Here is a 57,671-nt window from a genome sequence, read left to right as displayed (position 1 = left end):
ACCATTTCGGGATTTACCGATGCCGGCGGGCCGGTGGACTGGCTGTTGATCGGCATCATCTGGGGGGTGGGGCTGGCCGGAACGACGATCGTGGCCTATGCGATCATGGGCCTTGTTGACATCATGCTGGGCCGCGTGCCCGGACGCCCGGCCCGCGCGGGCTGAGTCCCCAAGCGGGCGGCCGGTCGTCCCCGATCCCGTTCCGGAGAGGCATCCGATCCGTGCCCCCTGCTCAGAGCCTTGACCGCACCCGCTGGTCCGTCGTCCTGACGGTGTTGGTGGGGGGCATCATCGCCGCCCTGCATGTCGGCAAGGTGCCCCCGGCGCTGGACGTGCTGCGGATTGAGCTGGGGCTCGGCATGGTCGCGGCGAGTTTCATCGTCTCCACCTTCAACATCCTGGGCATGACCCTGGGCCTGTTGGCCGGCGTGCTGGCCGACCGCATCGGCCGGCGCCGGCTGGTCGGCCTGGGTCTGCTGTCGATGGCGCTGGGCGGTCTGCTGGGAACGCTGGGGGGAGGCTATGCCGGGCTGCTGGCCGGGCGGGTCTTCGAGGGCCTGGGCTTCGTCGCCGTCAGTGTTGCCAGTCCCGCTCTTCTGCTGGCGGCGACGGCGCCCAATGACCGTGCCCTGGCCCTGAGCATCTGGAGCGTGTTCATGCCAGCCGGCATGGCGCTGGCTCTGATCATCTCGCCCTGGGCGCTGGAGGCGGTGGGCTGGCGCGGCCTGTGGCTGGGGATCGCCGCCGTGGCCCTGGTGGGCGCGGTGGCCGTGCGTCGCGCCACCGCCGGCCTGAAGGTTCACGCGCCGCCTGTCGGGCCGTCGTGGCGGGTGCTGGGCGAGACCCTGACCCGCCCTGGCCTGCTGCTGCTGGGCGCGATCTTCGGGGCCTATGCCTTCCAGTGGGTGGCGGTGATGGTGTGGTTGCCTACCTTCCTGCCCGCCGCCCTTGGTGTTGCCTCGGACACGGCGGCGCGGCTGACGGCCCTGGTGGTCTCCATGAACGTGTCCGGCAACCTTCTCGGTGGCTGGCTGCTCAGGCGCGGGCTGCCGGCATCGGGCGTAATGATGACCGTGGCCGCCGTCATGGCCGCCTGCGCCTGGGGGCTGTTCTCGCCCATCCTGCCCGAATCGGCGCGGTTCGCCCTGGTGCTGGTGTTCTCCGGCGTCGGCGGCATCATTCCGGCGGCGCTGTTCGCCTCCATGCCGGCCCAGGCGCCGTCGCCGCGCCATCTGGGCGCCGCCAACGGCATGCTCATGCAGGGCTCGAACATCGGCCAGTTCCTGGGGCCGCCGCTGGTCGCCGCCGCCGTCACCGCCGCCGGAGGGGCCTGGTCAGGAGCACTCGGCCCCGTGCTGACGGCCGCCGTCCTCTGCATGATCGCCGCCGGCCTGTCCGGCCGTCGCGCGGGCCGCCCGGATCGGGTTTCTTGACATCCAAAGGGCACCGTCGCTTCCTGTGTCTGTCGTCCGGTTTCACGCGTCACAACCCTGGACCACAAGCGGACACGACGAGACGGTCCCCTGGAGCGAAACCCGGGCCGATCCGCGATCCGGGCGCGCAACCGGCAGGATGGGGACGGGACATCAAAGCAAATCAGGGGGGCAGTTTTATGTCCTGCGGAAGTCAAGAAGAACATTGGCGCACGTTCTACGAGAGCGCATGGCATGAACGCGCGCAATATATAAATGACTTGATTGAAGCGGGAGAGCACAGCATCGTGCGCTGCATTAACAAGCTCAGAGCAAAGGAAAGAAGGTTTGTTCTGATAGCTGAAGAAGATTGCAGCGCTTTGAGTTGGAGGCCGAAATTCAATGTAACGGCGACAGGTTATCTGCCGTCTGGCGTTCCGATAAATACATCGAGATCTCTTGAGGGGCAACCTGCCAGAATTCCCTTTTATACAAACCCTGCTCTAACTGAATTCATATTGGATTTTTATTTTGAAGCCGGACCATACGATGCTGTTATAGAATTAGGCAGCGGATTGGGTGCCAGCCTGTTCGAGACATATTATGCTGGACTGCCTGCTGATCTTCCTTTGTTTGGGGGAGAGCTGACAGAAAGCGGCGTCGCTTTGTCCAGGAGGCTGGCTGCTCTGGACGCCCATCTGAATGCCGTATTTTTTCACTTCGATCACCTCGCGGCCGATCTGTCGATCATTAAGGAACGAAAATTCGAGAAGGTGCTTGTCTACACTTCGCATTCGATTGAGCAGGTGGAGGCCGTTCCCTTGTCGTTTTTTCGGGAAATCGCGGCCTGCGCCCCATCCGTCACCGTTCTCCACTTGGAACCATTCGGGTTCCAGGTTCGAGCGACAACGCCCTCGCGAGTTGAACAACAGCAGCTATTTCGGCAGAATAGATGGAACAACAATCTAGTCTCCGCCTTAGACGAGGCGGTCCAGGAAGGTATCTGCCGAAAGGAATGGGTCAGCCTGGATACGTTCATTCCCGTCGACACGTGCAATTCAACTTCGCTCCTGGTTTGGACCAACATCCCATCAGAAACAGGAAGCGAAACGTGAACTTGCCCACGTCCCTGCGTTGATGTCGCAGTTCGCGGGTGTGTCTGCAACGACTGCACCGCCCGGACAACGGACCAAGTCCCTTGACATCCCAGGCCCAACGTCGCTTTCTGATCCCGTCGTTGGTTCCCGGACGCCAAGCGCCCGGGACAAAAGGGAACACGGTGCGGCGTACCCATCAGGGGCCAAATCCGTGGCTGCCCCCGCAACTGTGAGCGGCGAGCCGGCTTCGACAGGCCACTGAGGCGGACAGAGCCTCGGGAAGGCGAAGCGTCAGGCGACAACCCGCGAGCCAGGAGACCTGCCAGCGACCCGCGACGCCCCGACCACGGGCGGCGCGGAACCCACCGGACGCCGGGGTGCGCGTCTGGCGTTGGGACGCTGGCGGGCTGCCCCCTTTCCACAGGCGCTCCCGATCGGCCCTCCGAACGCCCTCACTCCCCCGACCGTCCTTTCACTGACCGCGCCGTCCGGGCTGGCCGCCCGCGTGGCCGCGCGCATTGGGAGCGACGAGACACCATGACCGTTAAAAAGACCGCCCTCGCGGCCCTGACCGCCGCCGCCCTGACCATCCCGGCGGCGGCCAACGCCCACTTCCAGCTCAGCTACACCCCAGAGGTGCAGATCGAGCGGCCGGGCGACGTGCCGGTCAAGCTGATCTTCTGGCATCCGTTCGAGAACGGCCACGTCATGGACATGGGCGAACCGCTGGAATTCTACATGATCCATCGGGGTGAGAAGACGGACCTGATGGACACCGTCGCGCCGATCACCTTCCAGGGCGCCGACAACAGCGCCGCCGCGTTCGAGGCCAGCGTGCCGGTCAAGCGCGCCGGCGACTACGTGCTGGTGACCGTCCCCGCCCCCTATTACGAGGAAAGCGAGGACATCTACATCCAGCAGATCACCAAGGCTTACCTGAACCGGGGCACCCTACCGACCGACTGGATGGAGGCGCAGGGTCTGCCGACCGAGATCGTGCCCCTGAACAAGCCGACCAACGTGATCGCCGGCTCCACCTTCTCCGGCGTGGTGCTGTCGAACGGCGAGCCGGTGCCCGGCGTCGAGATCGAGATCGAGTACATGGCCGCCGAACCCGACATGGACGCCAACAGCACCACCGAGCCCACCGTCTCCCCCATGCCGGGTGGTGCCGTGGTGGCCGTCACCGACGCCGACGGCGAATTCACCTTCGGCATCCCCAAGGCCGGCTTCTGGGGCTTCGCCGCCCTGGGTTCGGGTCCCGAGACCGAGCACGAGGGCAAGGAACTGAGCCAGGACGCCGTGATCTGGATCCGCGCCTACGATCTTCAGTAACGCCACCTGCAGTAACGCCACGCTCGACACACCCGAACGGAGGGGATCGCCTTGCACATTGTTGACGGAGCCCTGAGCGCCCCGGTGGTGATCGCCGGCAGCGCCGTCGCCGTCGGCGGCATCGCCCTGGGCCTGCGCTCGCTGAGCCTGGAAAAGATCCCCGCCGCCGGGGTTTTGAGCGCGACTTTCTTCGTCGCAGCGCTGGTGCATGTGCCCATCGGGCCGTCCAGCGTGCATCTGATCATGAACGGTCTGGCCGGGCTGGTGCTCGGCTGGGCCGCCTTTCCCGCGCTATTCGTCGGATTGTTGTTGCAGGCGGTGTTTTTCGGCTTCGGCGGGGTGACCGTGCTGGGGGTGAACACGGTCAACATCGCCCTGCCGGCGGTGCTGGTGGGGCTGCTGTTCCGGCGCGGCGCGGCCAGCGCCGACGGCCGCGTTGCGGCGCTGAGCGGCCTGCTGGCCGGGTCGCTGGCCATCGTCCTGACCGCGCTCACCGTGGCCCTGGTGCTGTGGCTGTCCGGTGACGAGTTCCTGGCCGCCGCCAAGCTGGTGGTGCTCGCGCACCTGCCGGTCGCGGTCATCGAGGGCCTGATCTGCGCCGCCGCCGTGACCCTGATCCACCGCGTCAAACCGGACCTGTTCGACGCCCTGACGCCGCCCCCATCCGCGTCCGCGCGCCCCGCTTGAGGAGGCTACGACCCATGAAACGCATCGTACCCTTCGCTGGCGCCGTCGTTATGCTGTTGGTCATAGGTGCCGGCCCGGCCCTCGCGCACAAGGTCTTGGCCGGGGCCTACCCGGCCGGAGACGTCATCGAAGGCGAAGTCGGGTTCTCCAACGGTGACATGGCCGCCGATACCCTGGTCGAGGTGTTCGACGAGGACGGCACCAAGATGGGAGAAGCCCGCACCGACGCCGACGGCTATTTCACCTATACGCCGACCCAGCAGGTTACCCACGTCTTCAAGGCGGACCTGGGTGCCGGCCATGTGGCCACGTTCACCCTGGACGCCAGCGATGTTCCGGCGGTCGCGGGTGCGGCCGCCCCGGACTCCGGGACGGGGCCCGAACCGGCCGCGTCCGCCGCCGCCGCAACGCCGGAAGCCGCCGCCCCGGCAGCGATGCCCGCCGACCTGACCGACCAAATCGCCGAGGCGGTGCGGAACGAGGTCCGCCCGTTGCGCCGCGAGATCGCCGCCTACAAGGAAAAGCACGACCTGCAGACCGTCCTGGGCGGCATCGGCTATATCATCGGCCTGTTCGGGCTGGCCTTTTTCCTGATGGCGCGGCGTCAGACCCGGGGTCAAGCAGCGGAATGACGCGGTCGGGGTTCGCCAGGATCCTGTTCGGTCGACGTGTCCGGACTCCTTCCCCCACCAGCGGGACGTTGGGAGGGGGGCGAGTTGGGTTTCGCGCCCGCGGTGCTTGCCGCGTCAACCCCACCCCAGCCCTCCCCTCTCCAGGGGAGGGAGTCCGGCCCTTGCCCTCCGATCCGGATCGAACATCCTGTCAGCGGATGCCAACGGTTCATCTGGTATCCGCATGAGCCACGCTCTTGGTCATGCGCAGTCGGTGGCCCCCACCACGCCCGGCCCGATCCAGGCCGTGGACCCGCGCGCGCGGATTCTGGCCGCCGTGGCCTTCGCGCTCGTCACCGTCTCGCTGAAGAGTCTTCTTGTCCTGCTGGCGCCGCTGGCGCTGGCGGGCGCTGCGCTGCTGGCGGCGCGGCTGCCCCCCGGCCCGACCCTGAAGCGCATGGCCCTGATGGACGGTTTCATCGTCTTCATCCTGGTGCTGCTGCCCTTCACCATGCCGGGCGACCCGGCGTTCACGCTGTTCGGCTGGCCAGCCTCCTGGGCCGGGCTGGAACGCGCCGCCGGCATCGCGCTGAAGGCCAACGCCATCGTGCTGATGTTGCTGTCGCTGGTGGGATCCATGGAACCCACCACGCTGGGCCACGCCCTGGCTCGCCTGCGCCTGCCGGAGAGCCTGGTGCATCTGCTGCTGTTCACGGTGCGCTACATCGCCGTCATGGACGACGAATACCGCCGCCTGCGCCGCGCCATGAAGGCGCGCGGCTTCCGCCCACGCACCAACGGTCATACCTTCCGCACATTTGGCTACCTCATCGGCATGCTGCTGGTTCGCGCGCTGGAACGGTCCGAGCGCATCCTCCAGGCCATGAAGTGCCGGGGCTTCACCGGGCGTCTGCCGCTGCTGGACGATCTGCGGTACGCTCGGCGGGACGCGCTGTTCGGCGTTGGGACCGCGACCGCGCTCACCCTTCTTCTGATCCTGGACGTCTGGCATGCCGGTTTTGTTTGAGGTCTCTGACCTGGTTTTCGCCTACCCTCGACGTCCCCCGGTTCTGAGCGGGGCGTCGATGACTCTTGCGGCCGGTGAGCGGCTGGCCATCACCGGCCCCAACGGCGCCGGCAAGAGCACGCTGATGCAGGTTCTGGTCGGGCTGCTGCGTCCCCAGGCGGGCCGGGTCGTGGCCTTCGGCGCCGAGCGGCGCGAGGAGGCGGACTTCCACGAGGTCCGGCGCCGCGCCGGCTATGTCTTCCAGGACCCGGACGACCAGTTGTTCTGCCCCACGGTGGCCGAGGACGTGGCCTTCGGGCCGCTGAACCTGGGCCGGAGCCGCGCCGAGGCCTTGGCCGTGGTGGATCGGGTGCTGGGCGACCTGGGTCTGTCGGACTTCCGCGACCGGGTGACGCACAAACTCTCCGGCGGTGAAAAGCGGCTGGTCTCGCTGGCCTGTGTTCTGGCCATGGACCCGGACGTGCTGCTGCTCGACGAGCCCAGCAACGCGCTGGACGAGGAAACCACCGCGCGCATGGTCGAGATCCTGTGCGGGCTTCCCCTGGCCATGGTGATCGTCTCGCACGACGCCCATTTCCGCCGCAAGATGGCCACGCGGAGCCTGCGCCTGGACAAGGGCGCGCTGGCCCCGTACGAGCCCGCGTGCCGGCATGCGGGGGCGGCGGACAGGGCATAGAAGAGCGGGCACGGCGACATGGAGACGGCCCCGGGGCCCTCTCCGCAGAGGGTCGGGTTGATCGTGCCCGAAGCGATGGTGAACCGAGTCGACGGGCGGAATGACGCAACGGCCCGCGTCTACCCATCCAGGGCGCGGATCGCGGCCTCGGCCTCCTCAAAGGCGGGTATGAGCTGATCCTGCAAGGTCTTCGGTGTTTCGGTGTCGCCGTGGAACAGAGCCTGTTCGATCTGCTTGCTCAGGGCGCCCAAGCGCAATGCCCCGGCTGAGCGGGAGGCGCCGGAGACCGTGTGCGCGGCCTTGCGGGCGGCGTCGTGGCGGCCCTCGTTCAGGGCGGCCAGGGTCTCGTCCAGGTCCACCTTCGTGCAGACGAGGAACTCCTCCAACAGGCCCTGGAGCATGGTCATGTCCCCCCCGACCAGGTCCAACATGTAGGAGGGATCGAGCACCGGCGCCTCCTCCGGCGCGATGGTGCCGGCGAGGGCGGCGGCGGCCTTGTCCTCGGCGGTTGGAGCAGTGGGAGCGTTGTCCTCGACGTTGGGGGGCGGCTGGGGCGACGGCGTCGCGTCCGCCTTGGTCTCACCACGTGGCGGCGACAAGGCGTCGGGCGTCAGCAGTCCCACCGGCGTGGCGCGACGGATCTCCAGGGCCCGCGGCAGCCACCGGCGGATGACCGCCTCCAGGTCGGCGACCACCACCGGCTTGGTCAGGTAGTCGTCCATGCCCCGGTCCAGGCAGTCCTGGGCCGTGCCCGCGATGGCGTCGGCGGTCAGGGCGATGATGGGAGTGCGTGGCCTGTCCTCGCCTTCGGTTTCGAGTTGACGGATGTGTCCAGTCAGTTCGTAGCCGTCCATTTCCGGCATGTGGCAGTCGGTGATCACCAGTCCGTAGCAGCGAGTTTCGAACAGGGCGAGGGCTTCAAGGCCGTTTTCCGTCAGATCGCAGACCACGCCAATACGGTCCAGCAACATGCGAATGACGGTGCGGTTGGTCGGATTGTCCTCGGCCACCAGAACGACGCATTCCTCGACCTCGGCCAGCGGGCGTTCCGGGGCAATGTACCGTCCTGTTCCGCCGCCGACGGGACGGTCGGCATGGCGGCGCCGGTGGGGGCTGAGGGACTCTGCCGACAGCCGCCCCAGGGCAATGGCCAGGGTGTGCGCGATATCGTATCCGTGCAGCGGCCACCCGAGCACGGCGGATACGCCATCGCGCTGCGCCAGACGACTGGTCTCGCTGCTGCCCCTGGGAACGACGACCAGAACGCGGGGCGGCGACGGCGCGCCGATCCGCAGGATATCATCAAGCAGGCGGGTGCCGGGTTCGCCCTCGACGCGGCGGTCGAGAATGATGGCATGCACCGGTCGTTCCCGCACCAGCGCGAACATCAGGGCGGACTTGACGGCGTCGGAATCCGGGGCCGAGATGGCCTCGGCCCCGGCCCATTCCAGAATGCCGGTGACATGCTCGCGTACGGACGGGCTGTCGCTGGCAATGATGATCCGGGCGCCGTCGATGGGCGGCGGGCTCAACTCGCGCCGTTCGGCGAGGGGGCGTAGCGGAACCTCGAACCAGAAGGTCGAGCCCTTGCCCGCAACACTCTCCACGCCGATCCGGCCGTCCATCAACTCGACCAGGGTGCGGCAAATCGACAGGCCCAGACCGGTGCCGCCGAACCGCCGTTGGGTGGAGTTGTCGGCCTGCGAGAACGGCTGGAACAGCCCGGACATTTGGTCTTCGGTCATGCCGATGCCGGTGTCGGATACCTCGAACCGGATCAAATGCGGCGCCTCGAGGTCCGCCGGGTGCTGGGCGTCACCGTCGGCGAGCGTCACCGTGATGCTGACATGGCCGCGTTCGGTGAACTTGATGGCATTCCCCGCGAGATTGACCAGGATCTGGCGCAGCCGATGGGGATCGCCGGAGTAATGGTCGTGCATGTCCATGGAGGCGCGGCAGATCAGATCCAGCCCCTTGGAGGCCGCCTTGGGGGCAACCAGATCGGCCACCCGCTCCGTGACCTGCGTCAGAGAGACGCTGACGGCCTCCAGGGTAATGTGTCCGGCTTCGATCTTCGAAAAGTCCAGGATCTCGTCGATGATGTTCAGAAGCGCGTTGGCGCTTTCGGTGACCACCTCCAGCATGTGACGTTGATCGGGGTCCATACGGGTCTGCGCCAGCATTTCGGCCATGGTCAGCACACCATTCATCGGTGTGCGGATTTCGTGGCTCATGGTGGCGAGGAACGTGGACTTGGCGCGGGCGCTGGCCTCGGCCGCCTCGCGGGCCTCGTCCAGCGCCTGGGCCTGATCTTTCATGTCGGTGATGTCGAAGACCCAGGTCAGGATGGCGGCCTGTCCTTCGAAGTTCAGGCGGCGCATGGAGATGAGCACCCAGCGATGGTCCGTTTCTCCGCTGGTCAGCTTGGCCTCGACATGTTCCACCGCCTCGCCCGCGACGACCCGGGTCTGCAACGACCGCATCAATTCCGGATTCTCGAAGTCCAGGCCGAAGTTGATCTTGCCGTTGCCGTCCATCTGCTGGCGACCGATCTTGAAGAACAGCGGGTTCCAGAACAGGAAACGGCCGTACTCGTCGGCGATGCCGACGGCGATGGGAGCCGTCTCGATGATGTCGAGCAGCTCCATTTCCGTTTTTTCGCGATCTTTTTCAGCGCGGCGCCGATGCTCGATCTCGCGCTTCAGATACTGTGTGCGTTCCTCGACTTTTTGTTCCAGGAAGTCGTTGGCCTCTTTGAGTGCGGCCTCGGCATAGCGGCGTTCGGTGATCTCCACGCCCAGTTCGCGGGTCCGCTCCTCGATGCGGTACTGCAACTCCGCGTGCAGGTCGGCCATTTCCTCGCGGACCTGATGGCGGTGATTGACGTCCTGGTACCAACTGACGATGGCGTCCTGTCCCTCGAAACGGGTCGGCTGCCAAGAGACCTGGAACCAGTGCGGTATCTCCCGCATCTTATCGTCGGCGCGCGTGAGCAGCCTGACCTCGTGTTCGATCACGCGCCCGCGAACCGCATACAGTTCCTTCAGGCGTGCGCTATCCTGTGGATCCACGTAGATGTAGTTGAAGTTCTTGGCCTGAAGGGCGGCCAGATCCTGTCCCAGCAACTGGGCCAGCCGTTGGTTGGCCATCAGAACCTGTCCGTCCGCCAGTGTCACGGCGATGCCGAATGGACTGCGTTCGATCAGCGCGCGCAGTCTCTGTTCGCTATCCCGCAGGATCTGCTCGGTCTGTTGGCGGTCGCTAATGTCGCGTGCGACGGTGACGACCAGATCGCGGTCGTCGCGGACGATGGCTCGGGTGCGCATCTCGACCGGCACCAGGGTCCCGTCCTTGCGGCGGTGAACCCCATTGTGGGCCAAGGTGACACCGGACGCCTTCGCCTTCTCACACCCGGCGCTGATCTGCTCGGCCGAGACCGTGGTTTCGAAGTCCGCGACCGACATTCCGGCGAGTTCGGCACGGTCATAGCCGAGCGACGTGCACGCCGTATCGTTGAAGGCGCAAAGGCGGCCCTGAAGGTCATGGATGAAAACCGCGTCCGCCAGACCATCGAGAAGCTGGAGGGTCTCGTCTTGGCTGGGACCCGCCCCAGAGCAGGGCGTGATGGCGGTGTGCGCCGCGTCCTGCTCCGCCGCATCGGGCTCGGTTCCGCTGCCGTTCGCGCTCGCGCTGGACATCGCCTCGTTCTCCCTCGTCGCCACGACAGGATAACGCCGACGTCCGCGCGCGGGAAGGGTGGGGCGGCGCCCCGTCTAGCGCGTGATGGGCTTGTATTTGATGCGATGCGGCTCGGCGGCGTCGGCGCCCAGGCGGCGCTTCTTGTCCTCTTCGTAGGATTCGAAGTTCCCCTCGAACCATTCGACGTGGCTGTCGCCCTCGAACGCGAGGATATGGGTGGCGATGCGGTCGAGGAAGTAGCGGTCGTGCGAGATGACCACGGCGCAGCCGGGAAACTCCAGCAGCGCTTCTTCCAGCGCGCGCAGGGTTTCCACGTCCAGGTCGTTGGTCGGTTCGTCGAGCAGCAGGACGTTGGCGTGGCTTTTCAGCATCTTGGCGAGGTGGACGCGGTTGCGCTCACCGCCGGAGAGCTGACCGACTTTCTTCTGCTGGTCCGGACCCTTGAAGTTGAACTGGCCGACATAGGCGCGCGACGGGATCTTGCGCTTGCCCAGGTCGATTTCATCCAGGCCGTCGGAGATCTCCTCCCAGACGGTCTTCTTGGCGTCCAGGCTATCGCGGCTTTGGTCCACGTAGCCGAGCTTGACCGAGTCACCAATACTCAGGGTGCCGGCATCCGGGGTGTCCTGGCCGGTGATCATGCGGAACAGGGTGGTCTTGCCGGCGCCGTTGGGGCCGATGACGCCGACGATGCCGCCTGGCGGCAGCTTGAAGTCCAGCCCCTCGATCAGCAGCCGTTCGCCAAAGCCCTTGGTCAGGCCCTCGGCCTCGATCACCCGGTTGCCCAGCCGCTCGCCCGGCGGGATAGAGATGGAGAGTTGGTCCGGCCCCCGGTCGGCGGCGCGGCTGACCAACTCGTCGAACGCCGTGATACGCGCCTTGCTCTTGGTCTGGCGGGCCTTGGGCGAGGAGCGGATCCACTCCAGTTCCTGGTTGATGGCGCGCTGGCGGGATTTCTCCTCACGGGCTTCCTGTTCCAGGCGCTTGGCCTTCTGTTCCAGGTAGGTGGAGTAGTTGCCCTCGTAGGGTATACCGCGCCCGCGGTCGACTTCCAGGATCCACCCCGTGACCTGGTCGAGGAAATAGCGGTCGTGGGTCACGGCCACCACGGTGCCCGGGAACTCCTCGAGGTGGCGTTGCAGCCAAGCCACCGATTCCGCGTCCAGGTGGTTGGTGGGCTCGTCCAGTAGCAGCATGTCCGGTCGCGACAGCAGCAGGCGGCACAACGCCACCCGGCGCTTCTCACCGCCCGACAGCTTGGAGACCTCGGCATCGCCGGGCGGGCACCGCAGCGCGTCCATGGCGATTTCGACGTGACGCTCGATATCCCAGCCGTCGGCGGCGTCGATCTTCTCCTGAAGGTCGCCCTGCTCGGCCATCAGCGCGTTCATCTCGTCGTCGTCGGTGACCTCGCCGAACTTGGCCGAAACCTCCTCGAACCGGTCCATCAGCGCCTTGATCTCGCCGACGCCGTCCATGACGTTGCCCATGACGTCCTTGGACTCGTCCAGATGCGGTTCCTGCGCCAGATAGCCGACGCGCACGCCGTCGGCGGCCCAGGCCTCACCACCGATGTCGTGATCCTCGCCCGCCATGATGCGCAGCACCGTGGACTTGCCGGCGCCGTTCGGCCCGAGCACGCCGATCTTGGCGCCTGGCAGGAACGACAGCGTCAGGCCTTTCAGGATCTCCCGCCCCCCCGGGTAGATCTTGGACAGGTTCTTCATGACGTAGACGTACTGGTAGGCGGCCATGGGCTCCTCCGGGAGGGGCTGGATGTTGCGCGGACACAAACGGCGGCGCCGCGCCACAGGCACGGGCCGGACCACGGGCATCCGGTTCGGATGGCGCCCGTTCTATCGCAGCGGGCGCGGCGGAGCAATGGGGTGGGGGCGCGGTGTCCCGATCAGGTGATCCGCTGCAGCAGCCTGCGGAGGGTCTCGCGCTCCTCGGCGGATAGGGGCGCGAGGGCCTGGGCGGTCACCCGGGGCGCCTGCGTCTTGGCGCGTTGCAGCATGGTATGCCCGTCGCCGGTCAGGGTGATGAGCAGCTTGCGGCGGTCCTCGGGTGAAGCCGCTCTCTGGATCAGGCTCCGGGTCTCCAGGCGTCCGACCACTCCCTTGACGGTCGCGACATCCATGGCCGTCAGGCGGCCGAGCTGATTTTGGGAGGTCGGTCCGACTTCCTCGAGCCGCGCCAACACGGCGAATTGCATCGGCGTCAGCTCTTCCTTGATGTGCTCCGCAAAGAGGCTGAGATAGCGCTGGTACGCCTTGCGCAACTGGAACCCGAGCTGTTCGTCCAGAATGAACATCTGCCCCATTCGCCCTGTGCTGCCGCTGAATAAGTCCGCCCCATTGCTGTTCGTTGGCCCGGGGCGGAAATCGGGTCCGCGCCATCGGGCGGTCACACTATAGCAGCATAACAACCGAAAGGAACCAGAAGGCCGGGCAAAAATTGCGTCCTTTTGTTTATACAATTCATAGGTAATTGTATATGATGTGCTTGTCCGCCGCGCTACGTTCCCGAAAGATCACATGTGGATCAACAAGTCCCGGAAACGTCACACGCAAAGCGCGCTATCCCGGATGTCACTCCGGCTGTCAAGCTCCGCCATTGTGCCGTGGAAGCGCACCCGGCCGCGATCGATCACGGTCACCCGATCCGTCAGGGATCGGGCGAAGCGGCTGTTTTGCTCCGACAGCAGAAGGGCGAGTCCCTGGGTTTTCATGGCGCCCAGCGCCTCGGCCATCTGATCGACGATGCGCGGGGCCAACCCCTCAGACGGTTCGTCCAGCAGGACAAGCGCCGGGTTGCCCATCAGGGTGCGGGCGATGGTCAGCATCTGTTGTTCGCCCCCGGACATCTGGCCGGCGCGCCGACGCCGCAACTCGGCCAGATTCGGGAACAGCGCGAACAGCATGTCGGGCGTCCAGTGCGGCACCCCCGGGCGGGGTGGCCGGCGGCCGACCGCCAGGTTCTCGTCCACCGTCAGGTCCGCGAAAACACGGCGGTCCTCCGGCACATATCCCATCCCCAGGCGCGCGATACGGTGGGTCGGCAAGCCAGAGATCGATTCGCCGTTCAGGCGGACGTCGCCGCTCACCCGGGACATCAGACCCATCAAGGCGGCGAGCGTCGTGCTTTTGCCGGCGCCGTTGCGGCCCAGCAACGCGACCACCTCGCCCGGGCCGACGCGCAGGTCGATGTCGAACAGCACCCGGGCGCGTCCGTACCAGACGCTCAGGCGCTGCGCTTCAAGCAGATCGGTCACGTCGAAGCCTCCGCGTCCGCCCCCGTTTCGCCCAGATAGATCGCGCGTACGCGCGCATCCGCCCGGATCGCCGCCGGAGGCCCCTCCGCCACCAGTCGCCCTCGGTCCATCACTAAGACGCGCTCGGCATGGCCGAACACCACCTCCATGTCGTGTTCTGTGAAGACTACGGCCACCCCGCGTGAGCGGCTCACCGAGACCGTCAAATCCATCAAGTGGGCGCGTTCGCCCGGGGCCATGCCGGCGGTGGGCTCGTCCATCAGCAGCACACGGGGATCGTGCGCCAAGGCGATGGCAAGATCGAGCCGCTTCAGGTCGCCATAGGCGAGGCCCGCCACGGCCCGTTCGGCGAGGTCCGCCATGCCCACCAGCGACAGCAGGCCGTCGGCCTCCTCGCGGTACAGCCGCTCGGCCCGGGTCCAGGGCGACCACGCCCGCCGGTGATGGGAGATCAGCGCGGCCTGGACGTTCTGGCGCAGCGTCATCGAGGTGAAGGTGGCGGTAATCTGGAATGTTCGCCCCACACCCAGACGCCACAGCCGGCGCGGCGGCAGTCCCGTGACATCGCGGCCGAACAGGGTGATGCGCCCGGCGTCGGGCCGCAGTTGTCCACCCAGCATGTTGAACAGGGTGGTCTTGCCGGCGCCGTTGGGACCGATCAGGGCGACGATCTCTCCCGCACCGATCCGGACGCCGACGTCATCGACGGCGCGCACACCGCCGAAGGCCTTGCAGAGGTCCATGGCCTCAAGGGCGGGCGCGGTCATCGGCCTCTCCCTCCGCCGTCGTGCGCGACCGGTCGAACAGGGGCGCCACCCGGCGCCGCCAGAGTCCGGCAAGGCCCTCCGGGAACGCCAGCACGAGCACCACGATCACCGTGCCCAGGATCAGCTTCCACAGGTCGGTGGCGCTGCTGACGTGGATGGCCAGTGCCTTGAACACGCCGGCGCCCACGAGCGGCCCCGTCAGGGTGCCGAGACCGCCGAGCAGGACCATCACCAGCCCGTCCACGGACAGCGGAATGCCGAGAACATCGGGGAAGACGCTGCCCTTGAGGCCGGCATACAACGCTCCCGCCAGCCCGGCGAAGCCGCCCGCCAGGACGAAGCACAGCCATTGCAGGCCCCGGCGATCAAGGCCAATGGCGTCCGCCCGGCGCGGGCTGTCCCGGCAGGCCCGGATCGACTGACCCAGGGGCGAGAACACCAGATGTCGGATCGCCGCGATGGCCGCTGCGCACAGGGTCAGCGTCATCAGATAGTGCACGGCAGGATCGGTCGCCCAGCGGCTCGGCCAGACGCCGAGAATGCCGTTGTCGCCGCCCGTCACCTCCGTCCACTGGAACACGATCGACCAGAGAATCTGGGCGAACGCCAGGGTGAGCATGGCCAGATAGACGCCAGACAGGCGCACGCAGAACCAGCCGAACATGGCGGCCCCGGCCAGAGCCAGGGCCGGCCCGGTCAGCAGCCCCCATTCCGTCGCCACGTTGGCGTACCGGACCAGCAGGGCCACGCCGTAGGCTCCCAGGCCGAAAAAGGCGGCGTGGCCGAAGGAGACCATGCCGCCGACGCCCATCATCAGGTGCAGGCTGGCGGCGAACACGGCGAGAATGAGAATTTCGGTCATCACCGACAGGGTATACGGCCCCGCCACCAGGGGCAGCGCGGCCAGGGTGGCGGTCAGCGCGGCCGCCACCGTAAGGCCGCGTCGGTCCATCGGGCGCCAGGGCGCATGGGCCACGTCCAGGCCGGCGCGAACCTCGCTTTCCGCGCGGCCGAGCAGCCCGTGGGGGCGGATGACCAGCACCACCGCCATGACCAGGAACAGCAGTACCATGCTGATCTGCGGGAACAGAAGAATGCCGAAGGCATTCAACTCGGCCACCAGCAGCGAGGCCAGGAAGGCACCGGGCACGCTCCCCAGGCCGCCGATGACCACGATCACAAAGGCCTCGACGATCACCTGCATGTCCAGGGCGTGATGCACGGCCTCGCGGGGAATCTGGAGCGCTCCGCCCAGCGCCGCCAGGAACACGCCCAGGGTGAAAACGCCGGTGAACAGGCGCGCCTGATCGACGCCCAGCGCGGCGACCATGGTCCGATCCTCGGTGGCGGCTCGGATCAGCACGCCCCAGCGAGTGTGCCGCAGGCCCAGCCACAGCAGCCCCAACACCAGCGGTCCCAGGGCGATCAGCACCAGATCATAGGCCGGGAACGGGTGCCCCAGGATCGAGACCGCGCCCTCCAGTCCGGGCGCGCGCGGCCCCAGCAGGTCCTGAGGCCCCCAGATCATCTTGACCGCGTCCTCGGCGATCAGCGCCAAGCCGAACGTCGCCAGAAGCGGAAAGAGCTCCGGCGCGCTGTAAATGCGGCGCAGCACAACGATCTCAACCAGGGCGCCGAGCACCGCGACCACGGCGGCGGCGGCCAGCACGCCGCCCCAGAAGCCGAGCGGCCCGCTCCACGCCGTCGTCAGGGTCCACGCCACATAGGCCCCCAGCATGTAAAACGAGCCGTGGGCGAAGTTCACGATCCGCGTGACGCCGAAGATGATCGACAGCCCGCTGGCCAGCAGGAACAGAGAGGACGCGCTGGCCAGCCCGGTCAGGGCCTGGATGACGAGGAAGTCCATGCGGCCAGCCCCTCCGTCCGCGCGGCGGTGTCTATTCCGGCCGCAGGGCCTTGGCCTCCTCCTCGGAGGGCAGCACGTTGGCGCCGTCCACATAGCGGAAATCAACCATCACACCCTTGCCGTCGCGCAGCGCGGTGCGGCCGACATACGCGCCCATGGTGGACTGATGGTCGGCGGCACGGAAGGTGATGGGGCCGAATGGCGTGGCGACCTCAATGCCCTTGGCGGCCGCGATCAGGGCCTCGGTCTCGGTCGAGCCGGCCTTTTCCACGATGGCCGCCGCCGCCTTCAACGCCGCGTAGCCGACCACCGAGCCCAGGCGGGGATAGTCGTCCCATCGGGTCTGGTAGGCGTCCAGGAACGCCGTATGCTCGGGCGTGTCGATGGACGGCCAGGGATAGCCGGTGACGATCCAGCCGTCCGGCGTCTCCACACCCAAGGTGTCCAGGTACTCCGGCTCGCCGGTGATGAGGCTGACCACGTCGCGGCCCTCGAACAGGTCGCGCGTGTTGCCCTCGCGAACGAACTTGGTGAGGTCGGGACCGAAGGTGACGTTGAAGATGGCATCCGGCTCCGCCCGGGCGAGCGCCTGGACCGTGGCACCGGCGTCGATCTTGCCCAGGGGCGGCCATTGCTCCTCCACCCATTCGATGTCCGGGCGCAGCGTGGCCATGGCCTCCTTGAACGCGGCCACGGCGGCGGTGCCGTACTCGTAGTTGGGCGCGATGGCCGCCCAGCGCGTGGCGTCGAGCTTCGCCGCCTCCTCCGCCAGCATCTTGGCCTGCATGGAGGTGCTGGGCCTCAGCCGGAAGGTGACCGCGTTACCCTTCTCCCAGACGATGGCGTCGGTCAGGGGCTCGGCGGCCAGGAAGAACACACCGCGCTGGTGGGCGAAATCGGAAACCGCGAGGCCGACGTGTGAGAAGAACGTGCCCATCAACAGGTCCACGCCCTCGGCGCTGACCAGTTCATTGGCGGCGGTCACGGCATCGCCCGGATGGCCGCCGTCGTCGCGGTCGAAGACCTCCAGCGGTCGGCCCAGCACGCCACCGGCGGCGTTGACCTCCTCCAGCGCCAGGGTCCAGCCCATGCGGTACGGCTCGGTGAAGGAGGGAAGGCGGGAGTAGCTGTTGATCTCGCCGATGCGCACCGGCTCCTGCGCCGAGACGGCGGCGGGGCTCAGGCTTCCGGCCGTTGTTGCTAGGGCGAGCAGACCCGCGATACCCGTCAGGGCGCGCCGGCTGATGCCGTGTGTCCGAACCATTCTCAAGCCTCCTGTGTTCAACGGCATGCCATGGGGACGCCGAGCAGACATGGGACGCGCAACCGAACACGCAACATCAGGCCCCGCGTTGTGTTTGCTTTCCGAGACCGGTTAAAGGGCGCCGGCCACGCGGGGGACCCGACTTGACCGGATCGGGCATGCCAGCGCAAGCCCCAAATTCCGGCGCGGTTAAATTTCCGCGTCATCAAACTCCACCAGATGTGCCGGGCAGCGTCGGCAGTCGCTCGCGCCGAAGCCGGGCACCGGGACGGCAACGGCGAGGCGGGCGCGGGCCTCTGCGATCAGGGCGCATTCGTGACCTCCCGGTTGGACAAACACACCCTGAAGCACATCCGCCGTGCATGTGAGCCAATCCACATGCCAGCGTCTGGCCTTGTTCGCGCGGGCATGGCGGCGGACGCGGGCCCGCAGGCCGCCGGGGCCGCGCGCGCTGCCAGCATACAGATACCATCCCGGCGTCAGGGCCGTCAGGTCCGGGCGCGAAAGGCGCGGCGGCAGCGCCGTGGCCGACACCAGCCGGAGGGCGAGGAGATACGCTCCGGGGCCGGTGGGCGCCTCGGTCTCGATCTCGCGCGGATCCAACCACGGGTCCCAAGCCTGGGTCAGCATGTCGGGCAGCACGACGAAAGCGGCGTGATCAGTCATCGCGGTGTTTCCAAGCGGCTTTGATCTCTCAATGCGTTTGAAGGACCGACGACCGGACAGCCCCGCTCCGCCACCTCCCACCCGTCGGGAGGACGTTGGAAGGGTTTAGGGCCTGTGGCGGCTCCCGCGTCAATCCCATGAGCACCCGTCACCGATCCAGGGACGGCACGCGGTTCGTGTTCAGGGCGACCGCCCCATGTCCACAAGAAAGCGGCAGCTCTCCTCCCCGCAGGTCCATCGAAAGAATGGCCGAAGGGCTTTTTTCGCGTTTACCGCGCGGGCAGGGTGGCGTAAAGTTGTAGACCGTAGAAAGGTTGTGGGCTGTCGTGGCGGTGTTCCTCGTCCGTGATGGGGGATGGGGCGTCGGGGCAGGGGAGGGCCACATGGTCGGACGGACTTTGTTCGGAAGATTCGCGGCGCTGCTGAGTGTGCTCGCCGGTCTTGCCGGTCCGGCGCACGCGGACGACGCGGCCCTGTTCTCCGATGTCTTGGCGGCCATGAATGCCCGTCTGGCCCCGGGACAGGTGGTGATGTCGGCGCCGGCCGATGCCCTCCACGCGGCGGCCCGCTCGGTGGCGTTGGAACGCGCCGAATCGGCGCCCGCCGCGCTGTCGATGATGGGCAGTGTCGCGCGGGCGGCGCGACCCGACGCGGCCGGCCGTTTGGCTGTGGTGGAGGGGATCGGCTCGGCCCTGAACGCGTTGGTGGGCGCGGGGCGGCTCGACGCCGCGACGCGGAACAGCCTGTTCGCGGAGGTGGCTCAGGCGACCGGGATGGGGGAGGTGTCCGGCGCGCCGTCGGCGGCCATGCCCATGCAGGGGTTTGACCCGATGCCGCGCGTCGCTCCGATCGCGCCGGCCCCTTCGAGGGAACTGCCCCCGCCGCCGGTTCCAGCCGATCCAGCGGCCGTGGCGAGGCCGGCGCCGGTGCTGGCCGCGCCGCCGCCCGCGTCGGTGGCACCGGGTGACCTGCCGTCGCCGTACCCGCTGCCGCCGGGTTATGCGCCGCCCTATGCCAGTGGGCCGGTTGGCGTGCCACCCGGGTACGCCGGACCACCGGGATATGCCCAACCGCCCGGGTATGCCGCGCCCGGGTATGCCGTGCCCGGGGCTGTCGCGCCGTCCTATCCAGCGCCGGGGTACGCCGCGCCGCCGGTTGATCCATCCATCATGGACCTGCCGCCGGGCGCCCTGCGGCCGGTGCCGGAAACAGCGGCGAGCGGGTTCTGAAAGCCCGGGCGGATGGGCAAATCGTCTCTGGCGGAGGCCGCGCCGGGTGCCGTATGACTGGTTCATTCGGTACGGAGACCCGGCATGCCAGATCGACAGGATCGCCTCGTCATCACGCTCGCCCAGATCAACCCGACCGTCGGCGACATCGCCGGCAATGCCGACCGCGTGCGCGCCGCACGGGACGTGGCATCTCGGGATGGATCCGATCTGGTTGTGTTCCCCGAACTGGTCATCAGCGGCTATCCGCCGGAGGACCTGGTCTACCGCAACGCGTTCCTGGATCTGGTCCAGGCGGCTGTACTGGCCTTGGCGGCGGAAACCGGAGACGGCGGCCCAGCCTTGCTGGTGGGGGCGCCGTGGCGGTTCACCGACCTGGACGACGGTCGGCGCAAGCTGGGCAACGCCGCTCTGCTGTTGGACGGCGGCGAGATCCATTTCCTGGGCTTCAAGCACCTGTTGCCGAACTACGGCGTGTTCGACGAGGTGCGGGTGTTCTCGCGCGGGCCGATGCCCGACGTGGTGACCCTGCACGGCGCCCGCCTGGGCATCATGGTGTGCGAGGACATGTGGGGGCCACAGGTGGCGGGACATCTGGCGGCGGCCGGGGCGGAGATTTTGCTCGTCCTGAACGGCTCGCCGTTCGAGGTGGACAAGCACGATCAGCGCCTTCGTGAGGCCCGTCCGCGCGTTGAGGAAACCGGTCTGCCCATGGTCTATGTGAATCAGGTGGGCGGCCAGGACGAGTTGGTGTTCGAGGGCGAGTCGTTTGTCGTTGCCGCCGACGGCGCGTTGGCCGGGCGCCTGCCGTCGTGGTCGGAGGCCATCGTCACCACCACCTGGACGCGACCACACGGCGGCGGGGCGGCCTGGACCTGTTCCGCCGTGCCCATGGCCCCGCAGCCTTGTCAGGACGAGGCCGTTTATCGGGCGATGGTCACGGGGTTGCACGATTATGTGGAAAAAAACGGCTTCCCCGGGGTGATCCTGGGCCTGTCCGGCGGCATCGACAGCGCCCTGTCGGCGGCGGTGGCGGTGGATGCCCTGGGGCCGGAGCGGGTGTGGTGCGTCATGATGCCCTCGCCCTACACCTCGCCCGAAAGCCTGGAGGACGCCGAGGCGTGCGCCCGCACGCTGGGGGTGCGCTACGATTCGGTGAACATCGGCCTGGCCATGAGGGCCTTCGAGCAGATGCTGGGCGGCCTGTTCGAGGGGCGCGACCCGGACGTGACCGAGGAGAACATCCAGTCGCGCGCGCGTGGTCTGACGTTGATGGCGCTGTCCAACAAGTTCGGCCCCATGGTGCTGTCCACCGGCAACAAGAGCGAGATGAGCGTCGGGTACGCCACGCTGTACGGCGACATGTGCGGCGGCTATTCGGTCCTCAAGGACGTTTACAAGACCACCGTCTTTCACGTCAGCCGCTGGCGCAATGACCACGGTCGGCCCGAGGGCATGCGGGGGCCGGACGGCCCGGTGATGCCGGAACGCGTCATCGATAAGCCGCCCACCGCCGAGCTGCGCCCCGACCAGAAGGACGAGGACAGTCTGCCGCCCTATCCGGTGCTCGACCGCATTCTCAACGGCCTGATCGAGGGCGAGCACGGCGTCGCCGAGATGATCGACGCCGGCCACGACGCCGAGACCGTGCGCCGTGTCTGGCGCCTGCTCAACGGCGCCGAATACAAGCGCCGTCAGGCGCCGCCCGGGGTCAAGATCACCCTGCGGGCCTTCGGCCGCGACCGGCGCTATCCCATCACCCACCGGTTTCGGGATTGAACCGGCGCCCTGTGTGGCCTCGCGAGGACGACCACCCATGATCAAGCCCCTTGCCCGCGTTCTGATCGAGGCCCTGGTGGCGCATGGCGCGCGCGAGGCGTTCGGCATTCCCGGCGATTTCGCGCTGCCGTTCTTCCGTCACCTGGAGAAGAGCGCCGATCTGCTGCCGCTGTACACCCTGTCGCACGAGCCGGGCGTGGGCTTCGCCGCCGACGCCGCCGCGCGCTGGCATCAGGGCATTAGCGTGGCGTGCGTGACCTACGGGGCCGGTGCGCTCAACATGGTCAACCCCATCGCTGGAGCGTTCTCGGAGAAGTCGCCTGTCGTTGTGATCTCCGGCGCGCCGGGGGTGAAGGAGGGCGCCCGGGGGCTGCTGCTGCATCATCAGGCGAAGACCCTCGACAGCCAGTTCCGCATCTACCAGGAGATCACCTGCGATCAGGCGGTGCTGGACGATCCGGTGCGCGCGCCGGCCGACATCGCCCGGGTGCTGCGCTCCTGTCGGGAGCAGAGCCGGCCGGTCTACATCGAGGTGCCGCGAGACATCGTCGATGCGCCCTGTGCGCCGGTTGCGCCCTTGCCGCCGTCCCCGTACGAGCCGGCCGCCGTGGCCGACTGCGCCAACGAGGTCATGGAACGGCTGGGCCGGGCGCGCCAGCCGGTGCTGCTGGTGGGGGTGGAGGTACGCCGCTTCGGGTTGGAGGAGCGGGTGGCGGATCTGGCCCATCGGCTGGGCATTCCCGTGGCCACGACCTTCATGGGCCGGGGGCTGCTGGCGGAGAGCCGGGCCAATGTCGTGGGACCGTACATGGGGTTGGCGGGCCGGCCCGAGGTCAGCCGGGTTGTGGAGGAGTCAGACGGCCTGCTGATGCTGGGTGTGCTGATGTCTGACACCAACTTCGGCGTGTCGGGAGCGCGGGTCGATTTGCGCGGTGCCATGCTGGCGGCTGATCGGGCGGTGCGGATCGGCTTTCATGCCTATCCGGACGTGCCGTTGGGCGCCCTGATTGATGCCCTGCTGGAACGGGCCCCCGGTCATCCGCGCCTGACCACGTCGGCCGCCCTGCCGGAGCCGCCGCTCGGGCTGATCGCTGATGACGCGCCGGTGACGCCGCGCGACATCGCCGCTGGCCTGAACGACCTGCTGCTGGAACATGGGCCGATGCCGGTCGCGGCCGACATGGGCGACTGCCTGTTCACGGCCATGGACATGGTGCAGACGCCGCTGGTGGCGCCGGGATACTACGCCACCATGGGCTTCGGGGTACCAGCCGGCCTGGGTGTTCAGGCCGCCAGCGGGCGCCGTCCGCTGGTGCTGGTGGGCGACGGTGCGTTCCAGATGACGGGGTGGGAGTTGGGCGTTTGCGCTCGCTACGGCTGGGCGCCGCTGGTGGTGGTCTTCAACAACGCCAGTTGGGAGATGCTGCGCACCTTCCAGCCGGAGGGCCATTGCCATGACCTTGATGTCTGGCCATTCGCCCGGCTCGCGGACGTCATGGGGGGGCGCGGGTACGCGGTCAGCACACGGGCCGAATTGAGGGCCGCGCTGGCCGCCGCGCATCGGGACACGGGGCGGTTCCAGTTGGTGGACGTCCGGCTCGAACGCGGCGTGATTTCCGACACGCTGGCCCGCTTCGTCGCGGCCGTGAAGGGGGCGAACAGGCCGCCGGGCGCCGGGTGAACGCGCCCTGTCCAACGGGGCGATCAGAGAGAACTGTTATATGATGTTTCAAATAGCGGCGCATCGTTGACATCGCATTGCGGGCACGCCGCCGATTCGGACTGAAAAGAGTCGTCTTTCCTGCGAAACGGGGGGCTGCCAGCAGTTCTCATTTTGGCTGGGCGACCAAGGACGGAACAGCACCGCTCGGACTCCTCCTCCCTTCGGGGTTATCATATTCACACGTCGTCCCGCCGAAGCGGCGGCTCTTCGCTCGCGCGACACTGTGACTCGTCATTGCGAACCCCTCAGGAATCCCCGCATTTCGGAAAAGGGCCGCAAAATCAATGGGTTTCACGACATCGGCCTGCGCGATAACCTGTTGATTTAATTGCATATTTAAGAAATGAGGGGATTCCTGCGTGCGAACCCTCGTCGCAAGACGAGGGTGAAGCACTCCAGGGCACTAAACGCAAGTATCCGCCCCGGATTGCCCCATATATTTTATTTGGGCTTCGCTCCTCGCAATGACGAGCAGGAGTAAAGTTGTGTGAATCGGATAGCCTTCGGGGGGAGGTTGGGAAGGGAGCGAGTTGATAGTCGCGCCGCTTTCTCCTTTCGCATCAACCCCACCCCAGCCCTCCCCTATCCAGGGGAGGGAGTCCGATCCGCGCGTGGGGCTCCTGTCAGACACCCAGCGAAAGCCGGCTGAACAGTGACGGGTGCAAAATGAGAACTTCTGGTGGCCTGCGGCCTTTGTCGCCGCACAGTGAAAAAACGTGGTACTCTGATCGATATCGGCGGGTCCACGCAGATGGGCATGTCGCTTGAGTTCCGATCCAATCTGGCCTCGTCTCGCTCTTGCCGGCCCAGAAGGACTAGACCTTAGTGAATGCGATTTTCGTCGAGACGGGACAGCATGAAGGCGCCGGCGCCCTGATCGGTGTGCAGGCACGCCTGCTCGGTCGCGGACATACCGGCGATGAAGGCGGAGATGCGTTCGATGGCCTCGGTGTCGCCCTTTTGGCGGGCACTGGCCTGCAGGCGCAATGCTTCCGAAAGGAGATCACCGAGCTTTGTGCTCAATTCATGGATTTCTTCGCTGATGTCCATTGGTCTCCCCCTATCCGGTTGGGTCTCCGGAGCGTTATGAGCCGTCGTTCCACCCCATGACGTATTCTGAAGTCTGTAAATGCCCAAGCACGCCAAAGATATCTCCGATTGGGACAAAACTTTCACCCAGCGTTGGCAGGCGGCGCTGAAACGGGAATTTGGCACCGGAAACGTTGCGGCGCACAGGCTTTCACAGGCGGGAATAAATCCTAGCACGGTGAAGGCCTGGTTGAGTAAAGGTGGTCACCCTACCATCGCGAACCTTTGTCTTGTTGCGCGTGCGGCCCGCGACCCTACCGCTTTCATTGTTGAAGTCTGTGGTGACGAGCCGTGGGCGCGGGAACTTGGCGTGACCTTACAGCGCCGGCGTCTGGAGGATGCCGAAGTTGCGCTCAGCATATGCCAGGCGGGTGGCGGCGAGGATCCGGTTCAGGTCATCCGGGCGCTTGCCGGGACTTCGCGCCAGTATCGGTTCGTGACCGATACGGGGACCGTAACCCAACCCCTGGTTTCACCGGAGGACGGTGTCCGGCGCATGCTTGGCATGACGGTGATCGACCAGCCGGTGACGGAGTACGTGATCCGGGACCTGGGTTGGATCATTATCGAGGAGGCCGCCGACCAGCCCCTGGTCGTCCATTGCCACGCCATCATGGTCAGCGATCACGCCTGTGACAGCCTGATGTCATGGCTGGACCAGAACGTCCCGCGCCTAGGGGTCGTGATGCGGGTTTTCATCACCGGCTGGGCGAGCTTCTGTTGTGCCAACCTGTGGCAGGTCTGGGCCGAACTGACCCGCATCAAACAGATGCGGGCCTTCAGCCTGGAAGCCGGACGGGATGACGTTGACGGAGCCGCCAACGCGAACACGGTTCGCTCCGAGCGGCGCAACCTCCAGGAGGCGCCAGCGGGAGGCGCGCAATTCTACACGATCTGGGAACAGACTGGTGGGATCGTCGACGATGCCACGATCCAGAACATCGCCGACACGTCGCTGTTCGATCTGGCCGGAATCTACGGCATGCAGGACCAGCAATTCCGGGTCGGATTCGTCGGCCCGCACCAGCGCATACCGGTCGGCGTGACCCGGAAAACGCTGATCGGGCGAAACTTGCTGGAGGTCAATGCATCCCAGGGCTTGGGCGCCATGATCACGGCGCATTTTGCTCTGGCGGCGCACGAACGGACGCCGCTTGTGCACCGAATCCGCCTTCCCGGGTCGTGGTCGTATCGGCGGGTGAGCTTCCCGATCTTCGATCACTCCGGCCGCAAGATCATCGCCGTCATCGGCTTCACCGATGCGCGGGCCACCGGAAACGGCGCATAGGGCCGATGCGGACGACCGCCGCCCCTCTTATCCACGGACCCGTTCGATGGCCGCGCCGCAGCCGGCCAGCTTGGCCTCGACGGTCTCATAGCCGCGATCAAGATGATAGACGCGGTTGATCGTGGTCGTACCCTCAGCGGCCAGTCCGGCCAGAACCAGGCAGACCGAGGCCCTGAGGTCGGTGGCCATGACCTGGGCGCCGGACAGCCGCGCGCGCCCGCGCACGATCGCCGAGCCGCCGTGGATGTTGATGTCCGCCCCCATGCGCGCCAGTTCCGGGACGTGCATGAACCGGTTCTCGAAAATGCTCTCGGTGATCATCGAGGCCCCGTCGGCCGTGGCCATCAGTGCCATCCACTGGGCCTGCATGTCGGTGGGAAAGCCGGGGTAGGGTTTGGTCATGACGTCGACCCCGCGCGGGGTTCTGTCACGGCCATCGACGATGAAGCCGTCGTCGGCCGGGGTGACGGACACGCCCGCTTCCTCCAGGTGTTCCAGTACGGCCCGCAACAGATCGGCATCCGTTTGTTTCAGATGCAAACGGCCGCGCGTGATCGCGGCAGCGAGAGCGTAAGTGCCGGTCTCGATCCGGTCGGGCAGGATGGCATGGGTCGCCGCGGTCAGGCTGGACACACCCTGAATGTGCAAGGTGTTGGTGCCGATTCCCTCGATGCGCGCGCCCATCGCGTTCAGGCAGGTCGCCAAGTCCGTGATCTCGGGTTCGCGGGCCGCGTTTTCGATCACCGTTTCGCCCCGGGCCAGCGTGGCGGCCATCAGGGCATTCTCGGTGCCGCCGACGGTGACGCAGGGGAAGACGATGGTGCCGCCCCGCAGCCCGCCCGAGGGGGCGCGGGCCTCAATATAGCCGCCGTCGAGGATGATCTCGGCGCCCAGCGCCTCCAGGGCCTTCAGGTGCAGATCGACGGGACGGGTGCCGATGGCGCAGCCGCCGGGCAGGGAGACACGGGCGTGGCCATGCCGGGCCACAAGCGGTCCCAGCACCAGGACGGACGCCCGCATCTTTCGGACGATGTCGTAGGGCGCGGTGGCGTCGGCGATGGTGCGAGTGTGCAAGGTCAGGCGGCGGTCGGTCGTGTCCGCGTCGCCCTTGTCGAAGGCAGCATCCACCGAGGCGCCATGCAGCCCCAGAAGGCTGATCATGGAGGCGATGTCGGCCAGCCGCGGCACGTTGGTCAGGGTCAGCGGCCGGTCGGACAGCAGGCACGCCGGCATCAAGGCCAGCGCCGCGTTCTTGGCGCCGCTGATGAAGATCGTGCCGTCCAGGCGGTGGCCGCCCTCGATACGGATGCAGTCCATGATGCCAGCTTTCCCCTGTTGAGGCGCGCGGCTGGTCGAGATGGGTTCGTGTGGCAGGTCGATCAGCAGATCGTCAGAGGCGCGGGAGTGTGACACCTTGCTGTCCTTGATACTTGCCCTTGCGGTCGCGGTAGGAAACGGCGCAGGTCTCGGCGCCCTGAAGGAAGATGAACTGACAAGCCCCCTCGTTGGCGTAGACCCTGGCCGGCAGCGGTGTCGTGTTGGAGAACTCCAGCGTGACGTGCCCTTCCCATTCCGGTTCCAGGGGGGTCACGTTCACGATGATGCCGCACCGGGCATAGGTGGACTTGCCCAGGCAGATCACCAGGACGTCGCGCGGAATGCGGAAATACTCGACCGTGCGGGCAAGCGCGAAGCTGTTCGGGGGAATGATGACGAAATCGTCCACATGACGGTCCACGAAGCTCTTGTCGGAGAACGCCTTGGGATCGACCACCGCCGAATCAACGTTGGTGAAGACCTTGAACTCGCCGGACACGCGGGCGTCATAACCGTACGACGACAGGCCGTAGGAGATGACGCCGGCGCGTTCCAGGCGGTCCACGAAGGGTTCAATCATGCCGTCGCGGGTGGCGCGTTCGCGGATCCAGGTGTCGTGCATGACGGCCATCAGGCGGACTCTCCGTCTGGGTCCGACCCGGATGGGTGGGACGGGACCACGCCCGGGCCTTGCGAGGAACGGACGCGCGCCTGTTCCTTGCGGCGCGCCAGATTGGCGCGCAGCGCGGCCGCGCTGCGGTCCTGCCGCGAAGGCTGGGTCGGCGGTTTGGAGGACGGCCGAGAGTGAAAGACGTCAGGATCGGAACGGTTTGGCATCATGGGCGCACTGTGACCAACCCGGCCGCAGCCGTCAACGATCACGCGAACGCCAATGGGGGATGGTGCTGGTCCTCCGTGTCGGGACTGGACGCCCGGCGTGGATCGGGCCATGGTCGGCGGGATCGGATTTAGGAGCACCCGGTCGGGACATGAAACCGATCCGTGCCATGCGGCGTTGTTGGGGGCCCAATCCGTCGAGGGGGGGAGATGTCGAACTCGGAGCGGGACAACAGGACAGGACCAACCGACGCCGTGCGCGCCGCGGCGCTGGACATCGTGCCACAGGCCGTGTTGATCGCCGATGCCGGAGGGCGTCCGCTCGACATGAACCGACGGGCGCGACGGTTGCTTGGGGTTTCCGACGAGGCGGATCCCGGTGCTTGGTCCGGCCGTTTGCCAACGCTTGCGCGGGAGTATCAGAGCGACTGGGTCAATCTGCCGCTGCCCGATGGGACACTGGCACCGTTCTGGTTCTGGGCACGGTCCCTCTCGCCGTCGGCCGGGGACGGGGGCGCCGTTCTGTATGCGTTGTGGCCCTGCCGACTGACCGAGGAGCAGTCCGGCCAAGGCAGCGGTGATGGGGCGGCCTACGACGAGATGATGGCGGTGATGGCGCGTCACGCCCTGCTTGGGGAGATGGGCGGGGCCTTGGCGCACCAGATGAGCCAGCCTCTCAACATCATCCGACTGACGGCGGAGCGGGCGGCGCTGGAGGCGGAGGACGGCACCTCCGCCACGGACAGCGCATCCGCAGCCGAGCGATTCGCCCGCTTGGCCGATCAGGCCGAGGCGTTGTTCGAGACGGTGTCATTGGTCCAGGGGGCGCCTGCCATCCACGGAGCCGCCGATCTGGAGGTCGTGGATATCGCCGCCGTCATCAACCGGGCTGCCGTTCTGGCACGCTCGCCCCTGCGGGCGGCCGGCCTGAAGGCGGAGGTGATCGCGGCGTCCGATCCCCCCGGGGTGTGGGGCGAGCCCGTGCTTCTTCTCCAGGTGGCCTTTGCCGTGATGACCGTGTTGGCTGATGCCCTGGGCGGCGACGCGGACCTGGAAGAGCGCCCTGTGCGCGGAGGCAGCGTCCGGTCACTCATCGTGCGGGTGGATTCCGACGCGGCGGTGGTCGGCGATGGTCGCCTGAGCGTGGATATGGCCCGCGATGACGTGGTGCGCCTTGGACTGCCGTTGATGCCGGTGGTGCCCGATCTTTCCCTGTCGCGGCGGGTCGTTCTGGCCGGGTTGGCTCTGGCCGGTCTGGACGGGCATTTGATGATGCTGGTGGACGACCAGGGGGCCTTGCGGGGCGCCCGTCTGGATTTGGCCCGGGCGGGCTCCGGTGCGGGCGGTGACCTGTCGGCTGGTTCCGACGCAACGGAACGTCCTGATCGGGACGCGTCCGGGACGGGTGGAATTCGGGTGCTGCTGGCCGAGGATGAAATCGAGGCGGCGACCGAGATCGCCGACTTCCTGCGCGAGGAGGGATGCGGTGTGACGGTCGCCGGTGATGTGGCGGCGGCGCTCCGTGCCCTTGATCAAGCGCAGTACGATGTGCTGGTCAGCGATGTGGCGATGCCGGGCGGGAACGTCGGAGCTTTGCTGCGCGCCGCCGAAGCCGCGCATCCCGATCTGGCGATCATTCTGGCCAGCGGGTTTGCCGTGGAGGGGGATGCGACCTTTGGCGATCTGGCCGACATGGCCGACGCCATCCTGCGCAAGCCCCTGAGTCTGAACGAACTTTACGGCACGATCCGACGGGTTCTGACGGGGTGACGGTTGCTGTTTCGTCCGTCCGGTTGCGTCCCGTCATTCGATTGGGTAGGGTCTGCCGTCCGCCGGATGATGTGCCCTTGGCCATCAGTGCGGGTTGTCCCGGTATGTCCGCCCCAGTGGACAGGGCGTGCCGGATCTGCCAGGGGCATGATAGCCCACGCTTCCGTGTCGGGTCCTGCCGGACCACGGATCGGGCGGGTTTCCCGTCACCGCAGCCGTCCCCACCCTTGCATCGGGGTGAGATCGACAAAGCCCGCAAGGGCCGATGTCGACGTGCGTTCGGCGTATGGCGGGCCTTGAGTCGGGCGCTGTCGTCGGACGCAAGGTCGCAAGGTCGGGTATGGCTGGCGAAGCCGGGAGACGCCTTCGCCGGGCACCAGTGGTCAACACGAAGGAAACACTGAGAAAAAGGACGTCAGGTTCTTTCTCGCTCTGACACCACCAAGCGGTTGCTGGACCAAGGACCGCGCAATGGGAGAGCTGAACAATGTCACCACCACCGGAGCAACTCTACGAGACTGAATACGAGGTCGGTCAGGACAATATCCAGGCGATGGGGATGGACATTCATAACCCCGTGTTCTGGGTTTCCGCGCTTCTGATCCTGGCTTTTGTGGTCGGCACCTTGCTGGTTCCAGACCAGGCCAAGGAAGTTTTTGATGGCGCCAAGGCTTGGTCTATCAATAACTTCGATTGGTTGTTTCTGGCCGCCGGCAACATTTTTGTGATTTTCTGCCTAGTTCTCATCTTCCTGCCGGTCGGAAGCATCCGACTGGGCGGTGATGATGCCACGCCAGAATTTTCTTTGATGTCATGGTTCGCGATGCTGTTTGCCGCCGGCATGGGCATCGGCCTGATGTTCTGGAGCGTGGCGGAGCCCGTCGGCTACTACACCAACTGGTTCGGCACGCCGCTCGGCGTTGAGCCCAACACGCCCGAGGCCGAGATCAACGCCATGGGCGCGACCATGTACCACTGGGGCCTGCATCCGTGGGCCATTTATGCCGTGGTCGGGCTGTCGCTGGCCTTCTTCTGCTACAACAAGGGCCTGCCGCTGACCATCCGCTCGGCGTTCTATCCGCTGGTGCAGGACAAGTCCTGGGGCTGGTTCGGCAACGTCATCGACGTCATCGCCGTGCTGGCCACGATCTTCGGTCTGGCCACGTCGCTGGGCTTCGGTGCCCAGCAGGCGGCCGGTGGTCTGGAATACCTGTTCGGGATTCCGTCCGGCATCAACACCCAGATCGCGATTATCGTTGGCGTGACGTCGGTGGCGGTGATCTCGGTCATTCGTGGCTTGGACGGCGGTGTGAAGGTGCTCAGCAACATCAACATGGGCTTGGCGCTGCTGCTGCTGCTGTTCGTGTTCCTGACCGCGTCCACCATGACGATCCTCAAGGGCTTTCTGCTGACCTCGCTGTCTTACGCCGAGGTCCTGGTGCCCATGAGCAAGTGGTGGGGTCGTGAGGACGGCTCCTTCATGCACGACTGGACCGTGTTCTACTGGGCTTGGTGGATCGCGTGGTCGCCGTTCGTCGGCATGTTCATCGCCCGCGTCTCGCGCGGTCGCACGGTACGCCAGTTCATCACCGCCGTGCTGCTGGTGCCGGTGGCCGTCACCATCGTGTGGATGACCGTGTTCGGCGGCACCGGCGTCGAGCAGGTCAAGGCCGGCGTCGGCGAGCTGGCCGGCGGCATCGGTGACTACACCCTGTCCATGTTCCAGATGCTGGACAACCTGCCGCTGGCCTCCGTGACATCGTTCCTGGCGATCTGTCTGGTGCTGGTGTTCTTCATCACCTCGTCGGACTCGGGCTCGCTGGTGATCGACAGCATCACCGCTGGCGGCAAGCTTGACGCGCCGGTGCCTCAGCGCATCTTCTGGGCCGTCATGGAAGGCGTGATCGCCGCCGTCCTGTTGTTCGTGGGTGGGGCCAGTGCCCTGAGCGCGTTGCAGGCAGCGTCCATCACCGTCGGCCTGCCGTTCACCCTGGTGCTGTTGGCCATGTGCGTGACCCTGTACATGGGCCTTCGCCACGAACAGAAATACGTGCGGGGCAAGTAGCCAGAGCAAATCCCGAGCGATCCGGAACGGATCGCGACGACGATGTGCCAAACCGTCAAATGTTGTCGAGCGCCCTCCGGCGTTCGAGTCCATCGGCGAGGGGCCGCGTTCCGGACACCGGGATGCGGCCCCCCGTCTTTTCAGGCCCCGGTTCAGGGCCCATATGCCGGGGCGGACTCCGAATATGGGAGACGCGGCCATGCAGCCGAAGGACACGACCACCAACGAGGGCTTCAAGGGCTTCACCAACACGCGGTGTCCCTTTCTACCCTGCCACGAGGGCGTGCGCGGCGAGTTCAACTGTCTGTTCTGCTATTGCCCGCTGATCGCGTTCGAGTGCCCCGGCCCCTACGAGGTGTTCACCGACAAGAACGGCATCAAGCGCAAGGACTGCATGGCCTGCACCCTGCCGCACAACGGCTATCGCCAGTCGTGGACGTTCATTCAGAAATGGCTGGAAAAGCCCGTGGTGTGGGATGGCAGCCCGCAGACGCGGTATTACAAGCAGAAGACCAAACCCTCGCAGGATTGACTGATACCGCCGACGAAAGGGATGACTTTTTCGGAGGTCCGGAACCGCGCGGCCCAAAGGGGCGCCGCGGCGAGAACTGCAAAGATGCAAGAACGTTGGTTCGGCATCGTGATTCCAGGCCGGATGATTCAATCTTGTCGTCGGCCGGTATGTCGCCCCGTGATCCATCCTCCCATGGCCGGCGTAACACGGGGCATGAAACGGCAATGACCCGAAGGGTACGCTCGTCATGAAACGCATGCTTCTCGTCAGTGCCGTCGTTGGTCTCACTATAGTGATCGGAGGAGGACTGATGGCCGGCTCACAGATTTTGGGCGACCGTTCCGGGACCGAGGAACCCGCCTATACTGTTCAGGCCCGCCTGGGCGAAGCCATGGAAATCCGCCGCTACGGTGAACGGGTGGCCGTCGAGACCGACATGGGCGACGGCGGCGGCCGCCCCTTCATGCGGCTGTACGACTACATCACCGGCGCCAACACGGGCACGCGCAAAATCGCGATGACCGTGCCGGTGGCGATGGAGCCCGAGGAGGGCGCGACCATCGCCATGACCACGCCGGTCGAGATGGCCAACAAGCCCGGGCAGGCGCGCTTCATCCGCTTCATGCTGCCAGCGGACTACACCATCGACACCGCGCCGCAGCCCACGAACCCGAGGGTGCGTCTGGTGGCCCTGCCGGCACAGGACGTGGCCGTGCGGCGCTTCAGTGGCTGGCGCTCAACCCCCTCTGAGCGGCGCAACACCCGCATTCTGCGCGACCGTCTGGCGCACAGCGACTGGCGCGCCAGCGGGCCACCGGTGACGTGGGTTTATGACCCGATCTGGACCGTGCCCTTCCTGCGCCGCAACGAGATCGCCATTCCGGTGGATAGGGCGTCGGCCGCGAACGATGCGGCCGACGCGGGGGCAAAGGTCAGCGCGGGACAATGATCATCTGATCGGCCGCGTCCCGCGCGCGCAGATCGGGCCGGTACATGGACTCGACGAAAACCCCGGGCATGGTGAACACGCCCGGGGTCACCGCGCGCGCCAGATAGGCGATGGTGAAGGACGGATCCTTTCGGGTCACGGGGATCGAGGCGACGAAGCGGTCGTCGCGCAGTTCCACATGGTCGGTGCGGTCAAGGTCGGGCAGCCAGCTCATACCCTCGATTCCCCGTCCCTCGCCGACGGCGGCATTCTCCAGCACCAGCCCGGCCGGCAAAAGATCGACCACCAGCAGGTGGTGCGTGCGCCCGTCGCCCAGCGCGGTCGGATCGGTGGCCTCGCCCGAGATCAGCGCCACCATCAGGTCGCTCTGATTCACATCCTGCGGATCGATGCGCCGGCCTTCCAGGGTGTAGAAGGTCCGCGTGACCGACAGACCGTTCTGGAGGGCGGGTTGCGGGCGGGTCGGCATGCCGTCGCCGCTCACCAGCATGGTGACCACGCCGGGACCAGTGTTCTCCACGGTGATCCCGTCGGCCACCTGCTCAATGGAGGGTGTGACAAGGGCCAGTCCAGTACCGATGGGGGATGCCTCGGCGCCCTCGATGCTCACGGACAACGGCCCCTGCAACTCCCGCATCGCGGCGGCCGCCATCACCAGCCGGGCCTGTTCCTGGGTGCTGAGATGGGGGCGGGCCATGCGCTCCCGGGCCAGATCCTCGACACGGGCCAGCGGGTCGCCGATGCCGGACTCGGCCATCAGCGCCACGGTGGTGGCCATATCGCGCAAGTCCGAGCCGTAGGGATCGCGATCCTGCTCGGCGTCGGTCATCGACGACAGCAGCACGGACGGTTGAACGGCCGCGTCGAAGGCCGACATGGCCCGCTTCGTGTCGCCGATCATGGCCAGCGCAGCGCCCAGGTGCGCGCGGGGCAAGGGCGCCGGCATGCGGTTCAGGTACGCATCGTGGACGTAGCGCAGGGCGCCCGGATCGGCCACGCCCGCCCGCGCCAGAACATACAGGGCGTAGGTCCGCGCCGGCAGGGCCTCGTCCGGGAAGTCGAGGCCGACCACGGTGTCTTCCAGGAAGTTCAGCGCGCGGTCGAGGGCGAAGGCCGGCACATGGTGTCCGGTCTCGTGGGCGCGCAACAGGAACTCCGTGGCATAGGCGGACAGCCAGACCTGTCGTTCTCCGCCGCCCCACAGGCTGAAGCCGCCGATGCCGTCCTGACGGGCCACGACGCGGGCGACGGCGTCCGCGACGCGGGTTTCCAGGTCCTTCGGGTCATCCGGATCGAGGATGCCGGCCGCCGCCGCCACGTCCGCGACCACCAGCAGCGGCAGCGCCCGGCTGACGGTCTGTTCCACGCAGCCATAGGGATAGCGGTCCAGGTCGCGCAGCAGACCCGCCAGCCCCAGGTTGGGCAGGGTGGACAGGCTGACCGACAGGCTGGCGCTTTCCGGCGCCAGATCGTCCAGCACGGCCGGATCGACCGGCAGGCTCTGGCCCGGCTCCAGGCGCTGGGCCACGGCGCGGGTCTCGCGCGTTGCCGCCGGCCGCGTGGACAGGCCCCAGCTCTGCGCGACCACCTTGCCGTCGGGCGCGGTGATGGATAGGGCCACGGTGCCGCCGCCGATGTGGTCGCCCTTCAGGGTGACGACATGCTCGGCGCGGCCGCCGGTGGGGATGGAGAGCGTAGCGGTGCCGTTCGAAGCCACGCCGACACTCCCCGTCGTTTCGACCGCGACGGTCCAGTCGCCACCCGGCCCCTCGACATTGTCGAGGGTGATGTGCAGGGCGGCGCGGTCTTCGGGCGCCAGGAAGCGGGGCAGGGTGACCAGCGACACCATGCGGTCGCGGATGGTCACGTCGGCCTCGCCGTGGCCGACCCCGCGCGCGTCGTAGGCCGCCGCCATGACGCGCACGCGGCCGTTGAAGGCGGGAATGTCCACGCGCACGGTGGCGCGGCCGTCGTCGTCCAGGTCCACGGGACCGGAGAAGAACGCCAGCGGCTTGACCGTCTTGTCGGGCAGGCCTGGGGCATGGCGTCCGGCCGCGTCGCCGCCGGTGCGCAACCGGCCAAAGGTGGCGTCGCGGCCGTCGATCAGCGCGCCGTAGGCGTCACGCAGTTCCACGCCCAGGCGGCGCTTGCCGTGGTAGAAGGCGTCCGGACGCGGCGTCTGGAATCCGGTCAGTTGCAGGATCCCCTCATCGACCACGGCCACCGTGACCCGGGTGTCGGGGCTGGCATTGGCCACGGAGATCGGGATCTCCAGCGGCCCGCGCGGGCGCATCGTCTCCGGCGTGTCAAGCGTGACATCAAGCGTGCGGTCGGCCATGTCCACGGCGACCCACTGCACACCCACGGCGCGGCCGGGGCCGCGTGCGGTGTCGGTGCCCGGCCGAAACAGGGTGGCGGTGACATAGGCGCCCGCGCCCCAGGCCTCGGTGACCGGCAGGTCGACGACGAGCCCGTCCTCCGGAACGGAAACGGTGCGCGTGTCCAGCACGTCCTGCCCCAATACGGTGACGAGGGCCTCGCCCGCGAACGGCGGGTCCAGCGCCACGCGGGCCGTGTCGCCGACGGCATAGGTGTCGGATTCGCTGGTCATGCGCAGGGTGTCGGGGGTGTCCTGGGCGCCCGGCCCGGCCACCCGCCAGCCGGCGCGGAAGCGCAGGCTGGAGACGGCGCCGCTGGCCATGTCGGCGACCTCGACGCGGTAGCGGCCCCAGTCCACCGGCAGGGAAACCTCGACGAGGCCGTCGACGCCGGTGGTCAGGTCGCGGGAGTCAAGCCGGCGGTCGCGTACGACCGCGCGATAGCGCCAGCCGTCGCCCTCCTGGTACCACTGGTAGTCCCAGTCCTCGGCATAGTGGATCAGGCGCAGGGTGCGGTTGGCCAGCGGTTCGCCGCTGGCATCCACAGCCAGCACGCGGAACTCGGCGCGGCTATCCTCGTCTGTCGCGCCGCCCTCGAATAGAGGGTCCAGGCCGACAAGGGAGTCGCGCACGCGCACCGGGACCGAGACGGCGCGGTTGGTCGGCCGCCCGCCGGGTTCGAGCACGGTCACCCGCACAAGCGCGGACAAGGGCAGGGTGGTGTCCGGGACCTCATCCAGCATCGCCTCGACCCGGGTGCGGCCCTGGTCGTCGGTGTCGGCGATGGTCAGATCCGAGCGCCACGGCTCGAACCGCTCGTCGGCGAGACCGAACGAGAAGTCCTTGAACGTGTCGCCGAAGGGCTGGGGCTCGGCCCGCAGGATCATCTCGGCCTCGGCGGCCAGACCGCCGGCCGGGGCGCCGTAGAGATAGCGGGCCTCGACGCCGACGGGCACGGTTCCGTCCGGGCGCAGCACGGCGTTTTCGGCGGCCGCAAGCAGCACCTCCATGCGGGCGGGTGCGAAGTCCTCAAGCTGGAACGTTGCGCGGCCGATGGCCGGTCCCTCCGGCTCGGCGTGGGCGGTCACGGTCCAGGCGCCGACCCGGTCGGAGTCGCTGGTCGGCAGGCGCACATGCGCGCCACCGCCGGAATCGGGGGTGACCACCTCGCGGTGGACCTCGACGCCGTCCGGGCGCATGACCTTGAGCGTCAAAGGCAGGCCGGTGACGGCCATCGCGCGGTCGTCGCGCAGCAGCGCCATCAGTTCGACCGTCTCACCCGGACGGTAGATGCCGCGTTCGAGGTACAGATAGGCATCCAGCGGGCCGGGCGCCTCGCGCCCGCCGATTCCCCGGTCGGACAGATCCAGCGCCGGACGGCCCAGGTCAAGGAACGCGCCGTCCTGACCGTTCGCCAGGGTCGCGGCCAAGTGGGACGGGCTGTTGCCTCCCTCGCCCTTCAGCAGGCCGGCCGGCAGGCGGGCGAGGCCGTCGGCGTCCGTCACGGCGGTGCCCAGGACGTCGTTGTTGCGGGCGATCAGAGCGATCTCGACGCCGGGCAGCGGCCGGGCCGTTTCCAGCGAGCGCGCCGCAACCATCACCTCGCGGTCGCCGTGGAAGGTCTGAAGGCCGATGTCAGTGACCAGAACCCATTGCGTCGGGCGATCCTGCCAGTGCTCGGGCGGTCGCGAAGCGATGGTCGCCGTCACCGCGTACAGGCCCGGTTCTGGGTTGGGCACCGCCTCGGCGAAGGGCACCGCGCTGCGGCGTTGACGGTTGGGCTCGTAGGGCGTGTCCATCTCACCGGACCACACCAGCTCCCCGGTTTCCTCGCGCAGGGTACTGGCCGCCCAGCCGGCCAGGTTCTGGAAAACGTCGCGAGTGTTCAGAGCCCGCGCCAACCCGCGTGCGGGCAGGCGGTAGATCTCCAGGGTTACCCGCTCGACGTTCACGGTTTCCAGGGGCAGGCCCTGACCGCCGCGCGCCGGCAGCACATGGGAGTCCCCGACGAAGGCCACGCGTGGAGCGCGGTTGGGAATTTCGATCCCCCAGTCCTGGGTTTCTCCCAATGTGACTCCGCCGGCCAGAGGCAGTCCCTTCCGCGTCGTCACGGTCACCTCGGACCCGTGGGGAAAACCCGAGACGCACAGCGCGCCGCCGTCCGTCCGTGCCACGAGGTCCTCGGTGGGGTCGACGGCCACGAAATCCTCGTAACGCACCGAACCGTCGTCCACGGTCTCGGCGGTGAACGTCAGGCAGATCTCGGGCACGTCCTGTTCGATGCGGCCCGTCATCTTGGCCAGCACGGGAGTGCTGCCCGCGAGGTCGGCCAGCCGGTTCCGGGTGTCGGCATCGTCGAGATAGGCCAGCGCGGCCTGATAAAAGGTGATCGCCAGTGACCGGTCGCCAACGTGGGCCGCCACCTCTCCCAGCAGCGTCAGGGCTGCGGTCCGGTCGTTGTCGCGGTTGGCTGTGGCGAAGGCGGTCCAGGCAGCCAGCACGCCGTCGCGCGATCGGGGGTCAAGCTTGAGGCGGAGCACGGCCAGGGAACGCCAGCGATCCGAATCCTGGTCACCGCCAGCATCAATATAGTCCTCCAGGGCGCGGATGGCGTCGCGGTCCCGGTCGTGCTGGATGGCCGCGCTGTAGCGGTCCAGCGCGTCCCGGCGCAGATCCCAGGAGTCGTCGTTCGGGGTTCGCGCCAGCAGGTCTCGCGCGTGGGCCCGGGCGTCCCGGGACAGTGGTCTCAGCCGCTCCTGCTGATGCATCTGTGTGACAAGAGGGGAGGCGGATGCGGGCAGATCGTCGGCCCGGGCCGACGCGATGGGCGCCGCCAAGCCCAGCCCGAACGCCCACAGGCCGATCAGAACGGGGATCAGGACATCGGAGCGCCACCAGACGCGGCGCGGCTTCGTGGACCGGATCATGCCCTCATTCTCCTCGTCTCGCGTGGCGGAGCGCGACGCCTGACGGTTCGCGGCGGCCGCTTAGGTCGATCATTGGCCGAACCCTATCGCTCGAATGTGGCAAAGGTGGGTTGGCCGAAAGACTCCCAAGGGGGGCTTGGGCGGCGATGCCGAACGAGACCCATTTCCGAGCGATCCGGATCGGATCGCGACGACGGTTTGTCTACAATCCAAGAATTGGAGCGTGTTGCGTGATTCAGGACCCATGCAACGCTCCCTAGGAGCGGCACGGGTCGTCCGAAGGATTCCCTTGGCGGGGGTGGGTGCGAGCGGTATCGTCCGCCCTCCGCCGTCGGAGATGGCCCATGGCGGGGTCATCACCGTATTCAGGATTGATCCGAGGAGCTTCCATGGGCCTGACCCGTTACCTTCGCAACCGCTCCGCCAGCGTGCTCGGGCCGGTGATTGACGAGTTGGTCTTTCTGGACCTGTTCCGGGACGCCCTGCGTGAGCTTGAACTTCCCTTCATCTATCGGCCATTCGGGGCCGGTGCGAACGCTTCAATGCTTTTTCTGACGCTGCGGTGCGTGCAGTTGCACCAGCCGGCCCGTGTGCTTGACCTGGGGGCTGGCCAGACCTCCCTGCTGTTGGATGCGCTGGGCGCGGCCCATCCGATGGAAGTCCACACCATCGAGGGGGATCCCGGTTGGCATGCCGACATCAGTGGACGGGTGAGGCATGCGGTTCACCTGTGTCCTGTGGAGATGCGCCGATGGGGGCGGAACGGCTTTCCGGCATACCGTTTGCCGCCGACGATCCTTCAGGAGCCCTTTGACCTGGTTTTGGTTGATGGGCCTGGCGGGGCTCGGAGGTTTGGCCGCGCGGGGGTGCTTGACGTCATCCCTGCGGCGCTGAGTCCGAGCGGCGTGGTCGTGTTCGATGATGCCGACCGGCGCGGTGAGCGCGAGACCATTGCCGCCGCCGAGGCGCGTCTGGTGGAGGCCGGGCGGCGGATGCGGCGTCAGACCATCCGGGCGCGCGGGTGCCAAGTGTTGCTCGCGCCCGAGGACACACCATGGCTGGGGCGCGTGTGAGGTGTTAGCGTGCCCGTTGCCTTGTCGGGAACTAGGCCCTATGGTCACCCAAACTTGACCACGCGCCCCGCCTGAACCGGATCGTATCTTATATGATGACCGCAGCCGAATTGGCCGCACTGTTGCGCGCTGAACTCCATGGGGACGGGGCGCTGGCCGTCCGCCGTCCCTGCCATCCGGCCGAGGCCCGGTCGGCGGAGGATGTCGCCGTGGCCATGGACCACGCCCTTCTGCCCCTGCTGAAGGACTGTCCGGCGCGCGTCGCGATGGTCAGGGCGGATCGTGTCGGGGACGTGCCCGAGGGCGCCGTTGACGCCGTCATCGCCGTGGGGCGACCGCCGATGGCCATGGCCGGCTTGACGGCGGCCTTCGCGCCGGCGCCGCCGGTGGCGCTCGGGGTCCATCCCAGCGCGGTGGTCGAGGACGGCGCTGTTCTGGGGGTCGATGTCGCCATCGGGCCGTTCGTTTATGTCGCGGCTGGGGCGGAGATCGGCGACCGCACCGTGCTGTGCTCGCATGTCAGCGTTGGAGCCGGCGCGCGCATCGGGCCGAACGGCCTGATCCATTCCGGAGCGCGCATCGGTTCGGGGTGCACCATCGGCGCCCGCGTGATCATCCATCATAATGCCAGTCTGGCGGCGGACGGGTTCAGCTTCGTCACGCCGGAGAAGGGCAGCGTCGAAAGCGCCAAGGAAACCGGGCGCGTCGAGGCCACCAATACCGGACTCGTGCGCATTCATTCGCTGGCCGCCGTCACCGTGGGCGACGATGTCGAAATCGGCGCCAATGCCTGCCTGGATCGGGGCACGCTGAGCGACACCCGCATCGGCGATCACACAAAGATCGACGACCTCGTTCTGATCGGCCATAACGTCAAGGTGGGCTCCCACTGCATGCTGTGTGGCCGCGTGGGTATCGCCGGGAGCGCCGAGATCGGGAATCGCGTCGTGCTGGCGGGCGGCGTCGGAGTGGCGGATCACGTCACGATCGGCGATGATGCCGTGGTTGCTGCCGGCAGCGGTGTGGGCAACAGTCTGAAGGGGCGGGCAGTCTATTACGGGTATCCGGCGGTCGAGCGCGAGCGGGCGTTCGAAACTCATATGCTCGTCGGACGGCTCAAGAGCCTCTTCAAGGACGTCAAGGCTCTCAAGGCTGCGGTGGGCGCCGCCGGTGTGTCGATGGGGCGTACACAAGACCAAAGGGACGGTCGGGAACAATGAGCGATCTGGAACAAAAGATTTTCGATATCGTCGTCGACAAGACCGAGGTGCCGCGCGAGCGTTTGACGCGCAACGCGAGCATCAAGGACCTGGAGATCTCATCCCTCGATTTCGTTGAAATCGTTTTCGCGGTCGAGGAAGAGTTTGATATCGAGATTCCCTATAACGCCAATACGTTGGACAGCGATTTCGGTACGTTGGGCGATGTCATTGATGCTGTCGCGGCCGAGGTCGCCAAACAGTCCTGATCGCCGTGCCTCTCGCTCGCAGTTCTTCGTGACCAGGATGCTCCACGCATGATCCGTGTCGCCATCACCGGCATGGGCGTCGTCTCCGCCATCGGAAACGACGTCGAAACCTTCCGTCGGGCCTTACTTGACGGCCGCAACGGCCTGCTGCCGCCCGAGGGCATGGACGAGGTGCCCAAGGGCATTTCCGTCGTCGGTCAGGTGCGCGGGTTCGATGCCGAGGGGCGGCTGGGCAAGGATCGGCTGCCCTTGCTGGATCCGTTTGCGCAATTCGGTCTGGCTGCCGCCGACGAGGCCATTGCCATGGCGGGGCTCGATTTCCGCGCCGATCCCGAGGTCGGCCATCGCTCGGCCTGCATCATCGGCACCGGCGGGGCCGGCATCGCCACCCTTCAGGACGGCTTCACCCGCCTGTTCAAGGAAGGCAAGACACGGGTCAACCCGTTCACCGTGCCGCGGGCCATGGGCAATGCCGCGTGCAGCCATATCACCATGGCCCACGGCATCACCGGGCCGTCGTTCGCCGTCACGAGCGCCTGCGCCAGCGCCAACCACGCCATTGGCCTGGGTTTCCAAATGGTGCGGAGTGGCATGGCCGACCGCGCCGTGGTGGGCGGCACCGAGGCCCTGGTTAATTTCGGCAACCTGAAGGCCTGGGAAGCGTTGCGTGTGGTCTCCCGCGACACCTGCCGTCCGTTCAGCAAGGACCGCACCGGCATGGTGGTCGGCGAGGGCGCCGGCGTGTTCGTGATGGAGCGCTGGGAGGATGCCCAGGCGCGGGGCGCGACGATCCTGGCCGAGATGATCGGCTTCGGCATGAGCGCGGACGCCGGTGACATCACCTTCCCCTCCGTCGAGGGCGCGGCGCGATCCGTCCAGGCTTGTTTGGACGACGCCGGCTTGAGGCCCGGGGATGTGGACCACATCAACGCCCACGGCACCGCGACGACCGCCAATGATGCCACCGAGGCGAAGGTGATCCGGGCCGTGTTCGGGGATCATGCTGATCGTCTGCCGGTCTCCTCGACCAAGTCGGCGCACGGCCACGCGCTGGGCGCGGCCGGCGGTTTGGAACTGGTGGCCTGCATCGTGGCACTTCAGGAGGGGTTCATCCCGGCGACCCTGAACGTGACCGAGATTGATCCCGAGTGTCCGCTGGACGTGGTGGTGAATGAGGGCCGCCGCGTGCCCATCGTCACCGCGTTGTCCAACAGCTTTGCTTTCGGCGGCCTGAACGCCGTGCTGGCGGTGCGTAAGGCTTAGGTGTCAGCACCGGTCCTTGACCGGCCTGCGCGTGCTTGGCATTGTCACGAAACCAACACCTGGGGGAGCCGGCGTGTCCGGCTGAGAGGCTTCCAAACCCATGCGGGACGGGAAGCGACCCCTTGAACCTGATCCGGTTGAGACCGGCGGAGGGAAGGGTGAGCGACCATGACGCCTGATGGGCAGTCCACGACAGATCATTTTTCTGATCCCACGGCGCAGGCGGGTGCCGGCCTGGGGGTGCGCCTGTCGGGCGCCCACCTTTCGTATGACGACACGCGGCTGTTCGACGACCTGTCGCTGACCCTCACGGCGGGACGGATGACCGTTCTGCTGGGGCCGAGCGGAGTGGGCAAATCCACCGTGTTGCGGCTGCTGGCGGGACTGGAGGACGGCGCACACGCCCGTGCCACGATCCGCTGCGACGATGGCGGACCGCTGACCGGCCGGGTGGCTTACATGGCCCAGCGCGATTCTCTTCTTCCCTGGGCCAGCGTGCTCGACAACGCGGTGCTCGGTGCTCGGTTGCGCGGGGAGCCGTTGGGGCCGGCGCGAGATCGGGCACGCGCGCTGTTGGCCGAGGTCGGTCTGGGTGATCGTCTGGTTGACCGACCGGGTGCTTTGTCGGGCGGTATGCGCCAAAGGGTTTCGCTGGCCCGGGCGTTGATGGAAGACCGCCCGGTCGTGCTGATGGACGAGCCGTTCTCGGCGCTGGATTTTCTGACGCGGTTGCGTCTCCAGGACCTGACCGCTCGGTTGCTGGCGGGGCGGACGGTGTTGCTGGTGACGCACGACCCGTTGGAGGCGCTGAGGATGGGCCATGCGGTGCATGTGCTGCATGGTCGTCCGGCCACCCTCGACGAGGCCTTGGTCCCCCCGGGCGCGCCCCCCCGTGATCCGACCGATCGGGACGTCCTGGCCTTGCAGGGCGAGTTGCTGCACCGCCTCACAGGGGCCGGTCACGGGGGGGCCGTGGCATGATGAGGATCGTGCGTCCCGTCGTGACCATCTCCGGTTTGCTGGCGCTGTGGCACGGTGCCTACCTGCTGAACGGCCGGCGGAGCTACCTGTTGCCCTCTCCGTGGGAGACGCTCCAAACGGGCGTCGCGCGCTTCGACAGCCTGTGGGGCCACGCCCTGGTCACCTGGGGCGAGATTCTGCTCGGTCTGATGCTGGGGACTCTGCTGGGCACGATCTCGGCCGTGGTGTTGGTCTCGTGGGCGACGGCGCGGCGCTGGCTGATGCCGCTTCTGGTCGTCAGTCAGGCGGTGCCCGTGTTCGCATTGGCGCCGTTGTTGGTGCTGTGGCTGGGGTACGGCCTAGGGTCCAAGGTGGCCATGGCCACGCTCATCATCTATTTCCCCGTGGCCAGTGCGTTCCTGGATGGGCTGCGCCGCACCGAGCCCGGGTGGCTGGATCAGGCGCGCATGATGAACGCCGGGCGCTGGGCCACCCTGTGGCACCTCCGCCTGCCAGCGGCGCTGCCGGCCCTGGCCAGCGGGCTGCGCGTGGCCGCCGCCGTGGCGCCCATCGGCGCGGTGGTCGGCGAGTGGGTCGGATCCAGCGCCGGACTCGGCTATCTCATGCTGCACGCCAACGCGCGCATGCAAATCGACGTCATGTTCGCCGCGCTGGCCCTGCTGGCGGTGTTTTCCGTGGCGCTGTACCGGATCGTGGACGCGGCCATGCGCCGGCTGGTGTCCTGGCAGACGGAAACCAACGCATAGCCGGCGAACCGGCGAACCGGGCTCAGGCGATGATGTCGGGGGTCAGTTGCGCCTGCAGTCGGGCGATCTGGTCCTTGAGCCCGAGCTTGCGCTTCTTCAGCCGCTGAAGCTGCACCATGTCATAGGGCGCGGTCTCCATCAGGCGGGAGATGACCTCGTCAAGGTCGCGGTGTTCGATCATCAGCTCCTGCAACCGGTGGCGCAGGGCGTTGGTTTCTTCATCGTCGATCATGGGTGGTCGAAATCGGACTTTCACAAAATAACAGGCCAGACACGTCTTGCGTCCGGGCCCGAGACGAGGCATGTCCTGCCGAGATCAGGGGGCGTTGGTTCGGCATCCGCCGCATCCTGTTCGCCCAAGCTGGCGCAGACTATCAGAAAACCCGTGACCGCGACACGTTTGTTGGCGCACCCTGAGGGCCGCGCCGCGCAGAGGTCACGCGCAGGCACACCGGTTCCACAGCGGAGGATGGACATGGGGAAGGTTCGACGTCTTGGAGTCTTGACCAGCGGCGGTGACTGCGCCGGCCTGAATGCCGTGATTCGCGCGGTGACCTACAGGGCCGTGCGGACCTACGGCTGGAAGGTCTTTGGGATCATTGACGGCTCGACCGGATTGATGGAACGGCCGTTGCGGTATCGGGAACTTGATCTGGACATGTTCTCCGGCACCATGCTGCGCGAGGGCGGGACCTTCCTGGGCACGGTCAACCGCGGGGATCCGTTCAACTACCCCATGCCGGACGGCTCCACCAAGGACCGCTCGCTGGACTTCGTGGACGGGTTCAACAAGCTGGCCCTCGACGCGTTGATCGTCATCGGCGGCGACGGCTCGATGAAAATCCTCTCCCAGTTGTGCGCGGTCGGGGGCATCGGCATGGTGGGCGTGCCGAAGACCATCGATAACGACGTTCACGGCACCGATTTCGCCGTCGGCTTCACCACCGCCGTCAACGTGGTGACCGAGGCGCTGGACCGTCTGCATCCCACGGCCGCCAGTCATCATCGGGTGATGATCCTCGAGGTGATGGGCCGCGACGCCGGCCACATCGCCATCAACTCGGCCATTTCCGGCGGCGCCGACGTGGCCCTGATCCCGGAAGTCCCCTACCGGCTCGACAGCATCGCCCGCAAGATCGATGAGGTCATCCGCGAGGGCCGCAACCACGTCCTGATGGTGGTGGCCGAGGGCTGCAAGACCGAGGATGGCGAATTGGCGACCAAGGCCCAGTCCCATGGGCAGATGCGCTATGGCGGCATCGGTCAGTACCTGTCCGAACATATCTCCAACATGACCGACCTGGAAACGCGGGTCACCAGCTTGGGCCATGTCCAGCGCGGCGGAACACCCTCGACCCGCGACCGCCTGCTGGCGTCGGCGTTCGGTGTGCATGCGGTGGATATGGTGGCCGAGGGCAAGCTGAACCGCATGACGGCTTGGCAGGAGCGCGGCGTCACCGACGTGCCGCTGGAGGAGGTCTGCATCGGCCCTCGATCACTTGACCCGAACGGCACCCTGATCAAGGTGGCGCGCGGTCTGGGCATTTACGTGGGCGAGTCGGAGGCGTGACCGCGCATCGTGTTCGTTGGCGGGCATCCCTCGTCTGTTCGCGCCGGCTGGAGCGATGCCCGTGTCACCGTCTCTGATGGTTGCGGTGGCGGCCGGCGGCGCGGTCGGGGCCATCGCCCGGTACGTGGTGACCTCCGCGGTGCCGCGCCTGTTGGGGCATGGGTTCCCGTGGGGAACCTTTGTCGTCAACGTCCTGGGCTCCCTGCTGATGGGACTGCTGATCGATGTCATGGCGCGGCGTTGGTCGGCCCCGGCGGAGGCGCGGGTGTTCCTGGTGACGGGCTGCCTGGGTGCGTTCACCACGTTTTCGACGTTCTCCCTCGACGTTGTGACCCTCTACGAGCGCGGCGCCCTGTCGACCATGGCGCTCTATGTGGTCGGATCGGTCCTGGCGGGCATCATGGCGTTGTTCGCGGGGATGTGGCTCGGCCGCGCGTTGATTTAGAGCAAATCCCGAGCGATCCGGGGCGGATCGCGACGACGATTTGCTTCAATATCAATTCAGTAGACCGGAAGGACAAGCCGTGAGTGGAGTGCAGACCATACCGGTCGGGCCGGAGGATGCCGATCAGCGGCTCGACCGGTGGTTCCGGCGGCGCTTTCCCGATCTGTCGCACGGTCGGCTGGAAAAACTGCTGCGCACCGGGCAAGTGCGCGTGGATGGCGGCCGGGTCAAGGCGAGCACCCGGCTCACCGTCGGTCAGATGGTGCGCGTGCCGCCGCTGGACTCGTCGGCTCCGGTGAAGGAGGGCGGGGCGTCGTCGCGCCCCGTGTCGGCCCCCCGGTTTAGCGACGCTGACCTGAAGGACCTGCGCGCCGCCATTCTGCATCAGGATGATTGGCTGATCGTATTGAACAAGCCGGCGGGGCTGGCCACCCAGGGCGGGAGCGGCCTGTCCCGGCATCTTGACGCCATGCTGGATGGGCTGAAGCAACACCCTGGCGAAGAGCGGCCCCGGTTGGTCCATCGGCTCGACAAGGACACCTCGGGCGTACTGCTGCTGGCCCGCTCCGCCGCCGCCGCGCGCGCCCTGACCAAAGCGTTCCGCGATCGCGCCACGCGCAAGGTCTATTGGGCGCTGATGGTGGGCGTGCCGAAGCCGCGCGCCGGTACCATCCGGGCGCCGCTGGATAAGGAGGCCGGAACCCGGGGCGAGCGCATGGTTTGGAGCGAGGCGGACGGTAAGCCGGCGGTCACGGACTACAGGGTTTTGGACGACGCCGGACCCGTGAGCTGGGTGTGGATGGAACCCCGGACGGGCCGCACCCACCAGCTTCGCGCCCATGCCATGGTGCTGGGCACGCCCATCCTGGGCGACGGCAAGTACGGGGGGCAGGGGGCTTTCATCAGTGGGGTCGAGGTGCCCAGGCGGATGCACCTGCACGCCCGCCTGCTGGCCCTGCCGCACCCGGCCGGTGGGTCCCTGGTGGTCGAGGCGCCGTTGCCGCCGCACATGGCCGAGACGTTCCGGGCCTTCGGGTTTAATCCCAAGGACGCGCCACCGCTGGAGGATGGTCCGTGACCCGTGTGGTGATGATCTGTCTTGCGGTCCTCGCGATGGTATGGGCGCCGTGCGCGCTGGCCCTGGAGGATACGGCCGCCAACCGGTGGGCACAGGCCGTTCGCTACGAGCGCGCGGTGCCGACTGACGATGTCCTGGAGACCAGCGTCGTTCGCGTGGCGCGCATGCTGCCGCCCGAACACCGCCAGCCCTTCATAGACTATGCCGTTCTGAGGATTGATCGCGACGGTCTGCGCGACTCGGTTCTGACGGCGCTGACGGAGACCTTCTCGGCGGACGAGTTGCGGGCCATGGCGGACTTCTTCGGCTCTCCCGTCGGGCAATCGGTGGCCCGCAAGATGGGCCGGTACACGGAACGGGTCATGCCTCTGGTCATGACCGTCGTGCGGGCGACCGCGACGGGCTATGCCCGTGAACAGGAGGCCGAATGATGCCCGCCACAGCCGGGTCAGGGACTCTCCGTCTGGTCGTGTTCGACGTGGACGGCACCCTGGTGGACAGCCAGCATAACATCGTTGAGGCCATGCGCATGGCATGTGCGGCGGTCGGTCTGGCCGCGCCTTCGGACGAGGCCACCCGCTCGGTCATCGGCCTGTCGCTGGGCGAGGCGGTGGCGCGGGTGACGCCCGGGGCGTCGGAGTTGGACCGGCGCCGGGTCGAGGCCTCCTATAAGGAGGCGTTCGCCACCCTGCGTTTGCGTCCGGACCACCATGAACCCCTGTTCCCTGGTGTGCACGCGGTGTTGGACGCGCTGGAGGCGGTGGGGTGCGTTCTCGGACTGGCCACCGGCAAGTCGCGCCGGGGCGTGGCGTCCGTCATCGAGCGCCACGGTCTCGAGGGGCGTTTCGTCACCGTGCGGACGGCCGATGATGGCCCCGGCAAGCCGCATCCAGCGATGATGCGGGAGGCCATGGCCGAGGCCGGCGTCGAACCGGACAGCACGGCGATGGTCGGGGACACCACGTTCGACATTGAGATGGCGCGGGCCGCCGGGGCCGATCCGCTGGGCGTGGCGTGGGGGTACCATCCGCCGACGGCATTGATGGCAGCCGGCGCCCGTCTCGTGCTGCCGGATTTCGCGGCGCTTCCGGGCTGCCTGTCCTGGTCGGCCGGGTCCCCGCCGCGTCTGGCGGAGCGGGCCTGAGCCGCGTCATCCCGGCCACGCGCCCGCCCACGGAAGGCCACATTTTCGTCTTTTGGTGTCAGGAGCGGTATCGGTTGCCGATGCCGTCCATTCGGCTCCAGGACCCTGTTCCGGGGTCGGCAGATGAGGGTCCATGCCATGAAACTCTCCACCATCCTGTCCGTGATCGTGGGCCTTGTGCTCCTCGTGGTGGCCGGTCTCGGCGTCTTTCTGATGACGCTGGACGTCAACCAATACCGGCCCCGGATCGCCGCGTTGATTGCGGAGAATACCGGGCGCGACGTGGCGCTGGACGGCGAGATGGATCTGTCCATCGGGCTGACCCCGGCTCTGGTCGTCGAGGATGTGACCATCGGCAACGCCGACTGGGCGTCCGATCCGGATATGGTGTCGGTCGGCCGCCTGGAAGCGCAGGTCGAGCTGATTCCGCTGTTGTCGGGGCGGATCAACGTGGTCCGGCTGGTGCTGGTGGATCCCATCGTGTCGCTGGAGACCAATGCCGAGGGCATGGGCAACTGGCAGTTGGGCGACGCCAGCGCGGCGGCGGAACCGGCGCCTGAACCGACCGGAGGCGGGGACGGCGAGGGCGAGGACGGTGGCTCGGCCGCGCAATTCGACGTTCAGGAAGTGCGGTTGGAAAACGGCGCGCTGACCTACCGCGACGGTGTGACGGGGCAGACGATTCGCGTCGCCCTGGAGCGCGCGGCGGTGATGGGCTCGGGCCTGGATCAGCCGCTTGAGGTGGATATCGCCGGCGCGTACAACGACGCTGGCTTCGCTCTGGCCGGCACGCTTGGCCCGCTGTCTGCTCTGACCGCGCCGGGCGGATCGCCCTGGCCGTTGGACGTGACGGCGACGGCGGGCGGGGCCACGGTGACCGTGGCCGGTGAGATCGCGGAGCCGGCGGCGGCCAAGGGTATCGACTTGACCGTGACCGCCAAGGGCGAGCAGATCGGCACTCTGGCGGATCTGGCCAAGGCGCTCGGGCAGGACATGGCGGTGCCGGCCCTGGGCGCCTATGACGTGGCCGTGCGGATTCACGGCGATGCCGACGCCTTGGCGCTGGACGGTCTGGACGCTTCGCTCGGGTCACTGCCCCTTTTGAAGACGACGGCGCAAGGGTCGGTCGCCAGCCTGACGCCGGTCGTGGAGGGCATCAATCTTGCCGTGACGGCGCAGGGCGCCGAGGTCGGTGATCTGGCCCGCATCGCCGAACAGGCCGGGCAGACGGTCGCGATCCCGGCTTTGGGACCATTCTCCGTGGCCGCCACGATCAGCGGCTCGCCCGAGGCCATGGCGATCTCTGGCTTGGACGCCGGCGTCGGCGAGGACGGCGGGTTCCGGGCCACGGCCAAGGGCGCCATTGCCAACGTGCTGGCCCAGTCAGGCCTGACTCTGGACGTTGCGGTTAACGCGCCGGATCCGTCAGCGCTGTCTCGGTTCGGTGTCGACCTGCCGGTCCCGTTGTCGGCCAGGGCGTCGGTCCGCGACATCAGCGGCGGCTATCAGGCCGAGGGGATCGAGGTGTCCCTGGGTCGCAGCCAGGTGTCCGGCGCCATCGAGGCGGTGTTGAGCGGGCCGCGCCCCGCGATCTCGGGTCAGTTGCATGCGCCGCTCCTGGATCTGGATGAGCTGTCTGGCGGTGGCACGGCCGGTGCCTCTGGCGGTGGTGGCGGGTCCGGCGGGTCGGGCGGCTCGTCCGCGCCGGCGCAGGGGAACGCCGGCGGTTCGATGATCCCGGATACGCCGCTGCCTCTTGATGCGCTGAAAGCGGCTGACACAGCGCTTGCCATCACCGCCGATCAGGTGGTTCTGCCCAACGGCGTCGAGATGAGCGGCGTGACCCTGGGCGTGACCCTGAACGATGGGGCGCTGACGGTGGATCCGCTTCAGGCCGGCGTTGCCGGCGGGCAGGTCGGCGGCGCCGTGTCGCTGACACCAGTTGGAAACGGCGCGGCGTCGGTGGCGGTGGATCTCAACGCTGACAATGTCTCGCTCGGCGATCTGAACCGGACCTTCGCCGGCTCCGACGCGCTTCAGGGCGGGCCGACCCGACTCCGCGTGTCGCTGCGCGGCCAGGGCGCCACGCCGCACCAAATCGCCGGATCGTTGGACGGATCGGTTCTGGTCCATACGGTGGACGCCGTCATGAACAACGGCGCGGTCAACTGGGCTGGCGGTGACGTGTTCACGCAGTTGGGAGACGTCATCAATCCGTTCAGCGACAGCGAGCCGACGACCCCGATCCAGTGCCTTGTGTTCTCCATGACCGCCCAGGGGGGCGTGCTGTCCAACGATCACGGGATTGCGATGGAGACGGACAAGATGGTGGTCGGTGGCGGCGGCGCCTTTGACCTGGGGGCGGAGCGCCTGAACCTGAAGATCGCGCCGCGCCCGCGTCCCGGCATCGGCCTGGAAACAGGCTTCGGCAAGCTTGTGGAACTTTTCGCCGTGGTCGGTCCGTTTGCCAGCCCGTCGCTCGAATTGGACGCGGAAAAGGCGGTCGCCACGGGCCTGCGCACGGCGGCCAGCGCCGCCGGGGCCGTGGCCACGGGCGGGCTGTCCCTGTTGGGCGAGAATCTGGCCGGCAATCTGTTGGGCGCCGGCGACGACGGCGAGATGGAGCCGTGTCTGGTCGCCCTGGGTCAGAAGGAGCCGGGCCAGATCGGCGCCGACTCGACCGAGAGCGAATCGGGTGGGGGCGTCACCGATGCCGTCGGAGGCCTAGCCGAGGACGCAGAGTCCACGATCAACGAGGCGATCGGCGACCTGCTGGGCGGCGGTGGCGGTTCGGGCGGATCGGGGGCCGACGGGACCGGCGAACAGCCGGCGTCGGACGGCAACTCCGATCCCCTGGGCGATGCCGTCCGGGAAGGTCTGGGCGGCCTGTTCGGAGACTGATCAACCCGCACCGGCGGATGGGAAGGCCCATCCGCCGTTTCCTGCGCGATGAGAGGCCATGTCCAGACCCCAGGTTTCCAATCCGCTCGCCCCCGGCTCCTCGCCCCGCCGTTTCTATGACGCCGCCACTGTTGCTCGGCTGGAGGACGGAGGCCATGGTGTTTTTCTGGATGGCCGGCCGGTGCGCTCACCGTCGCGGGGGGTTTTGATCCTGCCCTCCGCCGCCCTGGCCGAGGCCGTGGCCGAGGAGTGGGCGGCCCAGGGCGATCACGTCGATCCTCATTCCATGCCCCTGACCCAGTTGGCCAACACGGCGCTGGAGCGCGTGGCGGCGGGCCGCGCCGCGCTTCTGGACGAGATCATGACCTACGTGGATGCGGACATGCTGTGCTACCGCGCCGATGATCCGCCGGACCTGGCCCTGCGGCAGGCGGAGGCGTGGCAACCGTGGCTGGATTGGGCGGAGCAGGCCCTGGCCGCGCCCATGGCCGTGACCGTTGGCGTCATGCCGCTGCGCCAGCCGGAGGCGACGGCGCGGGCGTTGCGCGTGGCGTTGGAGGCGCTGGACGACTGGGCGTTCACCGGGGTGCAGTGCGCGGCCGGTGCCGCCGGTTCGCTGGTGCTGGGGCTGGCTTTGGGGCACGGGCGACTGGACGGAGAGACGTGCTTCGCCCTGTCGCGCCTGGACGAGATCTACCAGATGGAACGCTGGGGCGAAGATCGCGAGGCCCTGAAGGCCCGCGAGGTGCTGCGCCGCGATATCCTCGCCGCAGAGCGGTTGGTGCGGTTGTCGCGGGCGTGAGGGTGACGACGACAGGGGCAAGATCGGCGGGCTCTCGGCGCAAGCATACAATTTCGAGGCGAAATCCGCCTTTCCATCTGACCGTGTTGCGCCTATCATTTCAACCCCTTGCCGGGTTTGCGCTGGCCGGAATCGATGGGGGGCGGGATGATCAGCCTGATCACGTTCGACGGACGGCGAAATCGCGCGTCTTTCTTCAAGATGATGGTGCTACAAACGATTGTTTTCTTTCTGATCTTGTTCCTGGCTCCCAAATTTGTGTTTCCAGTGGTGGATGAATTCGTCGGTGATGACAAAGATCTTAGGCAGGGCTTCAGTGGGTTAATTTTGTTACTGTTCTTGATCCCGCACTACTTTTCTGTTGCGGCAGTGACGGTTCAGCGGCTTCATGATATCGGTGATTCGGCGGTGTTCCTTGTTCTGGCGCTGGTTCCCATTGCGAATATGACATTCGCGATGCGTTTGTTGATCGTGCCGTCGCAAAAGGGACCCAACTGTTTCGGTCCTTTTCCGGAAACCGGATACGCGTCTTACGACGAAGAGGCGATGCGGCGCGGCACCGGGCCGGCACGGGGCGGGCGGGCTGCCGAGGTCACGTGGCGTGAGGGCCTGGACGAGGCTTTGACCACGGCGGAGGACACCATAAGCCCCGAACCGCGACCGAGCGGATATCCGCCACCGGACAGGCCAACGCCGTCCCGGCCTTCCTCGCCGGCGGCGCGACAGGCTGGGCCTCGTCCTCCGGGACTCCCGGCCAAGCGTACGTTCGGGCGCAAGATATCCTGAGATCCGGCGCAGCCGGGGCCGGCGTCACCTCTCCAGGGCTTCCACCTTCCCCTCCCTGAGGCGCACCACCCGGTCCATGCGGCGGGCGAGGTCGGGGTTGTGGGTGGCGATCAGGGCGGCGAGGCCCTCCTCGCGCACCAGCCGCATGAATTCGGCGAACACGCCGTCGGCGGTGTTGGGGTCCAGGTTGCCGGTGGGCTCGTCGGCCAGCAGCACCCGGGGGCCGTTGGCCAGCGCGCGGGCGATGGCCACGCGCTGTTGCTCGCCGCCCGACAACTGGCCTGGCCGGTGATGGCCGCGCTTCGCCAGTCCCATGCGGTCCAGCAGCGCCCGCGCCCGGTCGCGTGCCGCGCGTCGACCGGTGCCGGCCACCATCTGCGGCACGATCACGTTTTCCTCGGCGGAGAACTCCGGCAGCAGGTGGTGATACTGGTAGACGAACCCCAGAAACCGCCGCCGCATCAGCGTGCGCCCCTTGTCGCCCAGACCGGAGGCCGGCTCGCCCGCCAGCAGGACCTCGCCGGAGTCCGGGCGTTCCAGCAGGCCTGCGATCTGCAACAGCGTGGACTTGCCGGAGCCGGACGGCCCCACCAGGGCGACGATCTCGCCGGCCGCGATCTCCAGATCGGCGCCGTCGAGGACCGTCAGGGGCGGGGCGTCGGCCTGCTTGAAGGCCCGGCGGATGTGTTGGAGGGCGAGGGCCGTCGTGGGGGCGGTGTTACTCATAGCGCAACGCCTCCACCGGATCGGTCCGCGCCGCCCGCCACGACGGGTACAGCGTCGCCGCCAGGCTGAGCCCCAGCGACATCAGGGCGACGGACACAACCTCCGTTGGGTCCATCTCCGCCGGCATGGTGGCGAGGAAATAGATCTCGGGCGAGAACAGCTCCGTTCCCGTCAGGGCTTGCAGGAACTGGCGGATGCTTTCGATGTTGTCGCAGAACAGCACCCCCAGCAGCACCCCCGCCGTGGTGCCGACGATGCCGACGCTGGCCCCCGCCAGGAAGAACACCCGCATGATGCTGCCCTTGGTCGCGCCCATGGTGCGCAGAATGGCGATGTCGCGGCCCTTGTCCTTCACCAGCATGATCAGCCCGGAGATGATGTTGAACGCGGCGACCAGGATGATGAGCGTCAGGATCAGGAACATGACGTTGCGTTCCACCTGAAGCGCGTTGAAGAACGTGGCGTTGGTGTGCCGCCAGTCGCGCAGGCGGATGCCCTGGTTCAGGGGGGTAATGGCCAGGGTCTCCGTGACCTCGCGCACCGAATCCGGGTCCGTCACGGTGACGTCGAGATAGCTGACGGCGTCGGGCATCTGGAAGTAGATTTGGGCTGCCTCCAGCGGCAGGAAGATGAAGCCGACATCGAACTCGAACATGCCGACTTCGTAGATGGCGGCGATGCGGTAGCTCTTGATGCGCGGCACCGAGCCGAAGGCGGTCACCTTGCCCTTGGGCGAAATCAGCGTCAGGTCGTCGCCCAGGGTCACGCCGAGGCGTTCGCTCATGCGCGCGCCGATCATGATGGCGTCGCGGCCGTTGACGTCCGACAGCGACCCGGCGATGACGCTGCCGGCCAGCATGGGCCGCTCGGTCAGGCGGTCCGCCGTCACGCCGCGCACCATGGCGCCCCGGCTTTCTCCGCCGGCGGTGACCATGACCTGCCCCTCGATCGTGGGAATCACCGAGACCACCCCGTCCACGGCGCGGATCTGATCGGCCAGCGGGTCATAATCGGTCAGGGTGTCGGTGGCGCCATAGACCGACAGGTGGCCGTTGAAGCCGAGGATGCGGCCCATCAGGTCTTGGCGGAAGCCGTTCATCACCGCCATGACAATGATAAGGGTGGCCACGCCCAGGGCGATGCCGGCCAGCGAGAACCCGGCGATGACCGAGACGAAGCCCTCCTTGCGGCGGGCGCGCAGGTAACGCAGGGCCATCATGCGTTCAAAGGCGGAGAACATGGGCGGGTACACTCGCGTGTTAGGGTGCAACAGTCTCCAACCCGCCCTGTTTCGTCATTGCGAGGCGCGAGGCGCCGAAGCAATTCAGGGCGAGGAACACGGCCGTCTACCCTGGATTGCTTCGCCCTCCTCTGCGACGAGGGCTCGCAATGACGGCGATGGCGGCGCGTCAGCCTGGATGGTCCGGGGCAACCATGGCCAAAATCAGCCCGCCAGTCTGGCCAGCGCGCTTTCGGCGGAGATTTCCTCGCGCGCGCCGGTGGCGCGGTTCTTCAACTCGACGACGCCCTTGCCCAGGCCCTTTGGCCCAACGATCACCTGCCAGGGCAGGCCGATCAGGTCCATGTCGGCGAACTTGGCGCCGGCGCGTTCGTCGCGGTCGTCGTAGAGCACCCGGTCGGGACCAAGGCTCTCGTACAGGGCCGCGCAGGCGGCCTCCGTCGCCGCGTCGCCGACCTTCAGGTTGATCAGGCCGACATGGAACGGCGCCACGGACTCCGGCCAGATGATGCCGTGGTCGTCGTGGCTGGCCTCGATGATGGCGCCCACGAGCCGGGAGACGCCGACGCCGTAGCTGCCCATGGCCACGGTTACGGGCTCGCCATCGGGCCCGGTGACAGTGGCGCCCATCGGCGCCGAGTACTTGGTGCCGAAGTGGAAGATGTGCCCGACCTCGATGCCGCGCGCGGTGACCAGATCGTCACCCAGGGTGGCCGCCTTGGTGACGTCGTGCATCTCGTCGGCGGCGGCGTACAGGCCGGTCCATTCGTCGACGAGGGGCTGAAGGTCGCCGTCGTAATCCACGCCCTCGGGGATCGCCTTCTCCAGCAGGGCGCGGTGGCAATGCACCTCGCTCTCGCCGGTGTCGGCCAGCACGATGAACTCGTGGCTCAGGTCGCCGCCGATGGGGCCGGTCTCGGCGCGCAGCGGAATGGCCTTCAGGCCCATGCGGGCGAAGGTGCGCAGGTAGGCGACGAACATCTGATTGTAGGAATGGCGGGCCGTCGCCGTGTCCAGATCGAAGGAATAGGCGTCCTTCATCAGGAACTCGCGCCCACGCATGACACCGAAGCGCGGCCGCACCTCGTCGCGGAACTTCCACTGGATGTGGTAGAGGACCTTGGGCAGGTCCTTGTAGCTTCGGATGCTGGTCCGGAAGACGTCGGTGATGACCTCCTCCGCCGTCGGCCCGTACAGCATGTCGCGCGCGTGCCGGTCGGTGACGCGCAGCATCTCCTTGCCGTAGTCGTCGTAGCGGCCGCTTTCTCGCCACAACTCGGCCGACTGGATGGTCGGCATCAGCATTTCCTGGGCGCCGGCGCGGTTTTGCTCCTCGCGCACGATCTGCTCGATCCGCTTGAGGACCGCGAATCCCAGCGGCAGCCAGGTGTAGATGCCGGCGGCGTGCTGGCGGACCATGGCGGCGCGCAGCATCAGGCGGTGGGAGACGATCTGCGCCTCGGCGGGGGTTTCCTTGAGCGTGGGCAGGAAGTAGCGCGACAGCCGCATGAGAGCCCTCAATGCATGGGGGATTCAGGATGGCGCGGACTTTAGGGCACGGGCTTGGGGTCTGGCAACGGCGGTCCGTCGTACCCCGGCGGATAGACCACCGCGCCAGGCGCCACCCGTCCCGAGAGGCCGAGCCGGCAGGCGCGCGCCAGAGCGTCCTGCTCGCTGGTGGTGATGGGCCGGCCGTTGACGGCGAACGTACCCCGGTTGATGTCGTAGCTCACGGTTCCCAACACCATCCCGGGGCTTTCGATGCCCCTGGGGGCGTGGCCGGTGTGTTCGAACGGGTCCAGGACGACGTGGAAGGTGACCGTGTCCGGCACCAGGGCCTCGAACGCTGAATAGTCGTGCAGGTCGGCCGGGGCCACGGGGTTGCCGCGCACGTCCACGCCGGGCCGATAGGTGACGTCCGGGTCGGGAACGTGACGCACCAGCCGGCGGCAGGTGCGGGCATCAATGGACGCCGTCGCCGTGGCGGTCTCGCCCGCCGCCTGGATCGGTGGCGAGGCGAGGAGGACCAGGGCTGCACATGTCAGGGCGACGAGTCGCCGATCCGGGGCGGGGCAGCGCTCAGGGCGTGACGACATGGACTGCGAGCCTCCGCGTCTTGACAGGGACAATCGCGCTAGTGTGCCAGAGACATCCTCACAAGACGTGAACGGCGCCGTGGGATGAAGGCGTCGACGCATAGATGATAGGCAACCGGTTGCGAAGTTCGTTTTCCTGCCCAGTAAATGGGCAAGATTTGGATAAAATACGGCGTGACTCTCCAGGCCGAGTTCAGTACAGTGCTGAGCGAATAAAAAAGGGGCGCCCGGGGTTTCGGGGCGTGGAGCCCAGGTTTAGGGAGCGATGGGTCAAGCGGTCGGAAACGATCCGCCTGATCTGCGGAGACGTGGGTACAGAAGGCGCACAGCGGGATCGTCCGCTGGGTGGCACTTCGAAAATAGGGGCTGGCCGCGCGGGCTTGCCCCTTTTCTCATTTGAGACCGCTTCCGTTCGGGGCGCGCGACAAGGTCACGGTGAACGTGCTGCCCTCATTCACGCGGCTGAACACGCTGATGTGACCGCCCATCATCATGACCAGACGCTTGGTGATGCGCAGGCCGAGACCGGTGCCCTCGATGCCGTCGATATTGGCCTCTACCCGGTGATAGGCGCGGAACAGCTTGGGCATGTCCTCTTCGGGAATGCCCTTGCCGGTGTCGACACAGGTGATCTCGACGGTGTCGTCGTTCGCCTCGACCACCAGACGAACGGAGCCGCCGGCCCGGTTATACTTAATGGCGTTGGAGGCGAGGTTGATGAGGACCTGTCGCAGGCGTACCGGATCGCCCCAGACGCACACACGGTCATCGGGCGTTTCGACGGTGAATGTCAGGCCGTTCTTGGCCGCGAGAGGAGTCAGCAGACGCTGGGTGGCGGTCAGGGCGCGGCCCACTGATACGGGGGTCATCTGGGGGCCGTCCGAAGGGTCGCGCGGAGCCTGCGACTCCAGCGTCTCCCGGGCCAGCAGGCCGAGATAGTCGGCTGACTCGAGCAGGGTGTTCAGGTAGTCGCGCTGTCGTAGGGACAGGTTCTTCTCCGCGCCTGTGGCCCTTAGCAGTTCGCCGAATCCGGCGACGGCATTCACCGGTGTGCGGAGTTCGTGCGCCATGGCCGCCAGGTACTCGTCCTTCATGCTCGCCATGC

Annotated in this window: 47 protein-coding genes, 1 pseudogene and 2 riboswitches (2 of these 50 cut by a window edge); of the genes and pseudogenes, 30 read left to right on the top strand and 18 right to left on the bottom strand. The window is 67.3% G+C overall.

The features are described from left to right. The 8 genes and pseudogenes from BLS85_RS02870 to BLS85_RS02835 all read left to right on the top strand — a co-directional run. A protein-coding gene (locus BLS85_RS02870; RefSeq protein ID WP_092781734.1) for a DUF5368 domain-containing protein crosses the window boundary here: on the top strand, positions 1–165 show its 3' end. The gene continues 213 nt to the left of window position 1, outside the view; 165 of the gene's 378 nt are visible here — the last part of the coding sequence; its start codon lies off the left edge, out of view; its stop codon occupies positions 163–165. A 56-nt stretch (positions 166–221) separates the two neighbouring features. Then, entirely contained in the window at positions 222–1,433 is a 1,212-nt protein-coding gene (locus tag BLS85_RS02865) for an MFS transporter (RefSeq protein ID WP_176793297.1), read from the top strand. Next, positions 1,430–2,527: a hypothetical protein gene (locus BLS85_RS18590; protein ID WP_143027068.1), complete on the top strand. Its 1,098-nt coding sequence runs from the start codon at positions 1,430–1,432 to the stop codon at positions 2,525–2,527. Before BLS85_RS02865 ends, BLS85_RS18590 begins: the two co-directional genes overlap by 4 nt. Positions 2,528–2,633: 106 nt before the next feature. Further along, positions 2,634–2,850, top strand: a riboswitch (cobalamin riboswitch). A 196-nt stretch (positions 2,851–3,046) separates the two neighbouring features. Then, a complete protein-coding gene (locus BLS85_RS02855) occupies positions 3,047–3,844 on the top strand; it encodes a DUF4198 domain-containing protein (RefSeq protein ID WP_092781724.1) in 798 nt (265 codons plus the stop codon). Between the two features lie 51 nt (positions 3,845–3,895). Continuing rightward, on the top strand, positions 3,896–4,531 hold the full coding sequence (gene cbiM / locus BLS85_RS02850; RefSeq protein ID WP_092781721.1) for a cobalt transporter CbiM: 636 nt from the start codon (positions 3,896–3,898) through the stop codon (positions 4,529–4,531). Positions 4,532–4,545: 14 nt separating this feature from the next. Next, a complete protein-coding gene (locus BLS85_RS02845) occupies positions 4,546–5,163 on the top strand; it encodes a transthyretin-like family protein (RefSeq protein ID WP_092781718.1) in 618 nt (205 codons plus the stop codon). Positions 5,164–5,386: 223 nt separating this feature from the next. Next, positions 5,387–6,169: a cobalt ECF transporter T component CbiQ gene (gene cbiQ / locus BLS85_RS02840; protein WP_092781715.1), complete on the top strand. Its 783-nt coding sequence runs from the start codon at positions 5,387–5,389 to the stop codon at positions 6,167–6,169. 55 nt (positions 6,170–6,224) lie between these two features. Next, a pseudogene (locus tag BLS85_RS02835) lies at positions 6,225–6,845 on the top strand (energy-coupling factor ABC transporter ATP-binding protein); the annotation flags it as partial. A gap of 119 nt (positions 6,846–6,964) precedes the next feature. On the opposite strand, the gene BLS85_RS02830 reads toward BLS85_RS02835, so the two are convergent. The 8 genes from BLS85_RS02830 to BLS85_RS02795 form a co-directional block, all read right to left on the bottom strand. Next, positions 6,965–10,543: a PAS domain S-box protein gene (locus tag BLS85_RS02830; protein WP_092781712.1), complete on the bottom strand. Its 3,579-nt coding sequence runs from the start codon at positions 10,541–10,543 to the stop codon at positions 6,965–6,967. Between the two features lie 75 nt (positions 10,544–10,618). Further along, positions 10,619–12,298, bottom strand: a complete 1,680-nt coding sequence (gene ettA, locus BLS85_RS02825; protein WP_092781709.1) for an energy-dependent translational throttle protein EttA — start codon at positions 12,296–12,298, stop codon at positions 10,619–10,621. Between the two features lie 152 nt (positions 12,299–12,450). After that, entirely contained in the window at positions 12,451–12,858 is a 408-nt protein-coding gene (locus BLS85_RS02820) for a MarR family winged helix-turn-helix transcriptional regulator (RefSeq protein WP_218128251.1), read from the bottom strand. Positions 12,859–13,107: 249 nt separating this feature from the next. Further along, a complete protein-coding gene (locus BLS85_RS02815) occupies positions 13,108–13,818 on the bottom strand; it encodes an ABC transporter ATP-binding protein (RefSeq protein ID WP_425438457.1) in 711 nt (236 codons plus the stop codon). Next, positions 13,815–14,585: an ABC transporter ATP-binding protein gene (locus BLS85_RS02810; protein WP_092781703.1), complete on the bottom strand. Its 771-nt coding sequence runs from the start codon at positions 14,583–14,585 to the stop codon at positions 13,815–13,817. Before BLS85_RS02810 ends, BLS85_RS02815 begins: the two co-directional genes overlap by 4 nt. After that, positions 14,566–16,452: an ABC transporter permease gene (locus BLS85_RS02805; RefSeq protein ID WP_092781700.1), complete on the bottom strand. Its 1,887-nt coding sequence runs from the start codon at positions 16,450–16,452 to the stop codon at positions 14,566–14,568. Before BLS85_RS02805 ends, BLS85_RS02810 begins: the two co-directional genes overlap by 20 nt. Positions 16,453–16,483: 31 nt before the next feature. Continuing rightward, entirely contained in the window at positions 16,484–17,716 is a 1,233-nt protein-coding gene (locus BLS85_RS02800) for an ABC transporter substrate-binding protein (RefSeq protein WP_092781697.1), read from the bottom strand. 189 nt (positions 17,717–17,905) lie between these two features. After that, entirely contained in the window at positions 17,906–18,382 is a 477-nt protein-coding gene (locus BLS85_RS02795; RefSeq protein WP_245699046.1) for a DUF123 domain-containing protein, read from the bottom strand. Between the two features lie 383 nt (positions 18,383–18,765). Between BLS85_RS02795 and BLS85_RS02790 the strand changes: the two genes are divergently transcribed. The 3 genes from BLS85_RS02790 (at position 18,766) to ipdC (ending at position 23,071) form a co-directional block, all read left to right on the top strand. Beyond that, on the top strand, positions 18,766–19,611 hold the full coding sequence (locus tag BLS85_RS02790; RefSeq protein WP_092781694.1) for a hypothetical protein: 846 nt from the start codon (positions 18,766–18,768) through the stop codon (positions 19,609–19,611). A gap of 84 nt (positions 19,612–19,695) precedes the next feature. After that, complete coding sequence (locus BLS85_RS02785; RefSeq protein ID WP_092781691.1) at positions 19,696–21,390, top strand: NAD+ synthase; 1,695 nt, start codon at positions 19,696–19,698, stop codon at positions 21,388–21,390. Positions 21,391–21,427: 37 nt separating this feature from the next. Beyond that, complete coding sequence (gene ipdC / locus BLS85_RS02780; RefSeq protein ID WP_176793293.1) at positions 21,428–23,071, top strand: indolepyruvate/phenylpyruvate decarboxylase; 1,644 nt, start codon at positions 21,428–21,430, stop codon at positions 23,069–23,071. 864 nt (positions 23,072–23,935) lie between these two features. Here the strand turns inward: ipdC and BLS85_RS02775 are convergent. Then, positions 23,936–24,163 carry a hypothetical protein gene (locus BLS85_RS02775; protein WP_092781688.1) on the bottom strand — a complete coding sequence of 76 codons (228 nt, stop codon included), beginning with the start codon at positions 24,161–24,163 and terminating at the stop codon, positions 23,936–23,938. 79 nt (positions 24,164–24,242) lie between these two features. On the opposite strand from BLS85_RS02775, the gene BLS85_RS02770 reads away from it, so the two are divergent. Then, a complete protein-coding gene (locus BLS85_RS02770; protein WP_143027067.1) occupies positions 24,243–25,490 on the top strand; it encodes a hypothetical protein in 1,248 nt (415 codons plus the stop codon). Positions 25,491–25,517: 27 nt separating this feature from the next. Here the strand turns inward: BLS85_RS02770 and murA are convergent, their stop codons facing one another. Both murA and dcd read right to left on the bottom strand, forming a co-directional pair. Then, positions 25,518–26,807, bottom strand: coding sequence for a UDP-N-acetylglucosamine 1-carboxyvinyltransferase (murA, locus tag BLS85_RS02765; RefSeq protein WP_092782160.1), 1,290 nt, complete (start codon positions 26,805–26,807; stop codon positions 25,518–25,520). Positions 26,808–26,880: 73 nt separating this feature from the next. Then, the gene (gene dcd, locus BLS85_RS02760) at positions 26,881–27,438 is read right to left on the bottom strand and encodes a dCTP deaminase (RefSeq protein WP_092781682.1); all 558 of its coding nucleotides are present in this window, start codon (positions 27,436–27,438) and stop codon (positions 26,881–26,883) included. Between the two features lie 416 nt (positions 27,439–27,854). Between dcd and BLS85_RS02755 the strand changes: the two genes are divergently transcribed. The 4 genes from BLS85_RS02755 (at position 27,855) to BLS85_RS02740 (ending at position 32,942) form a co-directional block, all read left to right on the top strand. Next, the gene (locus BLS85_RS02755) at positions 27,855–29,414 is read left to right on the top strand and encodes a PAS domain-containing protein (protein WP_092781679.1); all 1,560 of its coding nucleotides are present in this window, start codon (positions 27,855–27,857) and stop codon (positions 29,412–29,414) included. A gap of 487 nt (positions 29,415–29,901) precedes the next feature. Beyond that, positions 29,902–31,479, top strand: a complete 1,578-nt coding sequence (locus tag BLS85_RS02750) for a BCCT family transporter (protein WP_092781676.1) — start codon at positions 29,902–29,904, stop codon at positions 31,477–31,479. 199 nt (positions 31,480–31,678) lie between these two features. Continuing rightward, a complete protein-coding gene (locus BLS85_RS02745) occupies positions 31,679–32,011 on the top strand; it encodes a cysteine-rich small domain-containing protein (RefSeq protein WP_092782157.1) in 333 nt (110 codons plus the stop codon). A 292-nt stretch (positions 32,012–32,303) separates the two neighbouring features. Further along, complete coding sequence (locus BLS85_RS02740) at positions 32,304–32,942, top strand: SOUL family heme-binding protein (protein WP_176793291.1); 639 nt, start codon at positions 32,304–32,306, stop codon at positions 32,940–32,942. Here BLS85_RS02740 and BLS85_RS02735 read toward each other — a convergent pair. Then, positions 32,926–38,247: an alpha-2-macroglobulin gene (locus tag BLS85_RS02735; RefSeq protein WP_092781670.1), complete on the bottom strand. Its 5,322-nt coding sequence runs from the start codon at positions 38,245–38,247 to the stop codon at positions 32,926–32,928. The genes BLS85_RS02740 and BLS85_RS02735 overlap by 17 nt on opposite strands. A gap of 389 nt (positions 38,248–38,636) precedes the next feature. On the opposite strand from BLS85_RS02735, the gene BLS85_RS02730 reads away from it, so the two are divergent. The 6 genes from BLS85_RS02730 (at position 38,637) to BLS85_RS02705 (ending at position 43,778) form a co-directional block, all read left to right on the top strand. After that, positions 38,637–39,320: an O-methyltransferase gene (locus tag BLS85_RS02730; protein ID WP_092781667.1), complete on the top strand. Its 684-nt coding sequence runs from the start codon at positions 38,637–38,639 to the stop codon at positions 39,318–39,320. Between the two features lie 92 nt (positions 39,321–39,412). Next, a complete protein-coding gene (gene lpxD / locus BLS85_RS02725; protein WP_092781664.1) occupies positions 39,413–40,540 on the top strand; it encodes a UDP-3-O-(3-hydroxymyristoyl)glucosamine N-acyltransferase in 1,128 nt (375 codons plus the stop codon). Then, positions 40,537–40,788 carry an acyl carrier protein gene (locus tag BLS85_RS02720; RefSeq protein ID WP_092781662.1) on the top strand — a complete coding sequence of 84 codons (252 nt, stop codon included), beginning with the start codon at positions 40,537–40,539 and terminating at the stop codon, positions 40,786–40,788. The genes lpxD and BLS85_RS02720 overlap by 4 nt, the downstream gene beginning before the upstream one ends. A 48-nt stretch (positions 40,789–40,836) precedes the next feature. Beyond that, positions 40,837–42,051, top strand: a complete 1,215-nt coding sequence (locus tag BLS85_RS02715) for a beta-ketoacyl-[acyl-carrier-protein] synthase family protein (protein ID WP_092781659.1) — start codon at positions 40,837–40,839, stop codon at positions 42,049–42,051. A 51-nt stretch (positions 42,052–42,102) separates the two neighbouring features. Further along, positions 42,103–42,224, top strand: a riboswitch (TPP riboswitch). Then, a complete protein-coding gene (locus tag BLS85_RS02710) occupies positions 42,220–43,032 on the top strand; it encodes an ABC transporter ATP-binding protein (protein ID WP_092781656.1) in 813 nt (270 codons plus the stop codon). It overlaps the preceding riboswitch by 5 nt. Then, positions 43,029–43,778, top strand: a complete 750-nt coding sequence (locus tag BLS85_RS02705) for an ABC transporter permease (protein ID WP_092781654.1) — start codon at positions 43,029–43,031, stop codon at positions 43,776–43,778. The genes BLS85_RS02710 and BLS85_RS02705 overlap by 4 nt, the downstream gene beginning before the upstream one ends. Before the next feature lie 22 nt (positions 43,779–43,800). Here BLS85_RS02705 and BLS85_RS02700 read toward each other — a convergent pair whose 3' ends face one another. Next, positions 43,801–44,010 (bottom strand): YdcH family protein, encoded by a 210-nt coding sequence (locus tag BLS85_RS02700; protein WP_092781651.1) that lies wholly within the window; start codon positions 44,008–44,010, stop codon positions 43,801–43,803. A 243-nt stretch (positions 44,011–44,253) separates the two neighbouring features. Here BLS85_RS02700 and BLS85_RS02695 point away from each other — a divergent pair, with 243 nt between their 5' ends. From BLS85_RS02695 to BLS85_RS02660, 8 genes are all read left to right on the top strand, one after another. Continuing rightward, complete coding sequence (locus tag BLS85_RS02695) at positions 44,254–45,348, top strand: ATP-dependent 6-phosphofructokinase (protein WP_092782154.1); 1,095 nt, start codon at positions 44,254–44,256, stop codon at positions 45,346–45,348. Positions 45,349–45,403: 55 nt separating this feature from the next. Beyond that, positions 45,404–45,793: a fluoride efflux transporter CrcB gene (gene crcB / locus BLS85_RS02690; protein ID WP_092781648.1), complete on the top strand. Its 390-nt coding sequence runs from the start codon at positions 45,404–45,406 to the stop codon at positions 45,791–45,793. 79 nt (positions 45,794–45,872) lie between these two features. Next, positions 45,873–46,871: an RluA family pseudouridine synthase gene (locus tag BLS85_RS02685; RefSeq protein WP_092781645.1), complete on the top strand. Its 999-nt coding sequence runs from the start codon at positions 45,873–45,875 to the stop codon at positions 46,869–46,871. Next, complete coding sequence (locus BLS85_RS02680) at positions 46,868–47,302, top strand: DUF2059 domain-containing protein (RefSeq protein WP_092781643.1); 435 nt, start codon at positions 46,868–46,870, stop codon at positions 47,300–47,302. The genes BLS85_RS02685 and BLS85_RS02680 overlap by 4 nt, the downstream gene beginning before the upstream one ends. After that, a complete protein-coding gene (locus tag BLS85_RS02675; RefSeq protein ID WP_245699045.1) occupies positions 47,299–48,015 on the top strand; it encodes an HAD-IA family hydrolase in 717 nt (238 codons plus the stop codon). Before BLS85_RS02680 ends, BLS85_RS02675 begins: the two co-directional genes overlap by 4 nt. A gap of 138 nt (positions 48,016–48,153) precedes the next feature. Continuing rightward, the gene (locus BLS85_RS02670) at positions 48,154–50,916 is read left to right on the top strand and encodes an AsmA family protein (protein WP_176793289.1); all 2,763 of its coding nucleotides are present in this window, start codon (positions 48,154–48,156) and stop codon (positions 50,914–50,916) included. A 58-nt stretch (positions 50,917–50,974) separates the two neighbouring features. Then, positions 50,975–51,718: an ATP12 family chaperone protein gene (locus BLS85_RS02665; RefSeq protein WP_092781634.1), complete on the top strand. Its 744-nt coding sequence runs from the start codon at positions 50,975–50,977 to the stop codon at positions 51,716–51,718. A 147-nt stretch (positions 51,719–51,865) separates the two neighbouring features. Further along, positions 51,866–52,504, top strand: a complete 639-nt coding sequence (locus BLS85_RS02660; protein WP_176793287.1) for a DUF805 domain-containing protein — start codon at positions 51,866–51,868, stop codon at positions 52,502–52,504. A gap of 24 nt (positions 52,505–52,528) precedes the next feature. On the opposite strand, the gene BLS85_RS02655 is transcribed toward BLS85_RS02660, so the two are convergent. The 5 genes from BLS85_RS02655 to BLS85_RS02635 form a co-directional block, all read right to left on the bottom strand. Then, complete coding sequence (locus tag BLS85_RS02655) at positions 52,529–53,230, bottom strand: ABC transporter ATP-binding protein (RefSeq protein ID WP_092781628.1); 702 nt, start codon at positions 53,228–53,230, stop codon at positions 52,529–52,531. Continuing rightward, positions 53,223–54,470, bottom strand: coding sequence for a lipoprotein-releasing ABC transporter permease subunit (locus BLS85_RS02650; protein ID WP_092781625.1), 1,248 nt, complete (start codon positions 54,468–54,470; stop codon positions 53,223–53,225). The genes BLS85_RS02655 and BLS85_RS02650 overlap by 8 nt, the downstream gene beginning before the upstream one ends. Before the next feature lie 204 nt (positions 54,471–54,674). Then, the gene (gene proS / locus BLS85_RS02645) at positions 54,675–55,979 is read right to left on the bottom strand and encodes a proline--tRNA ligase (protein ID WP_092781622.1); all 1,305 of its coding nucleotides are present in this window, start codon (positions 55,977–55,979) and stop codon (positions 54,675–54,677) included. A gap of 41 nt (positions 55,980–56,020) precedes the next feature. Then, positions 56,021–56,566 (bottom strand): hypothetical protein, encoded by a 546-nt coding sequence (locus BLS85_RS02640; protein WP_092781619.1) that lies wholly within the window; start codon positions 56,564–56,566, stop codon positions 56,021–56,023. 392 nt (positions 56,567–56,958) lie between these two features. Beyond that, positions 56,959–57,671 carry the 3' portion of a GAF domain-containing sensor histidine kinase gene (locus BLS85_RS02635; protein WP_092781616.1) on the bottom strand. It continues 550 nt past the right edge of the window, so 713 of the gene's 1,263 nt are visible here — the last part of the coding sequence; the start codon falls outside the window, past its right edge — the gene reads right to left on this strand; the stop codon is at positions 56,959–56,961.

It is taken from the genome of Rhodospira trueperi (assembly GCF_900101965.1).
Classification (GTDB): domain Bacteria; phylum Pseudomonadota; class Alphaproteobacteria; order Rhodospirillales; family Rhodospirillaceae; genus Rhodospira; species Rhodospira trueperi.
This window is presented reverse-complemented; position numbering and strand designations above follow the sequence as displayed.

Excerpts from the sequence above, each read along its gene's own strand:
- BLS85_RS02855 (WP_092781724.1), top strand. The coding sequence starts at position 3,047 with ATGACCGTTAAAAAGACCGCCCTCGCGGCCCTGACCGCCGCCGCCCTG.
- BLS85_RS02845 (WP_092781718.1), top strand. The coding sequence starts at position 4,546 with ATGAAACGCATCGTACCCTTCGCTGGCGCCGTCGTTATGCTGTTGGTC.
- cbiQ (WP_092781715.1), top strand. The coding sequence starts at position 5,387 with ATGAGCCACGCTCTTGGTCATGCGCAGTCGGTGGCCCCCACCACGCCC.
- BLS85_RS02830 (WP_092781712.1), bottom strand. The coding sequence starts at position 10,543 with ATGTCCAGCGCGAGCGCGAACGGCAGCGGAACCGAGCCCGATGCGGCG.
- ettA (WP_092781709.1), bottom strand. The coding sequence starts at position 12,298 with ATGGCCGCCTACCAGTACGTCTACGTCATGAAGAACCTGTCCAAGATC.
- BLS85_RS02820 (WP_218128251.1), bottom strand. The coding sequence starts at position 12,858 with ATGTTCATTCTGGACGAACAGCTCGGGTTCCAGTTGCGCAAGGCGTAC.
- BLS85_RS02810 (WP_092781703.1), bottom strand. The coding sequence starts at position 14,585 with ATGACCGCGCCCGCCCTTGAGGCCATGGACCTCTGCAAGGCCTTCGGC.
- BLS85_RS02805 (WP_092781700.1), bottom strand. The coding sequence starts at position 16,452 with ATGGACTTCCTCGTCATCCAGGCCCTGACCGGGCTGGCCAGCGCGTCC.
- BLS85_RS02800 (WP_092781697.1), bottom strand. The coding sequence starts at position 17,716 with ATGGTTCGGACACACGGCATCAGCCGGCGCGCCCTGACGGGTATCGCG.
- BLS85_RS02795 (WP_245699046.1), bottom strand. The coding sequence starts at position 18,382 with ATGACTGATCACGCCGCTTTCGTCGTGCTGCCCGACATGCTGACCCAG.
- BLS85_RS02790 (WP_092781694.1), top strand. The coding sequence starts at position 18,766 with ATGGTCGGACGGACTTTGTTCGGAAGATTCGCGGCGCTGCTGAGTGTG.
- BLS85_RS02785 (WP_092781691.1), top strand. The coding sequence starts at position 19,696 with ATGCCAGATCGACAGGATCGCCTCGTCATCACGCTCGCCCAGATCAAC.
- ipdC (WP_176793293.1), top strand. The coding sequence starts at position 21,428 with ATGATCAAGCCCCTTGCCCGCGTTCTGATCGAGGCCCTGGTGGCGCAT.
- BLS85_RS02775 (WP_092781688.1), bottom strand. The coding sequence starts at position 24,163 with ATGGACATCAGCGAAGAAATCCATGAATTGAGCACAAAGCTCGGTGAT.
- BLS85_RS02770 (WP_143027067.1), top strand. The coding sequence starts at position 24,243 with ATGCCCAAGCACGCCAAAGATATCTCCGATTGGGACAAAACTTTCACC.
- murA (WP_092782160.1), bottom strand. The coding sequence starts at position 26,807 with ATGGACTGCATCCGTATCGAGGGCGGCCACCGCCTGGACGGCACGATC.
- dcd (WP_092781682.1), bottom strand. The coding sequence starts at position 27,438 with ATGGCCGTCATGCACGACACCTGGATCCGCGAACGCGCCACCCGCGAC.
- BLS85_RS02755 (WP_092781679.1), top strand. The coding sequence starts at position 27,855 with ATGTCGAACTCGGAGCGGGACAACAGGACAGGACCAACCGACGCCGTG.
- BLS85_RS02750 (WP_092781676.1), top strand. The coding sequence starts at position 29,902 with ATGTCACCACCACCGGAGCAACTCTACGAGACTGAATACGAGGTCGGT.
- BLS85_RS02745 (WP_092782157.1), top strand. The coding sequence starts at position 31,679 with ATGCAGCCGAAGGACACGACCACCAACGAGGGCTTCAAGGGCTTCACC.
- BLS85_RS02740 (WP_176793291.1), top strand. The coding sequence starts at position 32,304 with ATGGCCGGCTCACAGATTTTGGGCGACCGTTCCGGGACCGAGGAACCC.
- BLS85_RS02735 (WP_092781670.1), bottom strand. The coding sequence starts at position 38,247 with ATGATCCGGTCCACGAAGCCGCGCCGCGTCTGGTGGCGCTCCGATGTC.
- BLS85_RS02730 (WP_092781667.1), top strand. The coding sequence starts at position 38,637 with ATGGGCCTGACCCGTTACCTTCGCAACCGCTCCGCCAGCGTGCTCGGG.
- lpxD (WP_092781664.1), top strand. The coding sequence starts at position 39,413 with ATGATGACCGCAGCCGAATTGGCCGCACTGTTGCGCGCTGAACTCCAT.
- BLS85_RS02720 (WP_092781662.1), top strand. The coding sequence starts at position 40,537 with ATGAGCGATCTGGAACAAAAGATTTTCGATATCGTCGTCGACAAGACC.
- BLS85_RS02715 (WP_092781659.1), top strand. The coding sequence starts at position 40,837 with ATGATCCGTGTCGCCATCACCGGCATGGGCGTCGTCTCCGCCATCGGA.
- BLS85_RS02710 (WP_092781656.1), top strand. The coding sequence starts at position 42,220 with ATGACGCCTGATGGGCAGTCCACGACAGATCATTTTTCTGATCCCACG.
- BLS85_RS02705 (WP_092781654.1), top strand. The coding sequence starts at position 43,029 with ATGATGAGGATCGTGCGTCCCGTCGTGACCATCTCCGGTTTGCTGGCG.
- BLS85_RS02700 (WP_092781651.1), bottom strand. The coding sequence starts at position 44,010 with ATGATCGACGATGAAGAAACCAACGCCCTGCGCCACCGGTTGCAGGAG.
- BLS85_RS02695 (WP_092782154.1), top strand. The coding sequence starts at position 44,254 with ATGGGGAAGGTTCGACGTCTTGGAGTCTTGACCAGCGGCGGTGACTGC.
- crcB (WP_092781648.1), top strand. The coding sequence starts at position 45,404 with ATGCCCGTGTCACCGTCTCTGATGGTTGCGGTGGCGGCCGGCGGCGCG.
- BLS85_RS02675 (WP_245699045.1), top strand. The coding sequence starts at position 47,299 with ATGATGCCCGCCACAGCCGGGTCAGGGACTCTCCGTCTGGTCGTGTTC.
- BLS85_RS02670 (WP_176793289.1), top strand. The coding sequence starts at position 48,154 with ATGAAACTCTCCACCATCCTGTCCGTGATCGTGGGCCTTGTGCTCCTC.
- BLS85_RS02665 (WP_092781634.1), top strand. The coding sequence starts at position 50,975 with ATGTCCAGACCCCAGGTTTCCAATCCGCTCGCCCCCGGCTCCTCGCCC.
- BLS85_RS02660 (WP_176793287.1), top strand. The coding sequence starts at position 51,866 with ATGATCAGCCTGATCACGTTCGACGGACGGCGAAATCGCGCGTCTTTC.
- BLS85_RS02655 (WP_092781628.1), bottom strand. The coding sequence starts at position 53,230 with ATGAGTAACACCGCCCCCACGACGGCCCTCGCCCTCCAACACATCCGC.
- BLS85_RS02650 (WP_092781625.1), bottom strand. The coding sequence starts at position 54,470 with ATGTTCTCCGCCTTTGAACGCATGATGGCCCTGCGTTACCTGCGCGCC.
- proS (WP_092781622.1), bottom strand. The coding sequence starts at position 55,979 with ATGCGGCTGTCGCGCTACTTCCTGCCCACGCTCAAGGAAACCCCCGCC.
- BLS85_RS02640 (WP_092781619.1), bottom strand. The coding sequence starts at position 56,566 with ATGTCGTCACGCCCTGAGCGCTGCCCCGCCCCGGATCGGCGACTCGTC.